The following is a 57,671-nucleotide window of genomic DNA, read 5'->3' on the forward strand; positions in this document are numbered from 1 at the left end:
TTAAAAGTTTAATCTGTTTCGCTCATCGCGTTTCTTAACATTTAACTGTTAAGTAATTGACTGGTTTCTATTCTCTGTTCAATTTTCAAAGACCCTGTCGCTCCAAGCGACTTTTATATCTTATCATCTTCATTTAAGCTTGTCAACTAGTATTTTTTTTCAAAATCTTATTGACTTTTTAAATGTTTTTCATGTTTCTTGTTTGCCGCTCATCTCAGCGACGAATATCATCTTACCATGAGATTATTCATGCACTATTTTTATTAAATACCATTAAACAAAACTAAATGCATCATTACTCATTATCCGACCATATACTTAAAGTTTCATATACTGACACACTAGATAAAGTTTACATTAACTAATCTTATTGCCATATAAATAAACTAATATAAATCCTGCTATAAGTCCTGATGCCTTCCCAGGAATAAATGGCATACTTAAAATAATAATAATCATACTTATTAAGGTATATGGGTAGCCCGATATTTGACATTTTCCTTCTGGAGGACATCCATTAATCTTACGAAAGCGTATATGGGTAGCTAAAATTGCTGCATATGTAAAAAGCAAAGCAAAACCACCAGAGCTTATCAAGAATAAATACACTCTAGGAAGCAGCATACCAAAACCTAATCCTAAAAGCATGGCAAAACCAGAAAATAATATCCCACGTCTAGGAACATTACTTTCATCTATTAACCATTCAGGAGCATGACCTTCATCTGCAAATGTTAAAAAAGATTTAAATAAAAAGTGCAGAGCTTCTGCTCTGCACTTAAAACCTTTACCCTATTTTTATAAGCCTTTCTTTAGCCAATATTCTATCTATGATTTATCCTCCACAGTAAAGTATCATTTATTTCTCACTTGCCACTTGCCACCTGGGTGGCACTTATTCTTCCACTTCAACTGCTTTAGAAAATTTAATATTAAGTTTCTCTAACTTCTTATATAATGTGGTTCTGTGTATGCCTAAGTCCTTAGCTGCCTTAGAAATTTTATAGTTATTTTCCATCAATGACTCTAAAATTATATCTTTTTCAAATTCATTTAATATAAAATCTAAAGTACCGCCTTTAACCTCAGAAGCTGCATTTGGAGCAAAGGTTATTAAATTTGATGGTAAATGCTTAACTCCTAATATATCCTTTTCAGTTAGAACATAGGCACTTTCAATAACGTTCTTTAACTCTCTTATATTTCCTTGCCACTTGTGATTTAATAATAATTCTATTGCTCTTTGAGATATAGTAATATCAGTTTTATACTTTTTGTTGAGTCCACCTAAGAAGTGATTTATGAATAGCAGTATATCTTCTTTTCTTTGTCTTAGAGGGGGTATTTTTATGTTTATAACATTTAATCTATAAAATAAATCTTCTCTAAATTTCTTTTCCTTAATTAATTTTCTTAAATCTTGATGAGTTGCAGCAATAACTCTTACATCTATTGGTATAGGTTCATACCCTCCAATTCTTTCAATTTCATTTTCCTGTAGCACTCTAAGAAGTTTTGCCTGCATATGAAGGGGCATGTCCCCTATCTCATCTAAAAATATTGTTCCCTTATGAGCAAGTTGAAATTTACCCTTTTTCCCACCCTTTTTAGCTCCAGTAAAAGAGCCTTCTTCATAACCAAAAAGCTCTGATTCTAAAAGTTCATCTGGAATTGCAGCACAGTTTATTCTTATGATAGGGTTGTTTTTTCTATCAGAGGCATAGTGTATTGCATTTGCAAAAACCTCTTTTCCGGTGCCAGTTTCTCCATTTATTAAAACTGCTAAATTGCTCCTAGATGCTTTTCTAGCTAATTCTTTTACCTCAATAAAAGATTCACTTTCCCCGAGTATACAATTAAAATCAAATTTACTTTCTCCTAGTCTTTGAAGCTCATCCTTATAATATTTTAATTCCTGATCCTGTTTGTATAATTTTTGAGATAAGTTAAGTGTTTGAATCCTAAATTTAACTTGAGCTACTGCCGCTATTACTTTACCATTTTCCTTAACTGGAGCCCTAGTTACAAATAAAAACTTATCTCCATTATAATGCTGTCCATGAACTAGAGGATGAATTACATCTACTTCCTTCATGCCAGAACTAGCTATTTCCCGCATCTTAGTGTTTTTTATAAATTCTTCGATATTATGACCAATAGCTTTTTCTTTTGTGGTACCTAAAAAATCGCAATATGAATTATTTATATCAAATATAGTTCCATCAACTTTAGTTACTACGAAGCCGTCCTCAGTCATATCTAAAATCTCATTAAAAATTAACTTATAATGCTCTAAATTATTCATATCACTACTCATCTTATTTTCACCCCCGTTTTTATACTAAAAACAATTAAATATTATTATACCATAAATTTACAAGAACTGCATGAACAATATATAAAAAATAAGCAGACATAGCGCCTGCTTATTTAAATATTTATTAACTTTATTTTGTAGCCATAACTGTGGCTTCACCATCAATGACTAATTCCCCTCTTTGATTAACAACAGTGGTTCTCATTACAGCAATTTTCTTTTCAGGACGCATGGAAATAACTTCACCTGTAGCTGTGATTGTATCTCCAAACTTAACTGGCAATAAAAATTTACATGTTTGACCTAAATAAATGGCATCTGCACCAGGAATAAGCATACCGACAATTGTTGAAAAGAATGATGCCGTAAGCATTCCATGAACGATTCTTTCACCAAACCTTGTTGTTTTAGCATATTCAGCATTTACATGTACTGGGTTAATGTCACCAATTAAACCTGCATAGGTATACACATCTGCCTCTGAAATAGTTTTTGTTACACTTTTTTTCATGCCAATATAAATTTCATTAATGCTGTACCCACTCATATTTAAGCTATTTTCATCTATCATACTATTCATCCCCCCTACCTTTCACTATAAATTTAAATCTCAAATTCCTTATTTCTTTCTATTTCTTCAATCATAGCTGGTATTACTTCTTTTAAATCTCCCACAATTCCAAAATCGCAAACCTTGAAAATAGGAGCTGTTTTATCACTGTTAATTGCTACAATATATTTTGATTCGCTCATACCAGCTAAATGCTGAATAGCACCAGAGATACCACAAGCAAAATAAATTTCTGGTCTTACTGTTGTACCTGTCTGTCCTACCTGATGCATACTATCTATCCATCCTGCATCAACACAGGCTCTAGAAGAACCAACTTCCCCTCCTAATTTGTCAGCAAGGGCTTTAATGAGTTCAAAACCTTCAGGTCCCTTTACTCCACGTCCCCCGGATACAATAATTTTTGCCTCCGTAAGATCTACCCTTCTTCTGCCGCTTTTTATAATTTCAACAACCTTAGCTGTAATATCTTCCTCAGTAATTTCAGGAATTATTTTTTCAATAACTCCAGTAAAATTATCCACATGGGCTGCTTTTTTCATCACCCCAGGTCTTACTGTAGCCATTTGAGGTCTATTTTTAGGACAGATGATAGTTGCCATTAAATTGCCTCCAAAAGCAGGTCTTGTCTGAAGAATTTTCCCATCTTCAGGATCAATTTCAAGCTTTGTGCAGTCAGCAACAAGTCCTGTACCAATTTTAGCTGCAATTCTAGGCCCTATATCTCTTCCTATTGATGTAGCTCCAACTAGTACAATTTCAGGTTTTCTCTCAAGAATAAGATTTGAAACAGAAAGTGCATATCCATCGGTTGAAAAAATCTTTAATAATGGACTGCAGATGTATAAAACTCTGTCTGCTCCATAATTAAGAAGCTTATTTACTTCCTCATCAATTCCATATCCTGCAACAACAACTGCTACCTTTTTATTAATTTCGCTTGCAAGCTTTTTTGCTTCACCAATTAATTCAATGGTTACAGGATGAATCTTTCCTTCTCTTTGCTCACCAATTACCCAAACATCATTATAATTATTTAAATTAATATCCTGATTTACTTTTGCTCTTTCCATATTTGCACCTACCCCCTATATAAGCTTCAGATCAGCAAGCTTATTTACTAAAATAGCTGCTTTTTCTTTTCCGCTTATTCCATCAATAATTTCTGCTGTTTTAGACTTTGTTGGTACAAAGGATTTAAATACATTAGTTGGAGAACCCTTAAGACCAATTTGCGTAGGGTCAACTTCTAAATCATTAAAACTCCAAACAGTAATTTCATCAGATTCATGTGCATAATACTTAAATATGCCTTTTACACTTGGATATCTTGGAGTATTCAATTCTTTAATGGCTGTTAAAAGTACTGGTAATTTTGCTTCTATTATATAATCTCCTGTTTCTGTAAACCTTGTTACTGTTACTTTCTCCTCATCTACCTTGATTTCCTTAGCATATGTTATTTGTGGAACCCCTAAAAATTCAGCAATTTCTGGCCCAACCTGTGCTGTATCACCATCAATGGCCTGTCTTCCACAAAGTATAATATCGTAATTTCCAACCTTTTCAATTGCTGCTGCAATAATAGTAGCAGTAGCCCATGTATCAGAACCACCAAAAGCTCTATCACTTATTAAAACTGCCTCATCAGCACCCATGGCAAGGGCTTCTCTTAATGCATCTTTTGCTTGAGGAGGTCCCATGCTAATTACAGTAACCCTGCCGCCCTTTTCATCTTTAATTGCAAGGGCTGCCTCAAGGGCATTTTTATCATCAGGATTGATAATACTTGGAACACCATCTCTTATAAGTGTCCCTGTTTCTTGATTAATTCTAACTTCATTTGTATCTGGAACCTGTTTTAAACATACAATGATATTCATTTTTCTCCTCCTAGCTTAATACTTCTCTTGAAATTACTAATTTGTGAATTTCAGAAGTACCTTCATATATTTCAGTAATCTTTGCATCACGATACATTCTTTCTAGTGGATAATCCCTCATATAGCCATAGCCACCGTGAATTTGCAATGCAAGATTTGTAACAACTCTTGCTGTATCCGCTGCATTTAATTTAGCCATAGCTGCCTCCTTAGTGTGTTTCTCTCCAATTGTCTTTAAGTGAGCAGCATAGTAAACTAACCATCTGGCTGCTTCAATCTTAGTTGCCATCTCTGCTATATACCAGCTAAGACCTTGAAGAGCTGTAAGAGGCTTACCAAATTGAACTCTTTCCTTCATATATTTTACGCTTTCTTCTAAAGCACCTTCAGCTATGCCAAGGGCTTGAGCACCGATACCAATTCTAGCACCGTCAAGAGCATTCATTGCCATCATGAATCCCTTGACTTCTACTCCCACAAGATTTTCCTTTGGAACTCGGCAATTATCAAATATAAGCTCTACAGTTTCTGAGGCATGAATGCCCATCTTATCTTCAATCTTACCTATAGTAAAACCTGGAGTTCCCTTTTCTACAACAATTGTAGATAAGCCTTTTAGGCCTTTTTCTGGCTGCGTTGATGCAATTATAGCTAAATATTGCGCCTGTCCTCCACCAGAAATAAAACATTTAGTTCCATTAAGAATATATTCATCTCCATCTAATATGGCCGTTGTTTTAGCAGCGCCTGCATCTGAACCCGCATTAGGCTCTGTTAAAGCAAAAGCACCAAGGCATCCTCCACTTGTTACCTGTGGCAAATATTTTTGTTTCTGTTCTTCAGAACCAAACTTTTGAATAATAGAAGAAAAAACTGTGTGTATTGAAAGAATAGCAGCTGTAGCTCCACATTTTTTAGCTATTTCTGAAACTACTATAACTTTATCAATATCATTTCCACCTGATCCTCCATATTCTAAAGGTGTTCCAATTCCTGTGAATCCTATCCTTGCCATTTTGTCAAAGGTCTCTCGTGGAAATCTTCCTGTCTTATCAATTTCAGCTGCAATAGGCTGAACTTCCTTTTCTGCAAACTCTCTTGCAACCTTTTGTAACATACGTTGTGCATCTGTTAACTTAAAATCCATATTATATCCTCCTATTTTCTAATTTTAAAGTGAAAGTCCCATCTTCTCATCGTTAAATATTCTTTCATCCATTAACTTCAAATCCTCTGCGATGAGTGGCTTAAACTCCATATTTGCAAGAATATCTTTCTCTAAATTAACTCCTGGAGCAATTTCAATAAGCATAATTCCATTTTGGGTAAGCTTAAATACGGCTCTTTCTGTTATATAATAAACCTGCTGTCCAGTTTCAGTTGCATATTCACCTGAAAAGGTAATCTGTTCTAGTTCTTTTTTGAACTTTATGCCCTTTCCATCCTTTATAATATTAAGTTTTCCATCTTTAATTTCAACTTCCATTTTTCCAGCTTTAAAAGTTCCTGTAAAACATACTTTCTTAGCATTTTGTGATATATTTATAAATCCACCAGGACCTACAACTCTTCCTGCAAATTTAGATACATTAACATTACCTAAAGCATCAATCTCAGCAGCACCAAGGAATGACATATCCACTCCACCACCATCATAAACATCAAATATATCAGGCTGCTTATATATAGATTCAGGATTAACAGAACCGCCAATTGCAATACCACCTGTAGGTACACCACCAAGAGCACCTGATTCAATTGAAAGTGTAATCTTATCTGCAAATCCCTCTTCCCCTGCAACTGCCGCCACAGACTCTGGAACACCAATACCTAAATTAATAAGACAATTAGGTTTTAGCTCTAAAGCACCTCTTCTTCCACAAACCTTTCTTTGATCTAATTTCATAGGCTCAATAGATGCTAAAGGCACCTTTGTTTCACCTGATAATTCTGGCCTATAGTGCGCATATGCATATGTCTGAAGACTATTTTCTTTGCTACCTTCTACAATATAATCAACCATAAAGCCATGAACCTTAACATCATGTGCTTTTATGCTTCCCTTTTCAACAATTTGATCAACTTGAGCTATAACAATACCTCCTGAATTATGAGTTGCAGCCGCCATTTCTAATTGATCAGAAATCAGCGCCTCTCTGCATAAGGAAATATTCCCACTTTCGTCAGCTAATGAGCCTTTAATAAAACAAATATTAATAGGGAAAGATTTATAAAGTAGATAATCTTCACCTTCTATGTTCACTATTGAAACAACCTCTTCCCCAGAATCAATAGCCGCCTCATTTGCTTTACAGCCTTCAATTCTAGGATCTGCAAAGGTTTTTAAGCCAATATGAGTTAAAACTCCTGGTTTTCCTCCTGCAATTGCTCTAAGCATATGAGATGTAACCCCTTGAGGAATCATAAAAGCTGCTAATTTATTTTCAACAGTTAATTTATTTAGTCTTGGCTCCAAACCAATATGTGCACATACAAGTTTTTTAACTAAACCTTCTTCCCCAAGATGATTAGCGCCTCTTTCCCCTCCATCACCAACCGCTGCACAGTGAAAAACAAAGAGATTCTTAGGCGACTTTGTTTCAATATATCTATTTTGCAGGGCTATTAATAAATCTTCTGGAATCCCAAAGCTTGTAAAACCTCCAATACCAATTGTCATGTTATCTTTAACCATTTCTGCAGCTTGCCTAGCTGTAATTATTTTACTCATACTATAAACCTCCTTTAAGTTAAATAAAATTATCAATTAATACAGATATATGGACATAAGTTAAATTATGTCCGTACATACTTTTATACTCACTCTTCTATGGAAGGAATGGGAACATTGTAAATAAAATAACCGCAACTACAGAACCAATTAGTGGAGCAACTACTGTTAGCCAGAATATTGGACCATATGCATCATGATGCGTTTCATTGCATAAACCATTTGTAACTGTTACTACGTATCCATTGTGTGGTAGTGAATCAAGTGCTGCGGATGAAATAGCCATTGTTCTATGGATTGCTCCTGCTGCAACACCTCTTGCTAAATAAACAGGTCCTATTAGAGGAGCTGCAATTCCCAGGCCTCCAGATGCAGAACCACATATACCTGCTATAACTGTTGTACCTACAGCAATACCTACAAATTCTGGTCCAGGAATATTAACCATTGCATCAACAATAGCTGGAAATGCTATAGCTGCTTTAACTACTGCACCAAAACCAACAACAGCGCAGGTATTACTAATTGCAAATACAGAAGTCTTGCAGCCTTCTCCTATATTATTTATAACTTCTTTGTTATCTTGATATTTATTTAAAATAATAAATACTATTACGGTGCCAGCAAATACACCTGCTTCAAGAGGAAGCAGCACTTTGCCGTTAACTTTAACATTTATTAATATTATTGTAATGATTAATGGAATTAAAGCCGCAATTCCACTTGGAAGTTTTGAGTTATCATGAAAATTATCAACAGATTTCGCTACAAAGTGCTCACCATTTGCCTTTGCTTTATTTACCATTCTATATAACATAATTGCTCCAACTATAAGAATGACAAAGGCTGAAATAAATCCGTTTACTGCACCCGCCATTAGATCGGTGCCTAGTGTTTGAGCTGGAATAGCATTTTGAATTTGAGGAGCACCAGGAGCAACCATAGCAAATGTAGAGCATCCAAATGTCAGTGCACCTGGAATAAATCTTCTAGGTAAATCTGCTTCTTTAAAAACCTCCAGGGCAATAGGAAATACTGCAAAACTGGCAACAAAAACGCTAACTCCGCCGTAGGAGATGATTCCACAAGCCAAAGGAATTGAAATTAAAGCCATTTTCGTACCAAAGGTTTTAACAATCATTTTTGCTATTGCCTTAGCGCCATTTGTAACCTCGTACATTTTCCCCATTAATGTACCGGTTAAGAAAATCAAGAAATTAGCCTTAAAGAAACTAACAAATCCTGCCATATAATTTTCTTTTAAAGCAGTATATAAATTAATACCTCCAGTTAAGGCAACAATAGCAGAACAGGTTATAGCTATGATGAAAATATTAACACCCTTCATTACCCAGTACATTAATAGTGCAAGTGCTACTATAATACCAATTAAACTTATAATTTCTGAACCTGACATACTTTAACCCCCTTCCATTTTTTTATTTATTACTAAACTTAGCAGGTCTTTTTTCAAGGAATGCTCCCATACCTTCATCTTTATCTTCTGAAGCAAATGTAAGTGCTGCTAAATCCTTTTCAAGTTCAAGTGCATTAGCTAAGTCTAAATCAGCTCCCTTATTAATGGATATCTTAGCGTATTTAATTGCCATTGGAGCCTTTGAAATAATACTCACCATCATGTTTCTTGCTTCATTTAGAAGCTCTTCAGCTGGAACTATCTTATTTACAAGGCCTATGAGAAGTGCCTCTTCAGCCTTTACCATTCTTCCTGTGTAAATGAGTTCTTTTGCTCGTCCGCTGCCTATAAGCCTAGGTAATCTTTGTGTTCCACCAAAGCAAGGAATAACGCCTAAGTTTACCTCCGGTTGTCCAAAAACAGCCTTTTCAGAAGCAATTCTCAAATCACAGCTCATTGATAGCTCACATCCCCCTCCAAGAGCATAGCCATTAACTGCTGCAATTACAGGCTTTCCAAGAGCTTCAATTTTGTTAAATACGCTTTGAGCATACTCCGCGTAATTTCTTCCCTCGTCTGCTTTGTAAGGTCTCATCTGTGCAATGTCTGCTCCTGCAACAAATGCTTTCCCTTCTCCTGTGATAATAACACCTAAAATGTTTTTATCTACACTTATGCTTTCGATAATGGCACTTAGCTCATTCAAAGTTTGATTATTTAATGCATTTAGAGCCTTTGGACGGCTCATAGTTACAATTGCTACATTTTCTTCAATATTCACCTTGATATTTTCAAGACTTAAATCCTTTAATGCTGTTTCTTTCATAAAAACACCCTCCTTTATCTTTGCACTTATATATAAAGCAATATCTTTGCCAAAAAAGTAACATTATCTTTTTATATAAAAAATTTTTAAAAATTAATTTTAATACAAAAACCCCCATGTCAAGCATGAGGGTTGAATAATATAGATAAATTTCAAACAAAAATTATCCTTTATAAGTTAATTTTATAACTTATAAAGGATAATTAAATCTTTAATATTGTAGGACTTTTTCTACAACTTAAAAAATTTATAGTTTTAAATACAATTTAGCATTATTGGAACTCGTTACATTTCAATCTTTGTTACTATTTTACTAATACTTGTAGAATTTTTTCTACATTTTATAAATTTATCTACGCTTTTTAAAGAATTTATCCCTTTCCCGGTGAGCAGCACCTGTGTGACGATTGGCAAGTCTATAAATATATATCAGAAAACTCAATGTTTACTCTTTCAATATGGTTATTAAATCCTTCCTTTGCTTTGTGCAATCCTTTATTTTGCTCCTCTACATTTTCTTCCTTAATAACTTTTGTAGGTAACTGTACAATAAATTCACTTCCATGTCCATATTTACTTCTGACTGTTATTTCTCCTCCATGCATTTCTACAAAAGACTTTACTAGACATAACCCAATTCCGCTTCCCTCATGATTTCTCATAAGTGATTTATCTACCTGGCCGAATCGTTCAAATATTAATTTAATTTTATCATTTTGGATACCTATGCCATTATCCTTTACAGAAACCTTAATATATTTCTCCTTATCCTGTATAGATACATCAATTTTTCCGTTTTTTTCTGTAAACTTAACAGCATTGGAAAGCAAATTGAGAATAATTCTTTCAATCTTATCTGCATCACAGGCAACTATTTTTTCTTCTATATCTGTATCAAAGGTCAGATCTATTCCCTTATCCTTTATATATTCTGCAGTGGACAAAGTAACATCCTCAATAATTTTAACTATATTATGGTTTTCCAAATTTAAATTATAAAAGTTTGCATCCATTTTAGTAGTATCAATGAGATTGTTAACTAGTCTTATTGTCCTGCCGCAATTTTGCTTCATTATATTTAAATATCCTTTAACTTTACTTGCATTATCTGCCAATTGATTGTTTATCATATACATATTTAGAAGTTGTATTGAACTATAAATTATATTTATAGGTGTTCTTAATTCATGAGATATATTAGCAAAAAACTCTGTTTTCAACCTATCATATTCTAATGCTTCTTTTGCTTGTTTTATATTGGTTATATCCTGAATCTGACATATAAAATATAAAGGTACTCCTTGATGATTTCTGACTAATGAAACGCTTAAAACACTCCAGACAATGCGGCCATCTTTATGCAAAAATCGTTTTTCCATATTATAGAAGTGTATTTTATTTTCTAACAACTTATATACATTATCTAACTCTTTACTTATATCTTCGTGATGAGTTACATCATAAACACTTTTTTCAAGTAGCTCCTCTTTAGAATAACCCATAATTTCACATATTGAGTTATTAACCTTTATAGCTTTACCCTTGAGATCTACTAGAACCATGCCTACAGCCGCATTTTCAAAAGTTCCTCTAAAAAATTCTTCTCTTTCTCTAAAAGCCTGTTCTAATTCTACTCTTTTTGTTACGTCTTGAATTACAGTTAATAAATTCATAACACCATCACACATAAAAGAGACACCTGCAACTTCACCATACATTATAGTACCATCACTTTTTATAAATTTTTGCTCCATGTAGGGTACACTAGTTTCATTACTCAGCAATATTTTTGCTCTCTCCTTTGATATATCATTGTAATCAGGATGAATGCTTATCATGGGTTTTAAAGATGTTCCTATAATGTCTTCAGGCTTATCCGCACCAGCCAGCTTAGCCCCAGCTTTATTTGTATAGTATAACTTTTCTCCTCTATGAACATAAATACAAACTGGTGACAGTTCAATAACACTTTTAAATAAATATTCACTTTTGAGTAATTTAGCCTCTGTTTCTTCTAATTTTTTTTCTAATTCTTCAATACGTTTTTTTAAAAAGTTTACATTTTCATCTTCATACAATATAACTACCCCTCTCACCCTCTAGTTAGAATAATATTTAAAATGAATTATGTTAATTATTATTTCTATATTATTAGTAAAAACTCCTCTAAAATTGAAAGAAAATTACAAATTTTCTGTTTTTCAATTTACAAAATAATCCATAGTAGATTACTGTTAATTAATTTTCGTATAAAAAAAAGGCTCCTTGAGGAGCCTTTTCAAAAAGTTTACATTTTTTTCAATTCGATACCTTTACCAGTTTATTTCTAACCCTACACCAACTTCTTTCACAGGCAAAGCGTTATGTATTTCTGCTTTAACAGCAAATGAAGTACAATGACAAGGATATAATTCCTTTAAGTTGTTCTGCTTTAGATAATCGATAGTTTTATTAACCTGCTTAGTTACTTCAAATAAATGAAATCCTCCTATAACTCCTAATACTCTATTATCTTTACACACTTCTTTTGCGTATTCTATTATATTGCATATTCCACTATGAGAGCATCCTGTAATAATATAAATACCACTTTCGCTCTTATAAACAAGTGCAGTATCATCTCTTACATAGTCATCAACTGAAGTTTTGTCGTCGATTTGTTTACCAATAGCTTTTCTCTCCTCGAAGTGATTTATTTGTGGTATTTCTCCTAAAAAAGTTATGTTTTTACTAACCTTAATGGGTTTTTTTGAAAGAATTAGATTACATTTTTCTTTTAGTTCTTCTTCTAAGATAGGAGAACAAATTTTTAAGTTGCCTACTATTTTTTCTTTAAATGCATCTGGGTGAGCAATAATAGAAATATTATTTTTATAATTTTGTTCAAAGTAGTATTTTAATCCTCTTGTGTGATCATCATGTCCATGCGAAATAACGATAGTAGTTACACTTTCCAAATCTACACCTAAGGCATTTGAGTTTTTCATAAACAAATCAGAATATCCCACATCCAATAATAGTCTAGTATCCTCATCTTCAATATAATATGAAACAGCAGGTTCCCCACAATAATATTGATCAATATATGTATTGTTATCTACTAAAACTTTTAGCTTCACATTTTCATCTCCTTCATCTCCACAAGAATGTCATCTATATTGGCCTTCAAAATGAACTCCTATGATAAAGATAATGCTCATTATTCTTATTTACACATTTCAACAAATTCAATGGGATGCTGAATAATTTTTGACGTTTCCTCTATGGAATAGCCTTCAGCAAGATAACGTTTTGCTATAACTGCCATGGATTCTCCTATCTCTATAATATGATGGTCTGGATCATAAATACGAACAACACGTTGTTGCCACTCATATTTCTTAGGCTGATGAACATATTCAACATTTCCATAATGTTTCATCTTTTGCATAAATACATCAAAATCATCTACCTCAAAATACAATTCCATATTATTTGACTTCTCTATAACAGAATCAGCAGGCAAATTTGTAAGCCATGCAAAATCCTCTTGTATTGCAAATCCACCACTGAATGTTACATTTCGTCCAAAATCAAGAACAACCTTTTGATTAAAAAGTTCTCCATAAAACTTCTTAGAAACATTAACATCTTTAACTGCTAGTAGTGCCAATTTAAATTCCATATCAATACCTCCCATTATATGAATATATTCTATGCCACTCTTACAAATCCCTTTTTAGAACCCCCCTAGAATATTTGTCTATCTAGATAAAATATGGTTAAAGAAAAGATAACTGCTCATTTCTGGATTGATTTAGTTTTTCTTTCATGGGTTTCGTATAACTGCTTGAAAGCTTGTATTTATCCTTCAACTCATTGACAGTGCTATACAACTTGTCTTTATATTCCTTTGTTGCTCCGCCTGTCTTATATAAAGTTTGTAAAGGCTCATATAAATTGGTAAATTCTCGTTTAATAAAATCAAAGAACACTTCTCTGGTTTTTCCTCTTAAATAAAGTACTCCTGGTAAAACATAATCCACTCCGCAATCTGCTCCATGTGCGTATAGGGAATTAATATTCTCGTATCCATCGGTAATGTAGGGAATGATTGGCATAAAATGAAGCCCTGTAGAAGCATTTGTTTTTGCAAACTCCTTTAGCATTGCAAATCTTTTTATTGACTCCGCTCCCTTTGGTTCAATAAGCTTACGGATACTTTCATCCATACAGGTAATAGTAGCTGCCACATTTACATAGGTAATGCTGGCAAGCTCTGCAATTAAATCATAGTCCCGTAAAATCAAATCAGATTTTGTTGATATAATACAAGGAGTTTTATATTTAATCATAAGTTTTAATATATCAGGCATAAGCTTATACTTAGCTTCTATTGGCTGGTAGCTGTCAGTAACGCCGCCTATATTTACAACTTCTCTTTTCCAAGAATGACTTTTAAGCTGCTGCTCTAGCTGCTCAACAATATTTGTTTTTACATATATGTCATCAAAATATTGTTCTGAATTCAAATATTGATGAGAGTACATAGCATAGCAATATTTGCAGCCGTGCTCACATCCACGATATATGTTTAAATCCCAAGCGAAGGGAATTTTACGCTTCAATTTATTGCAGGCTATAGTGCACGTAATTTCTTTATACTTTGCCACTTTTTCACCTCCACGGGTAACAGTGATTATATAAATCATCTTATCTACTAATTTTATCCTTATATTCATATATTATCAAGATAATCTTAGTAGTATTCATGTTTTCTAGAATCTTTAATCTGAAATTTAACTACATTATAGAATTTTTATGAAAAATATGGTATAATTTTCTAGTACAGTTCAATATAGTTGGATGTGGGCTACTTGATGTCACTCATCCCTACTAACGGGAGGTGATAAGATGAGTAATGATGTTTTAATGTTGTTATTCGAAGGTGGATTATTCTTAATTTCGCTATTAACTTTAATAGTGTTACTTATAGAAAAAATCGCAAAAAAACAGTAGCCCCCATCTCGCAATTGGTCAGCTACTATTTTAATTAATCATTTAATAGTGATATCAGTTGCCTAAACAACTAGAATTGTATATTATAGGGTGTTACCAGCACCCTATTTTATTTTGCTCGTTTACATTTATATTATATCAAATATTTTCTAAAAATGAACTTATATTTTATAATTTATTTAGATTATGGTACTATAAGTTAAAATCTCACCGAAACTTTAGTAGAATATTTAACTTTGCTTCCATCCACATTATAAACATTAAAGAGTAAAATTCCGTTATCTCCTGCTACTACTTTGATACCATCTGATAAGCCATTATAAGTATTTGCAAACCTACCTGTTGCTACAATTGTGAACTGTCCAATAATCTGATCAGTTCCCTTATCATAATTACCATCTGAATTTTTATCAATGTATAAAGCATTATAGATAGTATCCGCTGTGTTATTTATATCTAACCTAATTGATTTAGCTTGTGAGCTTGTAAGTGTAATACCCTTAATAATTGGGTCCTTACCTACTGACTCAGTAGCATCTAACGCTGATCCATAATTATATACTTTAGAATAAGTAGGCTTAGTAATTGTATTGAAGGCTACTGATTTAATAGGATTGCCTTCTTTAACTGTTAAGGTTAACTTAACCTTATTGATATATCCATTTAGTGTACCAGTATATGTGTATGTTCCTAGCTTGCTTGTATCAACTACTGAGCTGTCCCATATTACACCAACATCACGCATTGTTCTTCCATCGCTCATTTTTGCTGTTACTTTTGTTGGTAATGTATAATTATCACCTAGATTTACGCTTTGACTTACTAGGGTTACAGGGTTTACATTTAATGTGAAATTAATTTTACTATTATATCCATCTATTGTTCCAGTATAAGTGAATGTTCCCGCTCTACTTGTATTTACTTTGGTTGGACTCCACTTTACTTCTACAGGTTTTGTACTCCCATCACTCATTGTTGCTATTACTGTCTTTGGTAATGTATACACATCATTTACGTTTGCTGTTGCACTTACTCTTGCATCTATAGCTGTTATTGGATTTACTATTAATGTTAACTTGACTTTACTAGTATACCCAGCAACTGTTCCATTATAAGTAACCGCACCTGCCTTATTTGTAGCTACCTTTGTTGGATTCCAAGTTACTTTTAAAGACTTTGTAGTTCCATCACCCATCATTGCTGTTACTGTGGTTGGTAGCGTATAGCTGTCATGTAAATTTACTATTTCACTTATCTCATCTATTGAATCTATTCCAACTACTGTCAATGTGGTCTTAACTTTACTATCATATCCAACAACTGTTCCATTAAAAGTAAATGTGCCAGCTTTATTTGTAGCTGGTCTTGATGGACTCCATGTTACCTTTACAGATCTAGTACTTCCATCATACATTGTGGCTGTCAATGTGGTTGGTAGTGTATAGCTGTCATTTATATATACTTTTTCATTTATATTCTCTATTGAAGCTATCGGTTTTACTGTTAATGTTAATTTAACCTTGCTATTATATCCATCAACTGTTCCGCTGTGCGTAAACGTACCTGATTTACTTGTGGTTACCCTTGATGGACTCCAGGTTACCTTTACATCCCTAGTACTTCCATCCTCCATTGTAGCTGCTAATGTGGTTGGTAATGTATAACTATCATTTATATTTATTGTTTCATCTATATCAGATATTGAAGCTATTGGTTTTACCGTTAATGTTAATTTAACCTTACTATTATATCCTGCAACTGATCCATTATAAGTAAATGTACCGGCCTTATTTGTAGTTACTCTTGATGGACTCCAGTTTACCTTTACATCCCTAGTACTTCCATCTCCCATTGTTGCAGTTAATGTGGCTGGTAATGTATAACTGTCATTTATATTTATTGTTCCATCTATATCAGATATTGAAGCTATTGGTTTTACTGTCAATGTTAATTTAACCTTGCTATTATACCCCAAAGCTGATCCATTATAAGTAAATGTACCGTCCCTATTTGTTGTTACTCTTGATGGACTCCAGTTTATCTTTACATCCCTAGTACTTCCATCTCCCATTGTAGCAGTTAATGTGGTTGGTAATGTATAACTGTCATTTATGTTTATTGTTTCATTTATATCATCTATTGAAGTTACTCCGATTACTGCTAATGTTAATTTAACTTTGCTGCTATAACCTAAAACTGTTCCATTATAAGTATATGTACCAGCTTTATTTGTTGTTACTCTTGATGGGCTCCAGCTTACCTTTAAAGATTTAGTACTTCCATCACCCATTGTTGCGCTTACTTCTTTAGGCAATGTGTAGCTGTCATTTATGTATACTGTTTTACTTATATCTTCTATTGAAGTTATTGGAACCACTGTTAATGTTAATTTTACTTTACTACTATATCCTGAAACTGTTCCACTATGAGTATATGTATCAGCTTTATTTGTTGTTACTCTTGATGGATTCCAGCTTACTCTTACATCCTTAGTGCTTCCATCACTCATTGTTGCTTTTACTGTCCTTGGTAATGTATAACTGCCATTTATGTTTATTGTTTCATTTATATCATCTATTGAGGTTATTGTTATTGCTGCACTTGCTGCTTTTGCTGCTACTTTATTTGCAGCTAATAACCCACTTGCAGGTGTATTAAGTGTAAACGGCAGGTTAAAAGTTATCATAGATGCTATTACCAAAATTAAAAATATCTTTCCAGTTTTTTTAATACTCATCCTTAATCTCCTTTAATATTATTCATTTATTATAATTCTACATTTTATTGTATTATCCTCCTTTATTTTCTTATGACATTAGCATTGTTTTAAAATATGAACTAAAAAAGAACCATCATCTCTGACGATTCTCTCTTAATCACAGCAAATCCTATTTTATTGCTATTTTAATATAATTATTTTTTTCTTCCAGTATTATAAACTCTTTTAAATAAATTCGGATAATCTATAACAAGTCCATCTTTATCTACATAAAATTCCGCTGTAAACCCACTATTTAGATTTTCATATCTATATTTACAACCATTTAGATTTGACTCCACACAAGTATAGCGCTGGTTTACAGGTCTTAAATTAAAATTATAAATATCAATATAAACTACTTTTATTTCTCTTGATTCTCCTGATTTTAATGATAAGCGCCTAACTGGAATTGTATTAGTAAAAGGAGTAGCAGAAATATCAATATCTATGCAGCCCTCTAAGCTTTTTACTAATTTACCAGTATCAGTTGTCCAATTTCCACTTCCATCTGATTGTAATACAATGTTTCTATGTTTACCATCAAATATCTGTACATCAAACTTCCTAACTTTCCAGTCTAAATTACAGTATATATTATACAATATACGAATTGGCTTATCTTCTCTCATTGTTAGAATAACTGAATTTGCTGTAATACATTCATCATCTTTTAATAAAAATAAATGCTCCAATCCTGACTCATTAAGTCTCTTCCACATTACATCTACTGTAATTTTACTTTCTTCATTCATTAATACCATCACCTCTGTTACAAACACCTGTCCCCATCAATTATATCAATACCATTTTCAGTTAACTATTATATGCGACTTAAAGTGAACTGTCTATTTTTCTAAATCTATTTTATCTTTTCTAATTGTTCTATTAAATATGTAATTGCTTCATTCTTCGTTTGTGGTTCATCATGTCCCCAAACATAAGTATCAAAATGAATTTTTCTCATTAGTGCAATAAAAGATTCTAACTTATCTTTATCATAATTACCATTGTTATTATAGAAATCTTCACAATTTGCATCACCAACGAACAACGTTTTTTCTTCTGGTACATAAACTAATACGGAATCTTCTGAATGAGGTGCCTCACTTTCAATTAGTTCACAATGAACTCCACCTAAATCAATTTTTAAACTTCCGCTAAATTCTATATCTGCAGGGACTACTTTTATCTCTTGTCTGTTTGAATACTCCACTTTGATGCATCTATCACACATTTCAATGTCTTTCCCTGCTTTAAGTCTATTTTTCATATCCTCATCAGACCACTGCCATGTTACAACTTCTTTTAATTTGTCATTTGTCAATTTTCCTGCAATTGTCCTCCCTGCTACTGAATGCATGCCAAATGTATGATCCCAATGCCAATGTGTAATCACTGTATAATCTGGCAATTTCAAATTTGCATTTTTTAATTCAGAATAAAATTTTTCTACATGCTTAGATGAATTACCTGCATCTATAGCCAATGAATATTTATCTCCTTTGATATATCCAAGAACTGGTCTATCATTTTCTTCTTCGTTAGGTAAGTAATAAATTCTATCAGATATTTTTTTTAGTTCCATATTTTCTTTCTCCTTTAAAATTAAATTGCTTTAGCTAATTACCCCATCAGTTATGACATATTTACATACAGTTAATATAAATAATCTTTAAATATTTTATTAAAAATCCATAATACAAACATTTATATTTTACCATATAATCGCTATATAAACATCATTTTCTCGCTGTTGAAATTACTCCTAAGATAAGTATACCAACACTTATTGGCACAACATAAGAAGGAATACCTTTGCAGATACTCCCTCCTTTGTTCCTAGATAACTTATTACGTTATCATTGATATTCAATTCTTATGAAGTGTAAATACTATTTGGACTTTTTAATTTTCCCTTAATATTAGGATTATCTTTTATTCCAGTATTCATCTCCTCAATCAGTTCATCACTTGTAATATTACTTATGTCAGAAGATATTTTATCTTCTTGAATATTTTCTGCTTTCCCCTTTAGCTGAATTAGAATTATCGAAGACATAATCAAAACTATACCTATTAACTGAGGAATTTCGAACAATTCACCAAATATTATAAATGCTAATATCGAAGCTACTACAGGTTCTATACTTGCTACAATACTTGCTTTACCTGATTCAATATATTGAAGAGATTTAACAATTGAACAATTTGGTACAAGAGTAGCAACAACTCCAAGTCCAATAATATTAACTAATGAAGATGTATCCTTAACTGATGTTACTAATGTCCATGGTGGTGCAAAGAACCATAAAAATATTGCTCCAAATAAAAATGAATATATTAAATGAGTTTTATATGAATATTTTTTTATACCTATTTTACCTAAAATATTTTGAAGTGCAACTGCAAAGCCAGAAGTTACTCCCCATATAATGCCTATTAAATTCAATTTGAAAGCAGTACTATCATATGCTTTTACTACTAGACAGCAGCCTACTATAGCTAATATTAAAGCTATAAATTTTTTAACTGTGAATTTCTCCTTGAATATAAAATAAGATAAAACTACCACAATAATAGGATTAATAAATAATAAAACTGAAGCAGTAGCAACTCCTGTATACTTAACTGCATAAGTAGAAGCAATAAACATCCCATCTAAGGCAAACACACCATAAATAGCAAATAGTAGCAGTCCTTTTAAATCTGTTTTAAAGCATTTTGGATCTTTTATTAGGTTAATAATAATATAAACTATTGCCGCAACAGTGGGCCTAAAAGATGATATCGTCATGGAATCAAATCCAAGATCAGCTAAGTTCTTTACGAAAATCCCCATAGCACCCCAAGAAGCTCCTGCAAGTAACGCATAGAAATAACCCTTTTTAACATTGTTATAATTTTCCATAAAATATCTCCTCTCTGTGAATTTTTTTATGTGATTTCATGGAAAAAAAATAAGAGAGAACAAACCCCAAGTTTGCTCTCTCTGTTTAAATCCAGAGTCTATCCAGATATAATCCTTTTGCCTGAGAATTTCGCTTTTTTTATTGGGATAAAAAAGTTTGTCCCTTCGGCGGCCTAAAAATTTAAGCTCTCTCTTATATCTTTCACCTAGTATAGTATATATTTAGTTTTATATATTGGAATAGCTATTCTCATAAAAAGATAAAAAAATAAAGAGAGAACAAACCCCAAGTTTGCTCTCTCTGTTTGTATCCAGAGTCTATCCAGATATAATCCTTTTGCCTGAGAATTTCACTTTATTTCATTGGGATAAAATAAAACTTGTCCCTTCGGCGGTTTAAAACTTTAAACTCTCTCTTATATCCTTCAACTAGTAAATTATTCAATTCATACATCGTTTACATTGTACAATTAAAAAAATATAATTGTCAACGATGTTTGTATCACTTTCATTATATTTACAGTTGATTTCCACGCTTTTACTACTGTTTTCGTTAAATTCGTTAATATTTGCAAAAGACACTTACTGTCTTTTAGCCTTTTAAATCTTTTCATGTTCTTCTATAAAAATATTAGCTTACAAAATTGTGCAATAAAAGAGAGGATATATATTTTTTATCATGTTAAACTTTATTTAGGAGGCGATGATATGGAGTGGTTTAAAAAATTAAGTCAATCTATTGATTATATAGAAAATAATTTGAATGGAGCTATTTCTTATGATGAAATATCAAAAATAGCAGGTTGCTCTACTTACTCTTTCCAACGTATGTTTACATATATTGCAGGTATTCCTTTAGCTGAATATATAAGACGTAGACGTATGACAATTGCTGCATTTGAACTACAAACTAAAGAAATTAAAATTATGGACATAGCACTGAAGTATGGTTATACCTCACCAACTGCTTTTAATCGTGCGTTTCAAAGTGTTCATGGGGTGGCACCAACTCTTGCAAGGACAGAAGGAACTCTACTAGAAGCATATCCAAGAATCAGTTTTTCAATATCAATTATGGGAGGTGAAAGTATGAAGTATCGAATAGAAAAAAAAGAGCCTATTCGAATTGTAGGAATAAGAACTAGTTTACAAGAAAATGTTGAATACAATTTTAAAGTAGTTCCTGAATTTTGGAATGAAACATTCAAAAATGATGAGTATCTTAAAATTTGTAGCTTAAATAATCAATCCCCTAATGGCATTCTTGGTGTATCAGTATATGAAAATCCTAAAGAAATTTATTATTATATAGCTACTTCTACAAATAAGGATACTCCAGAAAATATGATAGAATACACTATTCCATCAGCAACTTGGGTCATTTTTGAATGTAATGGTAATTTTAAAGAATCTATTCAGAGCATATTTAGAAAATTTCTTACAGAATGGCTCCCATTCTCAAACTATGAATATGCAGGATTACCAGATATAGAAATATACCCAATAACCAAGTCTAACATTGCTGCTGGTCATTCAGAGGTTTGGATAGCAATTAATAAAGTAGAAGAGGTGGAATAGATGTTTGCAATCGAAATTAAAAATCTAAATAAACATTATAAAAATGGGGTTAGAGCATTAAATGATTTGAATTTAACAGTAAAAAAAGGAGAAATCTTTTCTCTTCTTGGTCCAAATGGAGCTGGCAAATCATCACTGATTAACATTTTAACAACATTTTATAATGCTACTTCTGGTACAATAAATGTTTTAGGAAAAAGTTTATCTGAAAACCCTCATTGGGTAAGAAATCAAATAGCTTGTGTTTCACAACAAGTTTCAATAGACGAACATCTTTCTCTAATGGAAAATATGATTTTCCAAAGTAGACTATATAAAGTTAAGCCTAAAGAGGCTGAACAAAGAATAAAAACATTAATAGATATTTTTGATCTTTCTAATTATTTAAAATATCCCACCTCTTCTTATTCTGGTGGCATAAAACGTAGGCTTGACATTGCCATGAATCTAGTTTCTTCACCTAAAATTTTATTTTTAGATGAGCCTACAGTAGGCATGGATGTAGAATCAAGAGCAGCAATGTGGAAAATGCTTTTAAAAATACGTGATAAACTAGGAACGACAATTTTTCTTACTACTCATTATCTTGAGGAAGCCGACTTTCTAAGTGATACAATATGCATTATGAAAAAGGGAAAAATATTAGCACAAGGTTCAAGAGAAGAATTAGGAAATTATATAAAACAAAATATGTTACGTATTATTTTTCCTACTAACGAAGAAGCTAAAAAATATAAAAATATTTTAAATAATATGTATAATACTAAATTTACTATCTTAGAAAATAAATCTGTATTTATATCATTAGCTAATAATAATACTAGCGCTTTAACTGAAATTAATAAATGGCTTTTAGACAATGATATAAAATTTAATGGAATTGAAATTACAGAGCCAAGCTTAGAAGATATTTTTCTTATAATAACAAATTCAGTTAAAAATAGAATGGAGGAATCAAAGTGTTAAATATTCTATGGCGAAATATGAAATGGCGTTTTGAAAATCCTTTATCAATTGTTTTTACTATAATTCAGCCGCTTCTATGGTTAGTAATGTATAGTACGGTTGCTAGTCATACAATGCAAGATTTAGGAATCCAAAATTACACTGCTTTTATCCTTCCTGGAATCATTGTTCTGGTGATATTTGGTGCTTGTTGTAGTTGTGGATTTATAAATTTCATTATGAGATCTAATGGTAGTTTTTATAGGATTTTAATTGCTCCTATTAACCGAAAATCAATTATTTTAGGACAAATGTTAGAGGCAATATTAGTTTCATTTTTAGAAATAGCCATTTTATATGTTGTGAGCCTCTTTTTTTCTGTTAGAATTGAAACAGGGTTAATTGGAATATTACTAATTATTTTACTTATCTTTATGACTGGATTTTTTATGTCAGGACTTTCATATTATATGAGCTTGTTACTCCCTAATGAAGTAATTTACGAAACAATAATGAATTCAATTGTATTACCACTTTTCTTTTTAAGTACAGCACTATTTCCTCTTGAAGGTTTAACCGGTACTTTGCGAACAATCGTATTAATAAATCCTTTTACACATATTATTAACGTATTACGTAGTTTAATAATTGGAAATACTATCTTATTCTCAGATATACTACCTGTAATTTTATTATTTATAGTAATGTGTGCTCTAAGTTTTTTATTAGCGATATGGAGGTTAAAAAAAGAAACAGCTAACTAAAATTTTAGTAAAAAGCTCATTTACTTATGTTACTTTTTTACGCTCTCTCAAATAGCTAACTGCTATCATGGTTATTGCCTCCTTAAAAAATAAAAAACTCTTACCCATATTGTTAAGGTAAGAGTTTTCAATATTATAATATATATTTAAAAATAGTTTAATACTTCAATTATTTTAGTTAATACGATTATATTTTAAGCTATTTTTAAAATTATATATCTTTAATAAATTTTTAATGCTTGCGAACGGATGTTGATATAAAGATTATCACCCCAGAAAGTACAGCAATAGCCACAAATAACCAAGCTATTGGTATTAAGAAAAATGGTTCTATTAAAGTACCATCCTCAGCAACTTTAGATCCTATGATATTATAAGCAACTATACAACCAAAGGATATAATAAGCGATATTAAAGATACAATGTATTTTTTCATTGAAAATTCCTCCCTTTTAATCAAGTTAATTTTTTAGATTTTTTTATGTTTAATTTTATTTATAAAATACTGATATTATTTTAATCTACTATCATTTTCATCTGCATACTCTAAAATATCACCTGGCTGACACTCTAAAATTTTGCATAATGATTCTAGTGTAGAAAAACGAATTGCTTTTGCTTTGCTATTTTTCAAAATAGAAAGATTAGCCATAGTTATTCCCATTTTTTCTGAAAGCTGCGTAGAGCTAATCTTTCTTTTAGCCATCATTACATCAAGATTCACTATAATTGGCATGATAACATCCCTTTCTAAATTGTTTCATCATTTTCCTCTTTAATTTTTATAGCAATTTCAAATAGTTGAGATAATACTATGCATAGAAAACCTATTGTTAAACAAACAATTATAGATGCAGCAAGCGGTAATCCTAGAGGAAGATTATTGAAAGCTTCAACTGAGTAATCTAAATATTTTTTGCATCCTATAATAATAAGCAGTTCACTAAAGCAACACATAGAAATGGTTTTTAATGATTTAACACTTTCTATAGAAAAAGGATTATTTTTGACAACCAAACCACAAAGTTTTTTTAGTTTAAATAAAGCCATTACATATGGAACTTCAAGTAAATAAAGGCAAATTGAAATAGTTGTAGATAATTCACGGTTTAACTGACGACTTTTTAAAAATGCTGTGACAATAAGTGGAGTTGCTAAAACAAGGATACATGTAATAGCTATTCCTAAAACTACAATAGCATTTAAAATTTTAGGACTAAAATCATTTTTCATTTTATCAACCTCGATTCTTTTATTTACAATATTATAATACAAGCTTATTTATCGTTTGTCAATAAAAAATATATCTAAATCAATATATATTTATTATTTTATATTTTAAGTATATGTTTGATATAAAATTAACTGTAATACTTAATAATGGCTTTTATGAAAATATTCATAACGTAGACTTTTACAGTATTATATATACAAAAAAAAATAAGAAGATGGATTTTTTATTTCTATCCATCCATCTTTCTAATTGGAAACAATGTAATTTAGACTATATTTTAAGGTTCTAGTTCATTTTCACTTTAGGATTGGCAAAGGCTATTTCATATTTATAATTATTATAAGTATGACTCATACACATCTCTCTCATATTACAACATAAATGTTTTAATATAGAAATAAACCATCATCATTAAAATCATCAGCACTTATAATGTTTAAAGGTGTACTTATCATTAGAATAGATATAACTACATAAATTATGTAGAACAGCTATATAATTTCTTCTTTCTTGGATGATTGTAGAAATCTTTAATTCATACTCTAATCTATCTATATTTTTTTTAATTATTGGTATATAGTGTTTCATAGCTTTCTTTTTTTCAAATAAAGATATAATAACACCTATAAAACTCATAACAAATATCATAAATATTATTAGCTCTACGGCAGTACGTAAAAAGTCCATCTCAGAATCTACTACTGACCAAATGTAAGACAAAAGCACTAAAGAAGCAGCAATGAGTATACATACTTTTATAGAGATTTTTTTTGCTTTATCATATTTTTCGTAATATTGATTAAAAGGGTCATTAGTTACTAATATTTCATATAAATATTCCTTATATTTGCTATCTTCAATGGTTCTATTTTCATTTTCTATGGCACATTTAACTTCATCTGCTATTAAGCACTTCATCTTTTCACTTATTTGCAAATCTGCCATATCTATTTCTTCTCTCCCTTATCACCCAAATATATTTTTTGGCTATATTGTTTTGATCTTGATTTGTTATATGTTGTGTATATCAAATATTCTGGTTCTTCAACACTAGGAACTTTAAAATATAAATCTCCACTAATACTTTCCTTTTCATGCAGTGCTCCTGATTTTATTTCTTTTGGATCTGATATACTAAATCTTTGATATTCTTTTCCATCTTTGCTTACAAGTTTGAATTCTACTGCATTATAACTTTTTCCAGCTGCAGTTTCTTTTTCAAAGCTTTCTAATTCTAACTCCGCTTTATAAAGGTATATAGGATTATTTCTTCCAAAACTTACACGAGATGTTTCCTTAACTTTTATTCCCAAATTATTGCATACAACTCTTTCACCTATTACAGCTTTACTTGCAGTTGTCGTTAGCGTAGGAACTACACTTGGGATTAATAATATAATAATTATAATTATTTCTAGGTATATTGGCATTCTCGAAAATTTACGTAAAGGAACGGGTAAACCAAGGTTCTTAATTTTAGTTTTACTCTTTAAAAAATCTCTTACATTATCAATAGCATTTTTACCTATTTTTTCTTTTGATATATTAAAACCATTTAAATATTCATTTTCTAATATAAAATAGTCTTTCACTTCATAAACATCTATCTCATCATAATTAAAAACCTTTTTAATTCCAATCAAAGGAAATATTAAATTTATACAATCTTCACATAAATATATATCATATGTATTTGTCTGAGATGAAAATGAACGTTCAGCCAAGGATTTCCACATAAATTTATGGTGATTCCTTAAAAAAATCGTCATAAACAATACTCCACTCAAACACCAAAAAACATAATTCTTATACAATGCAGCTTGTTGAAAATAATTTGATTTTGAAAAAATAATAATTATTGCTAAACATATAATGGTACCTAGAAAAGCTCTCTTATATCTAATACGCGCTTTTCTATCCATATAAGCATCAATTAATTCATCTTTTTCATATTTGCAGCTGAATTTATATTTATATTCTATAGGTTCGTTATTCTCAAAATTCTGTTTCAAAAGATATTCCCCTTCCAATTCTTATTTAAAATTATTTTTCTTCCAGATGATATCTAAATTTTTAAACAAAGCTTTTCCAATATCAATAAGCTCGTCCTATTCTTTTGTAATTATTACAATGCAAATCATAAACAACTAAGTCTCTATATTATCGCAACTATGTAAGAATAATTTACATTTATTCTAAAAATTCACTAACGATAATGCTGTACCACACGTATAACGTAGACCTTTTTAGTTGCTGTTAGCTGTTTCGGGAAACCTTTGTCATTAAAGTATGCTGGAGATAAAATGAAAATTTAATTTTTAAGAATTTCCTGCAAGTCTAAATGAAAGAATTATGAGTAATATAAAAATCCAGCCTATCCAACCATATTTTTCATTTTTTGAAATACATAAAAAGATAGCTCCTATTAGACACAAAGGAATACCTATCATAACTACGTTACCAAAATTATGAATATAAATACTTTGCATTACTATTAAAATAAAACCTATAAGACAAAGTATACTTAGTATAAAAAAGAATTTTTCTTTGTTTTTCATAAATTATTCTCCTTTTTAAAAACTTTCCATATATTTATTACTTTTTCCTTTTGATTTATGAACCTTATAAGAAGATTGTGAATTACTTTACCCAATATTATGTTGAATTTTAACTCAATTAATATGACTCTTTTTAAATCTAATTATAAAAAAACATATTATCCCAGAAGCAACTATAGTTAATAATGGTATCAATTTCTTATTAGTTAGATAAGATTGCTCTTTATTATTCTGCACTGTTGCTGTACTATCTACACTTACATTAGTAGAAGTAATTGATACTTTATTATCTTCATCTATTCTCTTTTGTGCTTCAAAATATTTTCCTTCATTGATATATTTTTCATAACGAACTACCATATCGTATGATTCACTTACAAGTTTTAAAGTTTTATAATCATCTGATGTACTTTTAAATATCCAAGTATCATCAATCTTATTTTCATCTAACAAAACTGCTACAATAAAATCGCCAACTTTAGGTTTATTATTTGTTCCATAATATTTATCAATTTTTTTTATTTGAACCTCTGATTGTTGTATACTGCCCATCATAACGGTAGAAGGAACGACGCTGTATATATTGTTATTGGTAGCAGTTATTTTCCCTATAAAGAGTGCTTTTTGTTTACCTTCCATAATTGACTCTGGTATATCCCCCGCATAAACATTTGTACTTATGAATAGTAATAGCATAAAAATAATAGAAATCTTTTTTGCCATTTAAAATCCTCCTATTTAGTTTTCATGTATTTTAATCTTTTTATAATTTCGCCATATCTTACAAAAGCGTAATAACTAAATCCTAATTGTAAACAAAATAAATTCCCTATATACTTATACATAATTATGGCATAATTCTTTAGATTAGTTTTAAAACATAATCATATATTAATTTTAAAATAGTTTAACACATCGTCATATAATCCACTTTGATTACTATAAGTTGCATAATTTTTAGCTGTACTTAGCCATTCTATTGTAGATGGCTTTATCACCTTAATTGCATCCAATAAATCTTCTGTAGTTATTGGAACTATTTTCCCAGCAGCCATGGCCTTTTTTATACAGCTTTGACAAGCAACATCGCAAACACCTTTTATATCTGCACCAGAATATTTAGATAAACTTTTAGCTATGAATAAGTAATCAATTTCCTTACAAGGCTTATCCTTCATATGTAATTTTAATATTTCCACTCTTGCATCTATATCTGGAGGTGGAATGAATAGAATTCTATCAAATCTCCCTGGTCTCCTTAGTGCAGAATCTATAGACCAAGGTGTATTTGTTGCACCAATAACTAGCAAGTTTTTATTATTATTCTGAGTGCTATCTAATTCCATCAGTAATTGGTTTGTAAGTGTACGTGATGTGCTACTTCTCATACTCTGACGGCTTCCACCTAATGCATCTATTTCATCGATAAATATCACAGCTGGAGCTTTCATTCGCGCTGTCTCAAATATAGTATGTAGATTTTTCTCACTTTCCCCTATATACATATCAAGTACGTCTGTTATTGATATGGTTACAAAATGTGCATTACATTCTCCTGCTGTTGCTAGTGATATAAAGGTTTTTCCACATCCTGGAGGTCCATATAATAATATTCCACCTCCTGCAGATTTTCCGTAAACTTTAAATATTTCTGGATTACGAAATGGAAAAATAATATTGGCTTGGATATTTTCTTTTACCTCCTCCATTCCCCCAACATCTTTAAATGAAATTTGTGTTTTAACAAATTCCTCATTGCACACTTCTTTCTCTGAGAATTCTAGCACCTTTAATTTTACTTTCTGACTAGAAGTAAATTGTAATAAGTTTTTATGGAATTCAATATCTTCTAATTCAGAATCAATATCTACTGATTTTTCGTAATTTTTCATAGCTTCTTCGTACTCTTCTTTGAAATATAAACACTTAGCTAATACAAAAAAACCAAATGCCCAGTCTATGCGTTGATTAAGTTCTCTTTCAACAAGCTCCTGAATCTCATCATATACCTCAAGGTTCAATAAACTTTTTAGCATATATTCTAGTGCTTGTACATCTTTTCCATCTGTACTATACAATATCTTATAGTTTTCTAAGGCTTCTTCATATAGTCCTGTATCAAACTGAATCTTTGCAATATGATTTCTTAAAATTTTATTTTCAGGACTTAATTCAAGGGCATTTACTAATATATCTAATTCTTCCACTGTTTAACCTCCCTATTAATTATAATAATGTACAAAGCTGTTTATAACCTTATCACAATATATTCACTTATATTATTTATTTTAGTTTTTACCTAATGAAAAAGTAATCCTTTTTTCTAGGTTATACTATTATGATAAAAATTTTATAATAAGTACTATAATAACTACAGCTACAGCTACAGATATCATCCATGGTTTCTTGCTTTCTTTTAAATCTACTTCTTTTAAGTCTACTTCTTTTAAGTTTAATTCTTTATTTGTGGTTTCTATATAATTACTAATAGCTTCATTATTAGGATAATCCTTATGTAAGCTTTTAAAATGCAGTAATGTTTTCCTCTCTCCTATTTCCTTAGACATAAGCTTTGCAAAATTTATACATTCCTCTCTATCCTCCGGTCTTAATACTAAATATTTTTTAAACTCATAAATAGCTTTTTCTATATTTCCTTTTTCTATAAGCATTTTAGACAGTATTAAGCGCCCTTTTTCACCTTGAGGATATTTTTTTAAACAATGTGAATGATATCGTATCATATGCTTTAAATATAGGGGCATATTTTCTTTATATGGTTCCATATTTCCAAGTACATTCTTAGCTAATTTCTCATCTGGATTTAATCTTAAAGCTTCATCAACATGCTTCTTAGCATCATTGATATTTCCTGAAAATAATTGAATCTGTCCCCACTGTGTCTGAACATAAGCATTCTTAGGATCTAGCTCTAAAGCTTTTAAACATTCCTCTTCAGCACATTCAAAATTATATGATCTTAAATATAAATATCCAAGAAATGCACGAATTTGTCCATTGTCAGGTGAAATTTCTAAAGCTTTCAATACTAATTCTATTGGTTGTACTATATTTTTTTTATTCAGAGTATGCAAACTAACTGCTAAAATATAATATAAAAATTCATCTGCCCCATCTAGCTCTATAGCCATATTAAATTCTTCTATTGCCTGCTCAAGGTTATTTTTATTATAAAGTATTTGTCCATATAATTGGTGTGCTTTTGCATCACTAGGATATTCTTTTATATATTTTAATGCAATATTTTCTGCTTCAGCATCTTTTCTTAATTCTAAATAATATTCTATCATTCTCCTAAAATAAATCTTTATATCTTTCTTATATTCTTTTACTGTATTCAAGTGCTCTTGTGTTAATTTATTCATAGGATTTAGCCTCAATGACTCCCTAATATGCTCTTCAGCCTCATCAAAATTTTGAAAAAGCATCTGCAGCTTTCCGTACTGGCTACGAACTATAGCTATATCAGGTCCTAATTCTAAAGCTTTTAAGCATTCATTTTGAGCATCATCAAGTCTTCCTGCATTTATATACTGTTCACTTAAATAGGAATGAAATATTGCATTATTAGGATTTAATTCCAATGCATGCAACACTAATTCTATTGATTGATTTAAGTTTTTGTGATCAGAAATAAATAAATTTATAGCCAATTTACAATAATGATAGCTTTCCATAGGATCTAACTCAATTGCCTTATTATATTCAACTACTGCTTCATCATACTTCTCTTTTGAGCATAGCACTTCACCATATAAAGCATGGGCATCTGCATCATTAGGATATAATTTTAGATAATTTAATGCTACAGCCTCTGCTTCTTCTAAATTTCCCAATCTTTCATATGCTAGCCCCATCATATTAAGTGCATATGTATCACTAGGTTCAATTGTTAACAATTTTTTTCCTTCTTCTATTAACAACTCAAGCTTTTTTATATCATACAATACCTCAATCTTAGCTCTGAGATTTCTTATATTTTTTTCTTTACTGTTTATATCTTCATAATTCATAATTTTCTCCTTTATATTTGAATAATGGCAGGATATAAATAATTAACAATTTTTCATAATATAATAAATTTTACCATTATAAGCTATAGCTTTCAATATAAATCACTTTTACCATCTTTCATAAATATAGAAATAGCCCTTACCTGTATTTTCTATACAAGCAAGAGCTATTGTTACTTTACTAATATTTTTTATAAAAATTTAAGTTACCATTCATATGGATATTAGATGTCCATATATGAGCTTAATAAATACACAATAAATATTATCAAGCCATATCCAAATCCGCAAATTGCGCATGGTAAAGCTGTTCGTAATATCCCTTCTTCTCTAGCAGCTCATCGTGAGTTCCCTGCTCCACGATATTTCCATTGCTCATTACCAGGATTAAGTCTGCATTTTTAATTGTGGACAATCTGTGGGCGATTACAAAAGAAGTTCTACCCTTCATAATATTTTTCATGGCGTCCTGAAGCTTTTGCTCCAACCTTGTGTCCACGGAGCTAGTAGCTTCATCCAAAATCAGGATTGGTGGATCACAAAGTACTGAGCGGGCTATGGTCAGAAGCTGTTTTTCTCCTTGAGAGATGTTGCTGGCCTCTTCATTTATTATCATGTTGTATCCGTCAGGCAGCGTGGTAATGAAGTGGTGGACATTAGCCACCTTTGCAGCACGGATAATCTCTTCTTCGCTGGCGCCTTCTTTTCCATAGGCTATATTTTCTTTAATACTGCCCTTAAAGAGCCAGGTATCCTGAAGAACCATTCCGAATTTTGCCCTCAGGTCATCACGTTTCATATGGTTAATATCCACGCCATCTATTTTGATGGATCCACCAGTGACATCATAAAATCTCATCAGTAGATTGATTAATGTGGTTTTTCCTACGCCGGTAGGGCCTACTATGGCAACCATCTGACCAGCTTTTACTTCCACATTCAGGTCGTGAAGCAAAGGCTTCTCCTTTGTATAGGAGAATGCTACATCTTCAAAGGACACATTGCCATACACTTCTTTATATGGTTTTATCATCTGCGTTTCTTCCACTTCTTCCTCTTCATCCATGAATTCAAAAACTCTGTGAATTGCCGCTACAGAGGACTGAATTACTCCGGATAGCTGGGTGATCTGGGACATAGGCTGGCTTACCTGCCAAATATAACGGATAAACGCTTGGAGCTGTCCTACAGCAATGGTGCCCGCAATGGCATAAAATGTGCCTGCAATGGATACGCAACCAATTCCAATGTAAGTTACAAAGGTTACAAGCGGAGACATTAAACCGCTGATGTACTGAGCTTTAAAACCACTTTCACACAGCTCTTCATTAGCATTCATAAGTTCTATTAATGTATCTTCCTGTTTGCCGAATAATTTAATTTCATTAAAGCCAGTAAATTTCTCTTGAACAAGACCATTTAAATGTCCTAACACATCCTGCTGCTTTTGGAATATGGGTTGGGATTTTTTCACAATCACCTTAGATATGATAATGGAAACTCCGATAATTGCTATCGAAGACAGAGCCATTACCCATTGAATTTTAAACATCATATATACTGCAAGGCTCAAACCTAAAACAGCATTTAAAATCTGAGCAAAGCTTTGCTGAAGGGCATTGGAAATGGTCTCCATATCGTTGGATACACGGCTCAAAGTATCTCCCAAGGCATTTCTATCAAAATATGCAATTGGAAGTCTTCTGATTTTGCCTTGCACGTCATTTCTCAAATCCACCATAGCACTTTGGATTGCATCGGTCAATAAGAACTGATAAGCACAGTTACTTAAAGCTCCTGCCACATAGACACAGATTAGAGTTAAGATAATTCTATTGATTTTTGCAAAATCCACCCGTCGTCCTTCCATAATATCGGAAAATAATTGAGTGGTAATCATTCCTTCTAAAGTTGGGCTTAATGCAATTAAACAGGAAGCCACAATAATTAATAATATTGCTAAGATAATCTTTATCTTATATTTTTTCAAATACGGAATCAAACGTTTAATACCAGTATTTTTCTTTTTCATCGTTCTAATTCCTCCTTTGACATCTGGCTAGCCGCTATCTCATAATAAATTTCGCAGTCTTTTAGTAGCTGCTCGTGAGTTCCCAAACTAACTACTTTTCCTTCGTTCAATACGATAATTTTCGTAGCATCCATAATGGAGGATACCCTCTGGGCCACAATCAGGTTAATAGCATCTGTAGTCTCACTTTTTAATCTCTTTCTCAATTTAGCATCTGTTTTAAAATCTAATGCAGAAAAAGAATCGTCAAATATATAGATGTCAGGCCTTCTTACAATCGCCCTTGCAATGCTCAGCCTCTGTTTTTGTCCGCCGGATATGTTGCTTCCTCCCTCTTCTATCATTTCCTCAAACTGATCTGGTTTATCTGCGATAAAATCATAAGCCTGGGCAACTTTAGCACTGTGCTCTATTTCAGATTGCACAGCATCATGTTTGCCATAGCGTATATTTTCATTGATGCTGCCAGAAAACAGCAGGGCTTTTTGTGGAACGAAACCGATTTTTTCACGTAATGACATTAAATCGTATTTCCTAACATCTATTCCATCTACTTTAATGCTGCCTTCGCTTATATCATAGAATCTAGGAATCAAATTTATTAATGTACTTTTGCCGCTGCCGGTACTTCCAATAAATGCAATCGTATCGCCCTTTTGTGCTTGAAAAGTTATATCATGCAACACAGGAACCTCGCCATCAGGGTACTTAAAAGTTACATGGTCAAATTCTAAGGTTCCGCTTCCATCTCCATGGGTTACTGCATTTTCGGGATTTTTAATAACTGGCTCTTCTTTTAGCAGCTCCTGGATACGTCTGGCACTGATTTCTGCACGTGGATACATAACGAATGCCATAGAAAACAGCATCATAGAAAACATGGCATGAAACATATATTCCTGGAATGCCACTAACTTTCCCACCTGTAGTGTTCCTGCATCAATCATACGGCTAGACAAGATAAATACAACCACAATTCCTAAATTTAATAGCAGGAAGAAGGCTGGCTGCGTAACAGACATCAGCTTAAACAGCTTTTTTGCATTATATGCATAATCTTCGTTGGCTTCGGAAAATCGCTGAGTTTCATAGCGGTCTTTACGGAATGCACGGATAACTCTAACGCCAGTTAAATTCTCCCTTGTAATTCGATTTAACCTGTCCATTCCCTTCTGTTGCCTAGTGCTGATTGGGCTACTGGTCCTAGCAATTAGATATACTCCAAAGCACATAATTGGGATGCAGCCTCCAATTACCATAGACAACGTGGTGCTTGTCTTTATTACCATAAACATACTGATTAAAATCATCACCGGTGTTAAAAGCACCATTCTAAGTAGAATATTGATAAACTGCATCAAAATAAAAGCGTCATTGGTGGTTCTGGTAATCATACTAGATACACCGAATTTATTATATTCCGTATGAGAAAATTCCTGAGTTTTTTTGAAAATGTCATTTCTGATATCTCTTGCAATTGACGTACTAACCTTAGAACTGCAATAGGCAAGCACAATATTTCCAATACCGCCTATAATGGCCACAATCAGAATGAGAACACCTAATTTATAAATATAAACTCTATCATTCAATACAATGCCCCGATCTATCATATTAGAAATAATTGTAGGAATTCCAAGCTCTGCTGCAGCAAATCCAAGCACGGCCAGGATGTTGCAGAATACATATAGCTTGTAGTTTTTTAAATACTTTAAAATTAACTTCATATTCAACCCTCTCTTGTCAGTGATCTTTTCTAAAATCAATACTTGCTTTCATCATTAATATATAATATGATAAACTATAATGTTACCTTATAGTCAAGAGGAGATTTTAGAAAATGCAGGAAAAATACTTTACTACCGGAGAATTCGCTAAGATGTGCAATGTTGAAAAACATGTTTTGTTCCACTATGATGACATCGGTCTGTTCAAGCCGGAAATCATTAAAAAAAACGGCTACCGTTATTACTCTTATTATCAGTATTTTACCTTCTCTGTTATCCTGAACCTAAAAAAACTTGGAATGTCTTTAAATGACATAAAAATCTATCTTGAACAGCGCAATCCCTCAATGTTCTTAGATTTACTAGAAGAAAAAAGTCAACAGGTAACTGAAAAAATAAAATATTTTCAAGATATACAGGAAATGATTCAAAGCATGAAAGCCATGACCAAGGAAGGCATAAACAGCCACAATAACATCTACCTAGAATCCCTACCGCCAGAGATTATTCTTCGATCCGATAATATCGAAAATTTACCGAATAAGACTTTTGCAAACTTTATGCAGGAATATATTAAATTCTGCCAAAGCCTAGGAATTACGGTGCAAGAATCCGTAGGTAGCATCATATCGGTGAACAATCTGCGCAAGAATAATTTCACAAACCTTTCTTACCTTTATATTAAGACCAAATCCTTTCTGCCTGGGAAAACAGTAATCCGTAAGCCAGGTATCTATCTATGTGGATACTTTGAAGGTGAATACGATGACTTATACCATGCTTATGAAAAGATGCTGAATTATGCCGATGAGAATGAAATTGTTCTTGGAAATTACTCCTTTGAGGAGTATCTAATTTCTGATATTGCCCAGAAAGATCAGAAGTATTATATTACGAAACTGATGATAGATACTTTAGAAAATAAAAATGACTTAACATAGTGCAGGCATCTGCCATATGTTCAGTCATTTATGATATGATTCACCCTTCATAATTCTAATTGTAAACAAAATAGAAGAAGAAGACCCTCCATCATCAAAGGATTCTCCTTCTTCATTATTTATAAAATATTTCTGTACTTTCTCATCGAAGTGCCTTCACGGATACTTCTTTTTTTTAATAAACTGCTACCATTTTATTTATAACTTATAATCACTTCCTATTTCTTACTTTTATCAAATACAACTTTCCCTTCAAATATTGTCATTGTAACTGGATTGTTACTATACTCTTCTAAGTTGATACTGTGGAAGTCTTTATCAAAAATTGCAAAGTCAGCTGATTTTCCAATTTCAATACTTCCTAAATTCTTTTCTTCAAATACCTGTTTTGCACCATTGATTGTAGAAGACTTAATAGCCTCATCAAGTGTTACCCTTTCACTTGCTTGAGGAAGTGAACTGAATACATCTTTTTTAAGAGGTGCATTTAAATCTTCATTTCTTGTATATTTGCTTTTAGCATATACCTGGTCAAAGGCACCCTTTTGCATATTTCTTGTTTGGGCCATATAAAATACACGTGAATAATCAGGCTCTGATACAAAGTAGTCACTATGTATCGCAGTGTTCACACCTTTATTAATAAAACTCTGATAGGGATATTGATGCGATGCACGTTCCTTACCTAAATACGGATAATATAAATTCCAGAAGTAATCATCCACTTGCATCCAATAAGGAGCTACAACTGCTGTCATTCCCATATCAGCCATTCTCTGCATATCTTGAGACGTCATCAATTGGCAATGAGCAAATGTATGTCTTGAATCTCTTGCACCGTTAGTCTTTCTTACAGATTCTAGTATATCTAACGTATATTTAGCAGCACCATCACCTATTGAATGAGCATGAATCTGGAAGCCAGCTGCATCAATCTTTTCAAATGCTTTTTTCATGGCTTCATCTGTCCATACTTTAATTCCATGCCAGTTGTCTTTTCTATGTGCATAAGGTTTTAGCAAAAACCCTGTTTCCTCTTCTAAAACCTGGTCTGAATAAAATTTAAATGCATTTACTTTAAAATAGGATGATGTAAATGTTTTTGAAAGTTCAATATCTTTATCAATATTGGAACTTACTTTATCACCCATTGCAGGGTCTAGAAACCAAGCACCCTTTACTCTTAAAGTTAATTTACCTTCATTTGCAAGCTCATTATAAGCTTCATAATAATTAGGATTATCTAAAAGAATCTTTGCATCAAATATATTAGTTATTCCTTTAGAATTAAATAATTTTTGAACCCAAAGAATAGCTTCTTTATATTGCTCTTTTGAATATTTAATACTAATCTTCTTAACAAGTCCCATTGCACTTTCTTGAAGAAGACCTGATGGCTCACCTGTTTTAGGATTTTTTTGGATTATTCCACCTTCTGGATTTGGTGTATCTTTTGTAATTCCAGCCATTTCAAGTGCTTTTGAGTTTACCCACATTGAATGTCCATCATTTGAAAGCATGATAATTGGACGAGTTGAATCAATTGCATCCAATGTTTCTTTTCTTGGACCAATTTCATCCCAATCAGAACGATAGTAACCTGCTCCTTGAATGACTTTTAAATCTGGATGTGAAACAGCAAATTCTTTAATTTTCTTTGCATAGTTTTCTACCCCAGTAACATCTGAAACAACAACAGAGAACATATAATCTACTGCTGACATTGCAGGATGCATATGACCATCAAAGAACCCAGGCATAACTGTTTTCCCTTTTAAATCGATATTTTGAGTAGAATCTCCTTTATACTTTTCTATATCAGATGCTGTACCAACGGCGATAATCTTACCATCTCTAATAGCAACTGCCTCAGCTTTTGTATTGTTTGCATCTTCAGTATAAATAATACCATTAGTAAGAATCATGTCTGCTATTTTAGACGCATTTGGTGTGCATCCAGACATTATCCCAAGGGTCAATGCCATAACTACTAAACATGAAATAATTTTTTTCATAAATTTCCCCCCCTAATTTATTTAACTCTTGTACCCATTATAATTAAATTGTAATAATATTTCTACTATTGTCACTATTATGAATTTTTTTTGTCATTAATTTGTCATTTTGGAAAAGAAGCTTATCATCATCATAAACCTTAAAAATAACTGAACCAAATTCACTTGTTTCATCGTCAAGTCCAGCTACACATTCGAAGCCACTAAATTGACCATTCAAGTTATATACTATTTCACTGTTTGCATGGGTTCCTATTCCTGTAGCATATACTTTTCCATCAAGTGTTATTTGATTATTATCTATATTTTTACTTTTTTGAATTGTTTTCCACCCAGTAGTGGCACTTATCCAGTTAAAGTCCATAAGATTTGTCTTCTCATTGTCAGATAAACATGGTGATAGCTTTGCGTCTGCCCAATCAGCATGATCACAGCTTATGCCATCTCCTGCATTTTCTATTATTAGTTTGAGTTCATTAACACTCTTTACACTTACATCAACTTGCTGTGATTTACTATTTCCTGTTACCTTCATGCGGAGATGTCAATACATGAACAAAGAGTAATGTTAAATGATAATCGCAGTGAGAACTGTTCTATAGATTTTCCTTATGTTCAACTAGTAGTCACATTTGAAAATGAAGTAGAATTGAAAAATGCATTTGAAATTCTGAAAGATGAGCCAAAAGTTGTAAGTCCGATGAAAGCAACCGATTTTACACCATGTACTGTGGGATTTTGGGATAAATACGGAATTAGATGGGGTTTCATGGTTCAATAAATTTAGTTAGCACATTTTATAAAAGCATTGGAAAGGAATAAAAAATGAATTTAGGAGAAGTTTGCTTAGAAACGAATGACGTAATAAAAATGCCAGATTTTTATAGGAATATCTTAAATATTTCCTCAGACTGTAGAGATGAAGTACATCAGTCCATTATTGAAGAAAGTATAACCCTAAGTATTTACAATAATGAAGAAGTAAATAATAACCAAAATATTAGCATTGCTTTTACTGTTGATGATGTAGGTGAAGAATATGAAAGGTTATTGAAATTAGGTATACATATTATTGATGCTCCAAAACTACAACCATGGGGAGCAAAGAATATGCATTTTTGCGACCCAGATGGTAATCATATATACTTTAGGAGTTTTCCGAAATAATTGTAGAGTATGAGGATAATTAGTAATATTGCTAATTCACCAAGTTCATAATAGGCGTATCAAGGACTTACTTTATGACAGTAAGTCCTATTTTATTAAGTCTATCTCAATACCATTGACTATATTTACATTATTCTAAACTTCAAGTGCTGAAACACTTATCTAAAAAAAGTCTACGTCATTTATGATACGGTTCTCCGTATCTTACTTAAGTGAGGTCTTTCCATTTAATACCTCTATATTTAATCTGCATAATTATGGTATAATATCCAAATTAGAATATAGAAACTCCGTAGTAGGATAGCTACGGAGTTTTTGAACGTTTTATCCTCCTTACGGGCTATTGGTGAATTCTTTGACTATAGCTTAGGAGGTGGTATTGGATATGCTAGAATTAATGATAAAAAGTTTTGCTACTATCTATATATTAGATTAGTCTTAAAACATAATCTTTTTATTTCTAAGTTAATTATCAAGATTAAATTTCTTGGTATTCATATAGAACTTAATGGCAAAGAGAAAAAGCACCCATCCGCCAAAGACTAGTGCTTCACTCTTAATTAAATCTTTATTTAATTCATCCAGTAGCCAAAATGTTCTAAGAATCGCTTAGTGCTACCAACACTAAGCTTTTCTTATTTATTCAAATTCTCATAAAAAATAAACATATATATTTAACATTTTTAAACTTTAGCATTTATAAAATTTTCTTTAGAAACTTAATATTTTCAATATACTAATCATTAGCCTTTTCATATTACCAACTACGATGTTCTATTACCATATAGCCCCTTGTGGAATTATTTTCATAAGGCATCTTTCATCACCCATTTTTATACTTTTTAATAGCTCCACATCAACTTTACACTGAAAAGCTTTTTCAAATAATACTTTACTATACCCAGTAGTACATTGACACCATGCATCAGAATCTAGCCTATCTACATTTGCAAGCATCGGACATGGACAAAAATTAAATTGTAAATAAAGATCTCCATTTTCATAAAATAACCCTGCATCTTTTGCTTTCTGTAAATTTCCAAACTCCTCTAAACTTGATGATAATTCCATTAGTTCTTTCACTAATTCTAACTTCTTATCCATTCCATATCCACACTGACACTTCATTCTAATCTTCTTAGTAGTTACCTTATCAAATTTGCTTTCTAATCTCTTCATTGTAGAATTTACCCATATAGCATTATCCTCTGATTTGCCACTTTCCTCTTTTCCATATACAACTTTCCTTGCAATATCTTCATTACTCTCATTTTTTACGGCCTTATAAATAACATGCTCTTGGATTTTCCTTATATCAAACATAAGATTCCCCTCTTCCTAACTTTATCTAGTGATAGCTTTGTCACTATTTTCATAATAAAGGAAACCTTACTTTTTTACTTCTGAATTCTTGCTCTATTTAATAGCAATACATAAATCCATAGCAACATGATTATTTTTTCTGTCAATATTGTGGTAAATACCTAATCCATATCTTTCATCCCTTTTATATCCACTACGTGGAAGCCAAATATTAAAAACTCCTTGGAATGTCACAAAAATATCATGTATAAATCCATTAAACCGATAAACTGCAAATTTACCGCCTTTTATCGTTGTAACATTTTCTAACTCTATATCTTCACCAACAGTGATGCATAAATCATATATACATTTGTCTAATTGGGTAATAGCTGGATCATCATAAGATTTTTCAATCAAAAGTGTATCTGGTTTAATATAGGTTTTGTACCGTTCCATAAAACTATACCAATCAACCCCTATATCCCTATAATTTCCAATATATCTTTCATAAATCACTTTAAAATCAGCTAGATTTTGTATAATAATATTCTCATCATAATATTCAAAAGACTTAAAAGTATTATATTCACTAGGACAAAATGGATTAGCAACACCTGTTGAATTCATAGCCTTTCTAAATTCCACTGGACAAATACTATACTGCTTGCTAAAGGCTGAACTATAATTCGAAGAACTGTATCCATAATTAACTCCAATATCAGTAATAGTTTTATCTTTTTCAACCTTAAGACTTACTGCACTTTGATCCATTTTTATACGTTTGATAAAAGAATAAATACTTACTCCTGTTCCTTCTTTAAACATTCTGCTAAAATGATATTTTGAAAAATTACAGTGATTAGCAACATCTTCAATAGAAATATCCTCATCTATATGCTGTAAAATGTACTCAATACTTTTATTTATCAAAGATTTTTTAATTATCATTTTAATCCCACTCCCCCAAATACTTTTTACATAGCTACTAATGATTCGATTTTCCTAAGAATTTTACTTTCATTTATAAAAAATATTACTGAAAATGATAACTTTCAGTAATAACATTGATATATATGTTTCATTAATAAAACTACATTAACATTATCGTAAGATATGAATATCCGTTATTCTTAATGAATAAAGTTTATTGAAACATATATAATAGAAAATATAAGCTTCTTTAAACAGCATTTTCATATTTATTTTATACTTAAAATATTTCTTACCTCTTTTCTTATAACATATTTTGTAAATATAACATTACTTATGATACGGTATTTTCAGTCGTAAAAATAGCATTAGCCAAGTAATATCAATGGTTTAAGCTATAAACCTCATTTATTTATGGTACGGTTCACCCTTCATAATTCTAAATCATTTATAAACTATAAAGACTATACTAAATTTATCGGGTACTTTATACTATAAATTTGCTTACCAGTTCTTATCCATTTCTTAATTCCATTACCTCTTTCTCTGTAAGATTACGCCACTTACCAATATCTATGCCATCAATTTTTATATTCATAATCCGAATACGTTCTAAACGCACAACTGTATATCCAAAGGCTCTACCCATTCTGCGAATTTGTTTATTTAGTCCTTGAGTCAAAATAATACGAAAGGTATCCTCTTGAACCCTACTCACTTTACAAGGCCTTGTCTTAGCTCCGCAGACTTCCACTCCTTTAGACATTCCTTTCATGAAAGAATCATCAAAGGGCTTATTAACAGTTACAATATATTCTTTTTCATGTTCATTTTCTGATTCCAAAATTTTATTTGCCAAATCCCCATCATTTGTCATTAGTATTAGCCCTTGAGATGCTTTATCTAATCTTCCAACTGGGAAAATGTATTCTGGATAATTCATAAAATGGATTATATTATTTTTCACTTCCTTTGATGCAGTACAGGTGATTCTCACTGGTTTATTTAATGCAATATAAATTTTATCTTTCAATGGAATAGGTTTATTATCAATAAGAATGATATCCTCTTCTTCTATCCACTGCCCCTGCTTACAAAGCTCACCATTTACTGTTATTCTATTTTGCTCAATAAGTCTATTCGTTTCTCTTCTTGAACAAAAACCCAAATTACTAAGACGTTTATTTATTCTCATTTTAAAATCTTTATCCTTTCACTTATGTCTATATAAAATTCTTCATATTTAGTTTATATACCTTTTTATAGCTTTTTTATTAATTACAACTTTACTTTTATCAACATTATACAACAAATTTTAAAATTGATATGTGATAATTTTTTATGTGTAAATATTTAAAACCGTTCTTAGGTTAAAGCTCATGGTGATTAAGAACTATTTGCATGTTTTCACATAGATGGTACTTTAATTATAATACGATTGGAAATAAAAGAGGAATTTACAAAAAAATGTAGAATTATAGAATACAATTAATAATGCAATTGTTTTCAATATTTTTGAAATTTAAAAAGCGTTTATAAACTCTACTGCTAAATCAAGGAGGACTGACGAAAACATATGAATATTAAATCTAAATTAATGATAAGCTATTTATTATTGATTATCTTTTCAGTAAGTGTTTTAGGAGTTTTAGTTGGTAACAAATCTCGAAATGCAGTTTTTAAGGAAATAACAGAAAAAAGTGAACGTGTATCAGAATTAATTAATACCACAGTTAGTGTTAGAAATAATTTGCTTTTAGAAAAGGTATACTCTGAGTTATATTATGTTGAAAAACTAATGGCTAATTCAGGTGATATAATAATAGATAATAATAAACAAATTCAAGTTGGAGATTTTATTGTGCCATCCATGTATATTGGTGAACGTAAATTATCCTTAACTTCGACTATGGTTGATGATATAAAACAATCAACTGGGGCAATTGCCTCCATATTTTTATTAAAAGATGATAAATTAATAAGAGTTTCTACAAATGTTACTACTAAAGATGGCAAAAAAGCTATAGGAACTTTCATAAATAGTAATTCTCACGTATATAAAAAAATAGTGAATGCTGAATCCTACTATGATAGCAATTTAGTTGAAGGAGATTGGTTTATAACAGGATATAAACCTTTATTAGATAAAAACAAAAAAGTTATAGGTGCAATTGCCTTAGGCTACAAGGCTTTGAATAAGTATTTAGAAAAAACATTAAGTGACATTAAGATAGGACAAACTGGATATGTTTATATAATGAATTCAAAAGGAGATGTTCTTGTTCATCCAAATATAACTGGACAAAACATTGGTGATTTTGATTTTTCTAAAAAGATGTTTAAAAATAATCATGGGGTAATTGAATACAAATTTAATGGAGTTTGTAAATTAGCCGCTTATAAATACTTTGAACCTTGGGATTGGTATATTGTTACAACTGCTAATTATGATGATTTAAAATCCTCTTCTAAATCAATCTTAAATATGACATTACTTACAGTATTAATAATTTTAGTACTGGCTTCAATTCTAGCTCTATTCTTAGCTAATACTTTAGTTAAACCTATAAACAAGCTAAAGCGCTGCATGGAAATCGCTAGTAGTGGAGATTTAACAGTACATTGTGACATAAAAAGCAAAGATGAAATCGGTATATTGGCAAGTAGCTTTAATCATATGATAAAAGAAAATAAGAGATTAATGGAGGAAAAAGAGCAGTATGATAAATTAAAAACTGAATTCATTGCAAATATGTCCCACGAATTAAGAACACCTTTAAATATAATCTTTTCAGCAGTACAACTCTCTGCTCTCAATATAAACAGTAATCCTAAAGCATTTGCTAATAAAAAAATGAATCAACACTTAACTATTATTAAACAAAATTGTTATAGATTGCTGCGATTAGTAAATAACATAATTGATATTACAAAGATAGATTCTGGGTTTATGGAATTGAATTTACAAAAGGCTAATATTGTAGAAGTAATTGAAAATATAACTTTATCAACTGCTGAATATGTAGAAAGTAAATCGAGAAACCTTATATTTGATACAGATATCGAAGAAAAGATTATGAATTTTGATCTAGAAAAGATGGAGAGAATTATGCTTAATCTTATTTCTAATGCAACTAAATTCACAAAACCTGGTGACACAATAGAAGTTAGTATTTATGACAAAGAAGAATTTATTCTTATTTCTGTAAAAGATAATGGAGTAGGAATCTCTCAAGATAACCTAAAACAGATTTTTGAAAGATTTAAACAAATAGGTCCTTTATTAAGTAGAACCCATGAAGGAAGTGGTATAGGTTTGTCTCTTGTAAAATCCTTAGTCCAAATGCATGATGGAAAAATTTCTGTAAAAAGTAAATATGGCGAAGGAACAGAATTTATCATTGAACTGCCCGTTAAACCAATTTTACAAGAAGACACGCCCGAGTCACCAAATGAACTTCCTCAACAAACAAATGTAGAAAAAATACAAATTGAATTTTCTGATATATATAACTGATATAATAAGAATAAACCGCCATTTCTGGCGGTTTATTTCTTATTATAGAGATTATTTTATAAATTTATCTATTAGTTCAACTAAAGTTCCTACCTCTGGCTTACTTAATTGAGCATCAGCTCCTACAGATTTACCTTTATGGGCTAACTCATTTGTAATTAGAGAAGAAAATATTATCACCGGGAGTTTCTTTAGTATATTATCTTCCTTAATTTTTCGCGTAAGAGTATGTCCATCCATTTTTGGCATTTCTATATCAGTTATAACAAGCTGAACCTCTTTTATGAATTCTTCTCCCTTCTCTTCTACTAATTTGTTCAAATAATTTAGCGCTTCTTCTCCTTCATCAAAAGACTTTAAATTAGTAAAACCTGCTTTAGTTAAGGTGTCATTTAAAAGTCTTCTTATTAAAGGAGAATCATCTACAAGCATAACTTTAATATCTGATCTGTCCTTATATTCAACATCTATAATTTTATCCTCACTTATTCCTGACTCAGGATTTATATCAGTAACAATTTTTTCAAAGTCTAACAAGAAAATTATTTTATTATTTAATATTATGTTTCCTATGACTAAAGGATTACTTGCAATGTCTTCAGGTTTACTTATGTTATTCCATCCCATTCTATGTATACCAACTATGCTATCAATATTAAATGCAACTTTAGTTTTATTAAATTCACACAGTATTATTTTATTTTTCTTATTTACTATACTTTGTCCATCTAAAACATATTTTAAATTTACTAAAGTTATTATTTCATTTCTGCATAAGATCAATCCTGCCACTGCAGGATGGGATTGAGGAATTTCAGTTAAATCTTCAATTTCTAGCACTTCTTTAACCTTTATTACATTAATTCCATAGTGCTTATTATTAACTATAAATTCTAGAATCTCTACTTCACCAGTGCCGCTTTCCAGTAATATACTGCTACCCATAATCAAATCTCCTTTTTATAAATAATACATTTCTTATAAATACATAAATAGTTAAACATATCCTAATACATATTATATTTCAAATTATGATTTTTTTCTATGTTTTTCTATTTATGTTATCGACTAACTAAGGTTTATCTTTACAGTACCCTTAAACTAAAAACCACCTTCCATTACTGGAAGATGGCATTTTATTTTTTATTTTGTTTTATATTTATTAGCAGATTTCTTTTTTAGTTTTTCACCTAAAGTTAAACTTATAAATCTATTTACCAGTTCTTCCTTTGTTGCTTTTGGATCTACAAATATGTCATATTTCTTACACAGCTTTCCAATATCAGACTTACTTATATTGCATTCCTTTATAAATGTATTTGCAGATTTAACACTATCCATAACAATTATTCTTTTATATATTTCATCACTAGTCATAATGGCACCTCCGTTATTTGTTTTTCCCAAGTATAATTATATGTATTAATAATAAAATAACAAGTATTTAGTTCATTATTTGACTTTATCATAGGGGACGGTTAACAACTATTCATGCATTTTGTACAAATAGTTGTTAACCGTCCCCTATTACTATTAATATTTATGTGATATTATTAATTGATTTAATGAAGATAAAATACAAATAAGTAATGAAAGGTATGAAAAAATAATGGATTTTAAAGAACTAGGTATTAGTGAAGATATAATAAATGTATTAAAGCACACAGGTATTACTGAGCCAACAGCAATTCAAAAAGAAAGTATTAAATTTATTAAAGAAGGAAGAGATGTTATAGCAGAAGCACAAACTGGTACAGGAAAGACCTTTGCCTTTTTGATTCCTATTTTTGAAAATATATCACCTGAAATAAATACAATTCAAGCGTTGATTATATCTCCTACAAGAGAACTTGCTATTCAAATAACTGAGGAAGCTATGAAATTTAAAGCTGTTAAAGACATAAACATTTTAGCCGCATATGGCGGTAAAGATATTGGGTCTCAATTAAAAAAGCTGAGTAAAAATATTCATTTAATAATTGCAACTCCAGGTAGATTATTAGACCATCTCCAAAGAAAAACAGTAGATCTTAGCAAATTAAAAACATTAGTATTAGATGAAGCTGATCAAATGCTGCTTATGGGATTTAAAAATGATGTTGAAGCTATTATAAAGGAAACAAATAAAAAGCGTCAGACATTATGTTTTTCTGCGACTATGAATTCTGAAGTTAAAAAATTAGCCTATAGATATATGAATGATCCTTTAATGGTTGCCGTTAAAAAAGAAGAAGTTACACTTATTAATATTAACCAAGAAGTGGTAGAGACTACTGACAGAAGAAAACAAGATTCTTTATGCAAGGTTTTAGATGAAGATAATCCATTTATGGCTATAATATTTTGCAGAACTAAGAGAAGAGTAGATGATCTTGAAATGGCATTACATAGGCGTGGATATAACTGTACAAAATTACATAGCGATATAATTCAATCAAAACGTGAAAGAATAATAAAATCCTTTAGAAATGCAGATATTCAATATCTAATAGCTACAGACGTAGCAGCTAGAGGATTAGATATAAGTGGAGTTAGCCATATATATAACTATGATATTCCTGAAAGTGCTGAATCTTATATACATCGTATTGGCAGAACAGGAAGAGCTGGTGAAGAGGGCTATACTTGTCTATTTATAGATCCAAAAGATAAAAGAGCTCTGGAGGAAATAGAAAAATCCATAAAATTTGAGATACCAAGAAGAGAATTAGATATATAATGCTTTAAACATTTCTCTTCTTATAACATTACATGAATATGCTCTTATAAATATGAATATTGTATGTATAGAAACTTATAATAACATATAAAAATCAAAACTCCCTATAATCTTAAATCATAGGGAGTTTGAAAATATTTTAATCAATTTTTAAACCGCATTTTATCTTTATTCCAGCACTCAGCCTTTACTATCTATCAATAGACTCTCCATGAAATACTGGATTTTTGCCTTCTCTTTTTTGACTTATAAAGTCCTTATTATCCTTACTCCAGCACTCAGCATTTACTAATCCATCAATAGATTCTGCATAAAATACTGGATCCTTGCCTTCTCTTTTTTGTGCTATATAATCCTGAACTACCTTTGAGACTACCTTACCTAATTTAACGATAACAACAATATTAAGAAGTGCCATTAATCCCATGAATAAATCTGCCAAATTCCATACAATATCTAATGAAGCCATGGAACCCACAAACACCATACCGATTACAGCAAGTCTAAATACATTAAGCACTGTTTTACTTCCATTCATAAACTCAATATTTGATTCACCATAATAGTAATTTCCAAGTATAGAACTAAATGCAAACATGAAAATACATGCTGCTATAAATATATTTCCCCAATCACCTACTTGAGAAGTTAATGCTATTTGTGTTAACTGTATTCCCGTAAGTCCCTCTTTTTGATTTGTACCAGAAACTAATATAATAAATGCTGTTGCACTACATATTACTATAGTGTCAAGGAAAACTCCAAATACTTGCATGATAGCTTGCTTAACTGGATGACTTACCTCTGCTGTAGCTGCTGCGTTTGGCGCACTTCCCATACCTGCTTCATTTGAGAATAATCCTCTTTTAATTCCCATCATAACAGCTGCACCAATTCCACCGCCTGTAAATTGCTTTATACCAAAAGCTCCTTCAAAAATCATTCCAAATACGTGTGGAATTTGGCCTATATTTTTTAAGATTACAAATAATGCAACTAATACATAGGCTACAGCCATAACTGGCACTATAACCTCTGCAACCTTTGCTATTCTCTTAACTCCACCAAATATAACCATAGCAGTAAGTATTATAAGAATTATAGCTCCATAAAGCCTGTTAAGACCAAAAGCTCCTTCAAATGCTAATGTTATAGTATTTGCCTGAACTGAGTTAAATACAAGTCCAAAGGATATAGTTATAAGTACTGAAAATACAATTCCTAGATTTCTATTGCCAAGAGCTTTTTCCATATAATATGCAGGACCACCTCTATATCCATCTTTGTCCTTTACTTTATATACCTGTGCTAATGTGTTTTCAACAAAGCTTGAAGCTGCTCCTAAAAGAGCTATAACCCACATCCAGAAAACTGCTCCTGGACCTCCAACTGAAACTGCAATGGCAACCCCTGCAAGGTTTCCAGTACCAACATGAGAAGCAACACTTATACAAAAGGCTTGGAATGAAGAAACTCCTTTACTTTCCTTGCCATCTTTAGGTTTTCCACCGCCTCCAAGAAGCTTAAATGTTTGAAAGAAAAATTTGAACTGTGGGCACTTAAGATAAACCGTGAAATAAAGCCCTACTGATATAAGTAAAATTATGAGTACATAGGACCAAAGTATATTATTACTAAAGGATATAAAAGAATTTAAAAGTTCTACCATTTTTACACTCTCCTCTTAATAATTTTATTTTTAAAATTTAATAATTTATTTTTAAAAATTATCAAATTTTATCTTCTTTAGAAAATACTTAGATTAAGTTCTTTTGAAAGTTCTTCCATGGCTCTTACTCCGCCAATGCTGTTTCCATGTTCATCAAGTGCTGGTCCTACAACTGCTATCCCCATACGGTTTGGAACAACAGCCATGATGCATCCACCTACTCCACTTTTAGCCGGAACACCAACATCAACAGAAAACTTTCCAGATCTGTCGTATAATCCGCAGGTTGTCATAATAGCCTTTACTATTCTATTAACATCTTCCGGAATTATCTTTTCATTTGACCATGGAGCTACACCATTATTTGCAATTACAGAGGCTATCCTTGCTATATCCTCAACAACCACTTCTATTGAACAGGATTTGAAATACGCATCTAATATATCCTCTACATCCTTTTCAATTATATTAGCTCCCTTAAGGTAGTATGCTATTGCTCTATTTGTATTTCCAGTCAATTTTTCTGAGTTGTAAACTGAATAGTTTACCTCAATGTCATCATTATTCGCTAATTTCTTCAGCATACTGTGAATTCTACTAAACTTTTCTATACCGTTATCACCTGCCACAAGGGATGTACAAACTATTGCTCCTGCATTTATAAATGGGTTTAAAGGCTTATGATTTTCCTTTATTTCCAACTTTAGTAATGAATTAAATGGATCTGCAGAAGGTTCATTACCTACCTTAGAAAAAACCACTTCCTTACCATTATCTATTAGAGCACATATAAGAGTTACTACCTTTGATACACTTTGAATAGTAAACTTTGTTTTATAGTCTCCTTCTAAAATAGAATTACAATTCACATCGAAAATACATGCTCCGAGAGCATCTCTATTTCCCTTTGCAAGTTCAGGAATATACGTTGCCACTTGTCCGAATTTTGTAATATCCCTATTATTTTCAATTACGCTTTTTAAAATCGATTTCATCGCCAATTACCTCCCTCGTAATTTCTGAACATTAATATATATAGCAAGATGTGTGCCAAATTAAAAACATAAATAAAATTTGAAAAATATCAACTTTTCTGTATATTGATGGTGAAATTGTTAGAAATCGCACATAAAAAATGCTCGATATCAAACAATATGTTCGATATCGAGCATTTTTTTATATAAAGCCAAACTTTATATAAAAAATTAATCCAGTAGCAAGGCATTACTGCTTACTACTGGATTCCTTAGTTTATCAAAAATAATTCTAAAGTTCTATACAGAAATCTTTTCACGTTCACTTATATCCTTACTCCAGCATTCAGTATTTACTAATCCCTCAATATTCTCTGCATAAAATACTGGATCTTTGCCTTCTCTTTTTTGTGCTGCATAATCTTGAATTACCTTTGAAACTATCTTGCTTAATTTAAATATAACTACAATATTAAGAAGTGCCATTAATCCCATAAATAAATCTGCTAAATTCCATACCATATCTAATGAAGCCATGGAGCCTATAAATACCATACCAATTACGGCAAATCTAAATATATTAAGCACTGTTTTACTTCCATTCATAAATTCTATATTTGATTCACCATAATAGTAGTTTCCAATTATAGAACTAAATGCAAACATAAAAGTACATGCTGCTATAAATATTTTCCCCCAAGCGCCTACTTGAGAAGTTAATGCTGTTTGCGTTAACTGTATTCCAGCAAGTCCTTCTTGTTGATTCGCACCAGAAACTAATATAATAAATGCTGTTGCGCTGCATATTACTATAGTATTGAGGAAAACTCCAAACACTTGCATAATTGCTTGATTAACTGGATGAGCTACCTCTGCTGCAGCTGCTGCGTTTGGTGCACTTCCCATACCTGCTTCATTTGCGAATAACCCTCTTTTAATTCCCATCATAATAGCTGCACCAATTCCACCACCTGTAAATTGCTTTATCCCAAAAGCTCCTTCAAAAATCATTGTAAATACGTGTGGAAGTTGACCTATATTTTTCAAAACTACAAATAATGCAACTAATACATAAGCTACAGCCATAACTGGTACTATAACTTCTGCAACCTGTGCTATTCTCTTAACTCCACCAAATATAACCATAGAAGTAAGTGCTATAACAATTATAGCTCCATAAAGCCTGCTAAGACCAAAAGCTTCTTGAAATGCAAAAGTTATAGTATTTGCCTGAACAGAATTAAATACAAGCCCAAAAGATACAGTTATAAGTACTGAGAATATAATTCCTAGCTTTCTTTTGCCAAGAGCCTTTTCCATATAATATGCAGGACCACCTCTATATCCATTTTTGTCCTTTACCTTATATACCTGTGCTAATGTGTTTTCAACAAAACTTGAACCTGCCCCTAAAAGAGTTATAAGCCACATCCAAAAAACTGCTCCTGGGCCTCCAACTGAAACTGCAATTGCAACCCCTGCAAGATTTCCAGTACCAACGCTGGAAGCAACACTTATGCAGAATGCTTGGAATGAGGAAACTCCTTTACCATCTTTAGGTTTTCCACCACCTAGAAGCTTAAATGTTTGAAAGAAAAATTTGAACTGTGCTCCCTTAAGATATACAGTAAAATAAAGTCCTGCTGCTATAAGCAAAATTATTAGTACATAGGACCAAAGTATGGTATTACTAAATGATACAAAAGAATTTAAAAAATTTACCAATTTTACACTCTCCTCTTAATAATTTTATCCTTTTAACATTTCCCATAAATATTTCTCTATAAAAATTAGAAAATACTTAGACTCAGTTTTCTAGAAAGGTCTTCCATGACCTTCACTCCACCAACGCTGTTTCCATGCTTGTCAAGTGCTGGACCTACAACTGCTATCCCCATACGGTTTGGAACAACAGCCATTATACATCCACCTACTCCACTTTTAGCAGGAATACCAACATTAACAGAAAACGTTCCAGATGTATCATATAATCCACAAGTTGTCATAATAGCTTTTACTATTCTGTTAACTTCCTCTGGAATCACTCTCTCATTTGACCATGGTGCTACACCATTATTCGCAATTACAGAAGCTATCTTTGCTACATCTTCAACAACAACCTCTATGGAACAGCATTTGAAGTATGCATCTAATATGTCTTCTACATCCTTTTCAATTATGTTAGCACCCTTAAGATAGTAAGCTATTGCTCTATTTGTATTTCCAGTCAATTTTTCTGAGTTATAAACTGAATAGTTTACATCAATATCATCATTATTCGCTAATTTTTTCATCATATTATGAATTCTACTAAACTTTTCTATGCCATTATCCCCTGATACAAGAGACGTACAAACTATTGCTCCTGCATTTATAAATGGATTTAAAGGCTTATGGTTTTCATTTATTTCCAACTTCAGTAATGAATTAAATGGATCTGAAGAAGGTTCACTACCTACCTTAGAAAAAACTTCATCCTTACCATTGTCAATAAGAGCACATATAAGAATTACTACCTTTGATACACTTTGAATAGTAAACTTTGTCTTATACTCTCCTTCTAAAATAGAATCACAATTCACGTCGAAAATACATGCTCCAAGGGCATCTCTGTCTCCCTTGGCAAGTTCAGGAATATACGTTGCTACTTGTCCAAGTTTTGTACTATCCCTACTGTCTTCAATTATGCTTTTCAAAATCGATTTCATCAACAATTACCTCCTGCTTAATTTCTGAACATTAATTCTAGCACTAAATATACAAAGCAAGATTCATGCCAAACAAAGAACATAGATAAAATTAAAAAAATGATAATTTTTCTGTATATTTATGTTGAAAACGCTCAAAAATGCGCATAAAAAATGCTCGATATCAACCACCATGTTCAATATCGAGCATTTTTTTATATATAGATAAATTTTATAATAATTATTTCATTATATCATTAAAATATTTTTCCATCCTTCTATTAAGCGCATGCCTTGAAATTCCAAGGAGTTTTGAAGCGGCACTAAAATTCCCTTTTGACCTGTTTAAAGCCCTTGTTATATAGTACTTTTCTAGATCTGCTACCTTTTCTTCTAGTGAAAAACCTTCTTGAATAAATTCTTCATTTTGTTCTGCAATTTCTATATTCTTTTCGTTACTTACTTGTTCTTGTATTTCACTTGGAAGATTTTCAACATCTATAAAACTTGCATTATTTAAAATTACAATTCTCTCTATAATATTTTTAAGTTCCCTTATATTCCCAGGCCATTGGTAAGATGTCATCCTATCAATAGCTTCATTTGTGAAACCTTTAAAACTTTTCTTGAATTTAATATTAAAAATATCCAAGAAGTATTTAGAAAGCTCCATAATATCAAGTTTTCTTTCTCTTAACGCTGGAATAAAAATAGGTACTACATTTAGCCTATAATATAAATCTTCTCTAAATTCCTTTTTAGCTATTGCTTCTTCAAGGTTTTTATTAGTAGCTGCAATCACCCTTATATCAACCTCTATTTCCTCAAGTCCACCTATTCTATTAAATTTTCTTGTTTCAAGAAATCTAAGAAGTTTAGACTGTATGTCAAGTGGCATTTCCCCTAACTCATCAAGAAATACAGTTCCACCATGCGCCAGTTCCAAAAGTCCTCTCTTTCTTGAATTTGCACCGCTAAATGCATTTTTTTCAAAGCCGAAAAGTTCGCTCTCAAGAAGCTGCCTAGGTATTGCAGCACAATTAACACTGAGCATTAGCGAATGCTTTCTATCACTGTTCTTATGTATAAAATTAGAAATAACCTCTTTACCCGTTCCAGTCTCTCCTCTTATCAGTACGGTCACAGAATCATTCTGAGATAATACATTCATTTTTCTTATAATATCTTCCATTGCAGGATCTTTACTTATAAATGTCTCTCCAGATTTTAATTCCCTTTCTTCATAAAGCTTTAATTTTTTCTTCATACTCTGGCTGGCAATTGCCTTTGATATAGTAACTTCAATTTCTTCAATGTCTAAAGGTTTTTTTATATAATCTATGGCTCCTATCCTTATTGCTTCAACAGCAGTTTTGATGTCTCCATATGCTGTCATGATAACTATTTCTACATATTCATCCATTTGCTTTATTTTTCTTGCAACATCCAGCCCATTTTCTGATTTCAGCCTCATGTCAAGTAATATAACATCAGGTCTAAATTCCTTTAATTTTTTTATTCCCTCCAAGCCATCTGCTGCTGTTTCTACATTATATCCAAGATCACAGAGTCCCTCTTCAAGGGTTAATCTCATTATTTCCTCGTCATCAATTACTAAAATTTTAGTATTCATTAATCTCTCCCCTATACTCTGGCAAATATACTTTCACAATGGTTCCAACTGATTCTATACTTTCTATTTCAATATTTCCATTGTTTGCTGTGGCTAATTTATGTACTACAGAAAGCCCTAAACCAGTTCCACTTTCTTTAGTTGTAAAAAATGGATCAAAAATTTTATTTATGTTTTCCTTATCTATTCCACATCCATTATCCTCAAATGATACAAGTATACAGGTATCATTTTTTTCTATTGATTTTTCTACACTTATTTTTAAATCACCCTTTGTATCCATGGCATCCAATGCATTAGATATAATATTTAAAAAAATTTGCAAAAGTTGTCCCTTATCAAAATATATTTGCGCTCCCTTTATATCATAATTCATGCTGACTATTGCATTTTTTTCTCTTATCTTCTTATCAGAAAAAAGAAGTGCTCTATTAAGAATCTCAAACACATCTATAATTTGAAACTTTGGTATTCTTGGCTTTGAAAAGTTTAAAAGATCTGTAATTAATAAGTCAAGTCTTTCTGTTTCTTTAATTATAGCTTCAAATAAATTTTGTTCAGATGTCTTAAGGTGGCTAGTAAGCCTTTTGTTTAATATTTGGGCACTCATTTTAATTCCTGAAAGGGGATTTCTTATCTCGTGGGCTAAAGCTGCCGTTAACTGTCCTAATGAAGTAAGCCTGTCTATCCTTTCTACATTTTCTTCAATCTTTTTTCTATTTGTAATATCATTAAAGCTGCAGATCACTCCAATACATTCTCCTGAAGAATCTTTCATTAACGCTGTAGTTATATCTAAGTAAACTGATTCTTTTGTATCATATTCATTAAAATACTCTATTCTATTTACTGAATCCATTCTTTCTATAGTTTCATTTATCTGCATCATAAGTGTTTTAATTATCTTGGGGTTTTTTTCATTAATACACATTACCCTTTCAATAATATCTGAAGCGGCATCATTATAATTCTTTATTTTGCCACACATATCTGCAGTTATTATTCCTGTTGAAATACTCCTTAATATATCTTCATTGAACCTTTTCATTTGTAAAAATTTATTACTGCCAATAGATATCTGTTTTTTCATTTCATTAAATGCTTCACCCAAAAGCCCTAGTTCATCTTCCCTTTTAATATCTATATTATTTTTAGGGTTTCCTGATATTATATCATTATATCCTTCTAAAAGTATGGATATAGGCTTTGAAAAACTATCAGTTAGAAAAATAATAGCTTGTAAAGAGACAAGTATTGAAATAACTATTAATATTAAATATGGTTTGTACATATTTAGAACATTAAAAAGTATCTTGTACTTGTCAATTATTACATATACGGAAATATTTAAATTTTCATAAGTCTTTTCCTTAATTTCATATCTCTTATTCTCTGTGTATCCAAGCCTTATCTTATTAATATCCAAGTTAATTCCATCTAAACTAGTATAAAATATCTCGTCACCCTCATAGGCTATAACCCCCAACTTTTTCAGTGAAGAGAGTTCACTAAATAACATTTGCTTAGAATAAAAGTCATCCTTCATTTTATAGGTTCTTTCTGAAATTAAGTTTAAAAAGTTTTCTGTATTTTGAACAATACTCTCATAGTAAATCCTCTGCATTCTACTAAAAAACAAAACACTTAGTATTAATATAGGGATTATCATTAGAAATAATATTGGTAATACTATTTTTCTTTTAAACTTAAGCTTCATATTCTACACCTTACTCTTCCTTGAAAATATAGGTTTACAAATTTAATTTTTATTATAGAATTAATTTCTCTTTTTAAACTACCATTTCGATGCTTATCAAGAATTGTTTTTATTATAACTTATTATTTTCTAGTTTTGAATAAAAAAATTTTAGCACTTCGCCCTATGTATATGCTAGAATAATTGTGTAACCATACTCAGGAGGCGATTTTGTGCTTAAAATAGTAGACAACCTAGCAGTAAAAGTCATTATATTTATTATAGTTATTATTCTTATAGTCACAAACATTTATATAAATGCTAACCGTATAATATCCCAAAATAAGTATACTAAATCTTTTAATAGTTCTGTAGAGCAGCATAATCTTTCAATAACTGAGTTTTTATCTACTCTGGAAAGTGCTGTTGAGATGTTATCTAAAAATGAAATGATTCAATATGTATCTGATGATCCTGAGAAATATTATAATTCTACTCTCGATCTTTTAAAAACCTTTCAACAGGCTTATTCCTCCACTGCATTTGCTTACTTTGCACCAGAAAATAAAATATTTGGTGTTAAAAAACTTGTGTCATGGCCAGATACTTCAGAAGAACTTTCAAATGATTATTGGGAACCGACACAAAGACCTTGGTACGTAGATGCAATAAATTCTAATGGCAAAATAACTTGGTCAAAGCCCTATATTGATAGTACTACAAAAAAATATACTATTACTGTTTCTAAAAGTGTTATTGATAAAGAAAACAAGTTTAAAGGCGTTCTTGCTATAGATATTTATCTTGATGATTTATCAAAAAAAATGAATTATTTTAGAGAATTTAATGAAGGTGACATTTTTATTATCTCAAGAACTGATAACGAAAATTTTTTTATAATTGATAATGTTAAAAATGGCAAATCCAAAGCTATTTTTAATAACAATATTATAGATAGTTTGTATAGCCAAAAATCAGGAAGTTTACATTCTGAAAATATAACAGGAAATTATTACATTTCATATACAACAAATACAGTTACTGGCTGGAAGGTTGTAGGTGCAATAGAAGAACATCAATTAACAAAAGAAACGAAGGGCATAATAACAAATATATTTATAGGAGTTATTGCCA

The 57,671-nt window shown here is 31.2% G+C and carries 50 protein-coding genes, 1 pseudogene and 2 riboswitches (1 of these 53 running past the window's edge); of the genes and pseudogenes, 10 read left to right on the plus strand and 41 right to left on the minus strand.

From position 1 onward, the window contains the following. Positions 1-375 precede the first annotated feature (375 nt). The 13 genes and pseudogenes from CRN98_RS08215 to CRN98_RS08275 all read right to left on the minus strand — a co-directional run. Positions 376-735: pseudogene (locus CRN98_RS08215) on the minus strand (amino acid permease); the annotation flags it as partial. 160 nt (positions 736-895) lie between these two features. Next, on the minus strand, positions 896-2,317 hold the full coding sequence (locus CRN98_RS08220) for a sigma-54 interaction domain-containing protein (protein ID WP_242960866.1): 1,422 nt from the start codon (positions 2,315-2,317) through the stop codon (positions 896-898). Between the two features lie 130 nt (positions 2,318-2,447). Then, positions 2,448-2,897 carry a MaoC family dehydratase gene (locus CRN98_RS08225; protein WP_097026950.1) on the minus strand — a complete coding sequence of 150 codons (450 nt, stop codon included), beginning with the start codon at positions 2,895-2,897 and terminating at the stop codon, positions 2,448-2,450. Positions 2,898-2,920: 23 nt separating this feature from the next. Further along, positions 2,921-3,961 carry an electron transfer flavoprotein subunit alpha/FixB family protein gene (locus CRN98_RS08230; RefSeq protein ID WP_097026951.1) on the minus strand — a complete coding sequence of 347 codons (1,041 nt, stop codon included), beginning with the start codon at positions 3,959-3,961 and terminating at the stop codon, positions 2,921-2,923. Positions 3,962-3,976: 15 nt separating this feature from the next. Then, positions 3,977-4,771 (minus strand): electron transfer flavoprotein subunit beta/FixA family protein, encoded by a 795-nt coding sequence (locus tag CRN98_RS08235; RefSeq protein ID WP_097026952.1) that lies wholly within the window; start codon positions 4,769-4,771, stop codon positions 3,977-3,979. Between the two features lie 10 nt (positions 4,772-4,781). Further along, positions 4,782-5,918 carry an acryloyl-CoA reductase gene (gene acrC, locus CRN98_RS08240; RefSeq protein WP_097026953.1) on the minus strand — a complete coding sequence of 379 codons (1,137 nt, stop codon included), beginning with the start codon at positions 5,916-5,918 and terminating at the stop codon, positions 4,782-4,784. Between the two features lie 24 nt (positions 5,919-5,942). Continuing rightward, complete coding sequence (locus CRN98_RS08245) at positions 5,943-7,502, minus strand: acyl CoA:acetate/3-ketoacid CoA transferase (protein ID WP_097026954.1); 1,560 nt, start codon at positions 7,500-7,502, stop codon at positions 5,943-5,945. 97 nt (positions 7,503-7,599) lie between these two features. Further along, positions 7,600-8,919 (minus strand): GntP family permease, encoded by a 1,320-nt coding sequence (locus tag CRN98_RS08250; protein ID WP_097026955.1) that lies wholly within the window; start codon positions 8,917-8,919, stop codon positions 7,600-7,602. A 22-nt stretch (positions 8,920-8,941) separates the two neighbouring features. Then, entirely contained in the window at positions 8,942-9,745 is an 804-nt protein-coding gene (locus CRN98_RS08255) for an enoyl-CoA hydratase-related protein (protein WP_097026956.1), read from the minus strand. Positions 9,746-10,161: 416 nt separating this feature from the next. Next, positions 10,162-11,823, minus strand: a complete 1,662-nt coding sequence (locus CRN98_RS08260) for a sensor histidine kinase (protein WP_179632047.1) — start codon at positions 11,821-11,823, stop codon at positions 10,162-10,164. Positions 11,824-12,057: 234 nt separating this feature from the next. Beyond that, positions 12,058-12,864: an MBL fold metallo-hydrolase gene (locus CRN98_RS08265; RefSeq protein WP_097026957.1), complete on the minus strand. Its 807-nt coding sequence runs from the start codon at positions 12,862-12,864 to the stop codon at positions 12,058-12,060. Between the two features lie 86 nt (positions 12,865-12,950). Next, positions 12,951-13,409 carry a glyoxalase/bleomycin resistance/dioxygenase family protein gene (locus CRN98_RS08270; RefSeq protein WP_097026958.1) on the minus strand — a complete coding sequence of 153 codons (459 nt, stop codon included), beginning with the start codon at positions 13,407-13,409 and terminating at the stop codon, positions 12,951-12,953. 97 nt (positions 13,410-13,506) lie between these two features. After that, a complete protein-coding gene (locus CRN98_RS08275; protein ID WP_341455801.1) occupies positions 13,507-14,397 on the minus strand; it encodes an SPL family radical SAM protein in 891 nt (296 codons plus the stop codon). 241 nt (positions 14,398-14,638) lie between these two features. Here CRN98_RS08275 and CRN98_RS08280 point away from each other — a divergent pair, with 241 nt between their 5' ends. After that, the gene (locus CRN98_RS08280) at positions 14,639-14,743 is read left to right on the plus strand and encodes a putative holin-like toxin (protein WP_097026959.1); all 105 of its coding nucleotides are present in this window, start codon (positions 14,639-14,641) and stop codon (positions 14,741-14,743) included. Between the two features lie 199 nt (positions 14,744-14,942). Here CRN98_RS08280 and CRN98_RS08285 read toward each other — a convergent pair whose 3' ends face one another. The 4 genes from CRN98_RS08285 to CRN98_RS08300 all read right to left on the minus strand — a co-directional run bounded on the left by CRN98_RS08285 (position 14,943) and on the right by CRN98_RS08300 (position 20,412). After that, entirely contained in the window at positions 14,943-17,480 is a 2,538-nt protein-coding gene (locus CRN98_RS08285; protein ID WP_097026960.1) for an Ig-like domain-containing protein, read from the minus strand. Between the two features lie 176 nt (positions 17,481-17,656). Continuing rightward, complete coding sequence (locus tag CRN98_RS08290; protein WP_097027060.1) at positions 17,657-18,265, minus strand: putative glycolipid-binding domain-containing protein; 609 nt, start codon at positions 18,263-18,265, stop codon at positions 17,657-17,659. Positions 18,266-18,363: 98 nt separating this feature from the next. Then, positions 18,364-19,089, minus strand: a complete 726-nt coding sequence (locus tag CRN98_RS08295) for an MBL fold metallo-hydrolase (RefSeq protein WP_097026961.1) — start codon at positions 19,087-19,089, stop codon at positions 18,364-18,366. A 291-nt stretch (positions 19,090-19,380) separates the two neighbouring features. Further along, complete coding sequence (locus CRN98_RS08300; protein WP_097026962.1) at positions 19,381-20,412, minus strand: DMT family transporter; 1,032 nt, start codon at positions 20,410-20,412, stop codon at positions 19,381-19,383. A gap of 99 nt (positions 20,413-20,511) precedes the next feature. Further along, positions 20,512-20,618, minus strand: a riboswitch (glycine riboswitch). A gap of 113 nt (positions 20,619-20,731) precedes the next feature. Beyond that, positions 20,732-20,841: riboswitch (glycine riboswitch) on the minus strand. Between the two features lie 279 nt (positions 20,842-21,120). On the opposite strand from CRN98_RS08300, the gene CRN98_RS08305 reads away from it, so the two are divergent. From CRN98_RS08305 to CRN98_RS08315, 3 genes are read left to right on the plus strand one after another with little or no spacing between them, the layout of a single operon-like run. Continuing rightward, the gene (locus tag CRN98_RS08305) at positions 21,121-21,990 is read left to right on the plus strand and encodes an AraC family transcriptional regulator (protein ID WP_097026963.1); all 870 of its coding nucleotides are present in this window, start codon (positions 21,121-21,123) and stop codon (positions 21,988-21,990) included. Beyond that, positions 21,991-22,956 carry an ABC transporter ATP-binding protein gene (locus CRN98_RS08310; RefSeq protein WP_097026964.1) on the plus strand — a complete coding sequence of 322 codons (966 nt, stop codon included), beginning with the start codon at positions 21,991-21,993 and terminating at the stop codon, positions 22,954-22,956. Beyond that, positions 22,950-23,699 (plus strand): ABC transporter permease, encoded by a 750-nt coding sequence (locus CRN98_RS08315; protein ID WP_097026965.1) that lies wholly within the window; start codon positions 22,950-22,952, stop codon positions 23,697-23,699. Before CRN98_RS08310 ends, CRN98_RS08315 begins: the two co-directional genes overlap by 7 nt. A 232-nt stretch (positions 23,700-23,931) precedes the next feature. On the opposite strand, the gene CRN98_RS08320 is transcribed toward CRN98_RS08315, so the two are convergent. The 11 genes from CRN98_RS08320 to CRN98_RS08370 all read right to left on the minus strand — a co-directional run bounded on the left by CRN98_RS08320 (position 23,932) and on the right by CRN98_RS08370 (position 35,284). Beyond that, a complete protein-coding gene (locus tag CRN98_RS08320) occupies positions 23,932-24,135 on the minus strand; it encodes a DUF3955 domain-containing protein (RefSeq protein ID WP_097026966.1) in 204 nt (67 codons plus the stop codon). A 75-nt stretch (positions 24,136-24,210) separates the two neighbouring features. Further along, positions 24,211-24,435, minus strand: a complete 225-nt coding sequence (locus CRN98_RS08325; protein WP_097026967.1) for a helix-turn-helix domain-containing protein — start codon at positions 24,433-24,435, stop codon at positions 24,211-24,213. Between the two features lie 14 nt (positions 24,436-24,449). Beyond that, entirely contained in the window at positions 24,450-24,932 is a 483-nt protein-coding gene (locus tag CRN98_RS08330; RefSeq protein ID WP_097026968.1) for a DUF2975 domain-containing protein, read from the minus strand. Positions 24,933-25,353: 421 nt separating this feature from the next. Continuing rightward, positions 25,354-25,878 (minus strand): hypothetical protein, encoded by a 525-nt coding sequence (locus CRN98_RS08335; RefSeq protein WP_097026969.1) that lies wholly within the window; start codon positions 25,876-25,878, stop codon positions 25,354-25,356. Between the two features lie 2 nt (positions 25,879-25,880). After that, positions 25,881-26,945: a DUF4352 domain-containing protein gene (locus CRN98_RS08340; protein ID WP_097026970.1), complete on the minus strand. Its 1,065-nt coding sequence runs from the start codon at positions 26,943-26,945 to the stop codon at positions 25,881-25,883. Positions 26,946-27,251: 306 nt separating this feature from the next. Next, a complete protein-coding gene (locus CRN98_RS08345; RefSeq protein ID WP_097026971.1) occupies positions 27,252-27,491 on the minus strand; it encodes a hypothetical protein in 240 nt (79 codons plus the stop codon). A gap of 114 nt (positions 27,492-27,605) precedes the next feature. Continuing rightward, positions 27,606-28,214: a hypothetical protein gene (locus tag CRN98_RS08350; RefSeq protein ID WP_097026972.1), complete on the minus strand. Its 609-nt coding sequence runs from the start codon at positions 28,212-28,214 to the stop codon at positions 27,606-27,608. A gap of 161 nt (positions 28,215-28,375) precedes the next feature. After that, positions 28,376-29,698 carry an ATP-binding protein gene (locus tag CRN98_RS08355; protein WP_207653583.1) on the minus strand — a complete coding sequence of 441 codons (1,323 nt, stop codon included), beginning with the start codon at positions 29,696-29,698 and terminating at the stop codon, positions 28,376-28,378. Between the two features lie 129 nt (positions 29,699-29,827). After that, positions 29,828-31,525, minus strand: a complete 1,698-nt coding sequence (locus CRN98_RS08360) for a tetratricopeptide repeat protein (protein ID WP_097026973.1) — start codon at positions 31,523-31,525, stop codon at positions 29,828-29,830. Between the two features lie 268 nt (positions 31,526-31,793). Continuing rightward, positions 31,794-33,557, minus strand: a complete 1,764-nt coding sequence (locus CRN98_RS08365; protein ID WP_097026974.1) for an ABC transporter ATP-binding protein — start codon at positions 33,555-33,557, stop codon at positions 31,794-31,796. Further along, positions 33,554-35,284 carry an ABC transporter ATP-binding protein gene (locus CRN98_RS08370; protein WP_097026975.1) on the minus strand — a complete coding sequence of 577 codons (1,731 nt, stop codon included), beginning with the start codon at positions 35,282-35,284 and terminating at the stop codon, positions 33,554-33,556. Before CRN98_RS08370 ends, CRN98_RS08365 begins: the two co-directional genes overlap by 4 nt. A 113-nt stretch (positions 35,285-35,397) precedes the next feature. On the opposite strand from CRN98_RS08370, the gene CRN98_RS08375 reads away from it, so the two are divergent. Then, the gene (locus tag CRN98_RS08375) at positions 35,398-36,225 is read left to right on the plus strand and encodes a MerR family transcriptional regulator (protein ID WP_097026976.1); all 828 of its coding nucleotides are present in this window, start codon (positions 35,398-35,400) and stop codon (positions 36,223-36,225) included. A 218-nt stretch (positions 36,226-36,443) separates the two neighbouring features. Here the strand turns inward: CRN98_RS08375 and CRN98_RS08380 are convergent, their stop codons facing one another. Further along, the gene (locus tag CRN98_RS08380) at positions 36,444-38,240 is read right to left on the minus strand and encodes an amidohydrolase (RefSeq protein ID WP_097026977.1); all 1,797 of its coding nucleotides are present in this window, start codon (positions 38,238-38,240) and stop codon (positions 36,444-36,446) included. Between the two features lie 43 nt (positions 38,241-38,283). Continuing rightward, positions 38,284-38,775 carry an NPCBM/NEW2 domain-containing protein gene (locus CRN98_RS08385; RefSeq protein ID WP_097026978.1) on the minus strand — a complete coding sequence of 164 codons (492 nt, stop codon included), beginning with the start codon at positions 38,773-38,775 and terminating at the stop codon, positions 38,284-38,286. A gap of 30 nt (positions 38,776-38,805) precedes the next feature. Here CRN98_RS08385 and CRN98_RS08390 point away from each other — a divergent pair, with 30 nt between their 5' ends. Next, entirely contained in the window at positions 38,806-39,021 is a 216-nt protein-coding gene (locus CRN98_RS08390; RefSeq protein ID WP_097026979.1) for a VOC family protein, read from the plus strand. Between the two features lie 44 nt (positions 39,022-39,065). Continuing rightward, the gene (locus CRN98_RS08395; protein ID WP_097026980.1) at positions 39,066-39,407 is read left to right on the plus strand and encodes a VOC family protein; all 342 of its coding nucleotides are present in this window, start codon (positions 39,066-39,068) and stop codon (positions 39,405-39,407) included. Positions 39,408-40,184: 777 nt separating this feature from the next. Here the strand turns inward: CRN98_RS08395 and CRN98_RS08405 are convergent. The 3 genes from CRN98_RS08405 to CRN98_RS08415 all read right to left on the minus strand — a co-directional run bounded on the left by CRN98_RS08405 (position 40,185) and on the right by CRN98_RS08415 (position 42,837). Beyond that, positions 40,185-40,730, minus strand: coding sequence for a DUF6144 family protein (locus tag CRN98_RS08405; RefSeq protein ID WP_097026981.1), 546 nt, complete (start codon positions 40,728-40,730; stop codon positions 40,185-40,187). Between the two features lie 93 nt (positions 40,731-40,823). Continuing rightward, positions 40,824-41,660 (minus strand): AraC family transcriptional regulator, encoded by an 837-nt coding sequence (locus tag CRN98_RS08410; RefSeq protein ID WP_097026982.1) that lies wholly within the window; start codon positions 41,658-41,660, stop codon positions 40,824-40,826. A gap of 496 nt (positions 41,661-42,156) precedes the next feature. Then, positions 42,157-42,837, minus strand: a complete 681-nt coding sequence (locus tag CRN98_RS08415) for a pseudouridine synthase (RefSeq protein ID WP_097026983.1) — start codon at positions 42,835-42,837, stop codon at positions 42,157-42,159. 381 nt (positions 42,838-43,218) lie between these two features. Between CRN98_RS08415 and CRN98_RS08420 the strand changes: the two genes are divergently transcribed. Then, a complete protein-coding gene (locus tag CRN98_RS08420) occupies positions 43,219-45,159 on the plus strand; it encodes a Cache 3/Cache 2 fusion domain-containing protein (RefSeq protein ID WP_097026984.1) in 1,941 nt (646 codons plus the stop codon). Positions 45,160-45,210: 51 nt separating this feature from the next. Here the strand turns inward: CRN98_RS08420 and CRN98_RS08425 are convergent, their stop codons facing one another. Next, positions 45,211-46,104, minus strand: coding sequence for a chemotaxis protein (locus CRN98_RS08425; protein WP_097026985.1), 894 nt, complete (start codon positions 46,102-46,104; stop codon positions 45,211-45,213). A gap of 198 nt (positions 46,105-46,302) precedes the next feature. Beyond that, positions 46,303-46,536: a hypothetical protein gene (locus CRN98_RS08430; RefSeq protein WP_097026986.1), complete on the minus strand. Its 234-nt coding sequence runs from the start codon at positions 46,534-46,536 to the stop codon at positions 46,303-46,305. Positions 46,537-46,768: 232 nt separating this feature from the next. On the opposite strand from CRN98_RS08430, the gene CRN98_RS08435 reads away from it, so the two are divergent. Beyond that, the gene (locus CRN98_RS08435) at positions 46,769-47,878 is read left to right on the plus strand and encodes a DEAD/DEAH box helicase (RefSeq protein WP_097026987.1); all 1,110 of its coding nucleotides are present in this window, start codon (positions 46,769-46,771) and stop codon (positions 47,876-47,878) included. A 190-nt stretch (positions 47,879-48,068) separates the two neighbouring features. Here the strand turns inward: CRN98_RS08435 and CRN98_RS08440 are convergent, their stop codons facing one another. The 6 genes from CRN98_RS08440 to CRN98_RS08465 all read right to left on the minus strand — a co-directional run bounded on the left by CRN98_RS08440 (position 48,069) and on the right by CRN98_RS08465 (position 56,558). Continuing rightward, positions 48,069-49,547: an alanine/glycine:cation symporter family protein gene (locus tag CRN98_RS08440; protein ID WP_097026988.1), complete on the minus strand. Its 1,479-nt coding sequence runs from the start codon at positions 49,545-49,547 to the stop codon at positions 48,069-48,071. A 77-nt stretch (positions 49,548-49,624) separates the two neighbouring features. Next, complete coding sequence (glsA, locus tag CRN98_RS08445; RefSeq protein WP_097026989.1) at positions 49,625-50,542, minus strand: glutaminase A; 918 nt, start codon at positions 50,540-50,542, stop codon at positions 49,625-49,627. Positions 50,543-50,821: 279 nt separating this feature from the next. Beyond that, positions 50,822-52,246 (minus strand): alanine/glycine:cation symporter family protein, encoded by a 1,425-nt coding sequence (locus tag CRN98_RS08450; RefSeq protein WP_097026990.1) that lies wholly within the window; start codon positions 52,244-52,246, stop codon positions 50,822-50,824. Positions 52,247-52,311: 65 nt separating this feature from the next. Beyond that, on the minus strand, positions 52,312-53,229 hold the full coding sequence (glsA, locus tag CRN98_RS08455) for a glutaminase A (protein WP_097026991.1): 918 nt from the start codon (positions 53,227-53,229) through the stop codon (positions 52,312-52,314). Positions 53,230-53,449: 220 nt separating this feature from the next. Then, positions 53,450-54,841 carry a sigma-54-dependent transcriptional regulator gene (locus CRN98_RS08460; protein WP_097026992.1) on the minus strand — a complete coding sequence of 464 codons (1,392 nt, stop codon included), beginning with the start codon at positions 54,839-54,841 and terminating at the stop codon, positions 53,450-53,452. Further along, positions 54,831-56,558 carry a sensor histidine kinase gene (locus tag CRN98_RS08465; RefSeq protein WP_097026993.1) on the minus strand — a complete coding sequence of 576 codons (1,728 nt, stop codon included), beginning with the start codon at positions 56,556-56,558 and terminating at the stop codon, positions 54,831-54,833. Before CRN98_RS08465 ends, CRN98_RS08460 begins: the two co-directional genes overlap by 11 nt. Positions 56,559-56,770: 212 nt before the next feature. Here CRN98_RS08465 and CRN98_RS08470 point away from each other — a divergent pair, with 212 nt between their 5' ends. Further along, positions 56,771-57,671 carry the 5' portion of a cache domain-containing protein gene (locus CRN98_RS08470; RefSeq protein ID WP_097026994.1) on the plus strand. The gene runs 479 nt beyond the window's last position, so only the first 901 of its 1,380 coding nucleotides appear in the window; its start codon is at positions 56,771-56,773; the stop codon falls past the right edge of the window.

Origin of the sequence: Clostridium peptidivorans (assembly GCF_900205925.1) — a bacterium.
Taxonomy (GTDB): domain Bacteria; phylum Bacillota; class Clostridia; order Clostridiales; family Clostridiaceae; genus Clostridium_AK; species Clostridium_AK peptidivorans.

Excerpts from the sequence above, each read along its gene's own strand:
- CRN98_RS08465 (WP_097026993.1), bottom strand. The coding sequence starts at position 56,558 with ATGAAGCTTAAGTTTAAAAGAAAAATAGTATTACCAATATTATTTCTA.
- CRN98_RS08270 (WP_097026958.1), bottom strand. The coding sequence starts at position 13,409 with ATGGAATTTAAATTGGCACTACTAGCAGTTAAAGATGTTAATGTTTCT.
- CRN98_RS08320 (WP_097026966.1), bottom strand. The coding sequence starts at position 24,135 with ATGAAAAAATACATTGTATCTTTAATATCGCTTATTATATCCTTTGGT.
- CRN98_RS08460 (WP_097026992.1), bottom strand. The coding sequence starts at position 54,841 with ATGAATACTAAAATTTTAGTAATTGATGACGAGGAAATAATGAGATTA.
- CRN98_RS08435 (WP_097026987.1), top strand. The coding sequence starts at position 46,769 with ATGGATTTTAAAGAACTAGGTATTAGTGAAGATATAATAAATGTATTA.
- CRN98_RS08365 (WP_097026974.1), bottom strand. The coding sequence starts at position 33,557 with ATGAAAAAGAAAAATACTGGTATTAAACGTTTGATTCCGTATTTGAAA.
- CRN98_RS08290 (WP_097027060.1), bottom strand. The coding sequence starts at position 18,265 with ATGGTATTAATGAATGAAGAAAGTAAAATTACAGTAGATGTAATGTGG.
- CRN98_RS08310 (WP_097026964.1), top strand. The coding sequence starts at position 21,991 with ATGTTTGCAATCGAAATTAAAAATCTAAATAAACATTATAAAAATGGG.
- CRN98_RS08305 (WP_097026963.1), top strand. The coding sequence starts at position 21,121 with ATGGAGTGGTTTAAAAAATTAAGTCAATCTATTGATTATATAGAAAAT.
- CRN98_RS08325 (WP_097026967.1), bottom strand. The coding sequence starts at position 24,435 with ATGCCAATTATAGTGAATCTTGATGTAATGATGGCTAAAAGAAAGATT.
- CRN98_RS08440 (WP_097026988.1), bottom strand. The coding sequence starts at position 49,547 with ATGGTAGAACTTTTAAATTCTTTTATATCCTTTAGTAATAATATACTT.
- glsA (WP_097026989.1), bottom strand. The coding sequence starts at position 50,542 with ATGAAATCGATTTTAAAAAGCGTAATTGAAAATAATAGGGATATTACA.
- CRN98_RS08415 (WP_097026983.1), bottom strand. The coding sequence starts at position 42,837 with ATGAGAATAAATAAACGTCTTAGTAATTTGGGTTTTTGTTCAAGAAGA.
- CRN98_RS08385 (WP_097026978.1), bottom strand. The coding sequence starts at position 38,775 with ATGAAGGTAACAGGAAATAGTAAATCACAGCAAGTTGATGTAAGTGTA.
- CRN98_RS08225 (WP_097026950.1), bottom strand. The coding sequence starts at position 2,897 with ATGAATAGTATGATAGATGAAAATAGCTTAAATATGAGTGGGTACAGC.
- CRN98_RS08245 (WP_097026954.1), bottom strand. The coding sequence starts at position 7,502 with ATGAGTAAAATAATTACAGCTAGGCAAGCTGCAGAAATGGTTAAAGAT.
- CRN98_RS08330 (WP_097026968.1), bottom strand. The coding sequence starts at position 24,932 with ATGAAAAATGATTTTAGTCCTAAAATTTTAAATGCTATTGTAGTTTTA.
- CRN98_RS08420 (WP_097026984.1), top strand. The coding sequence starts at position 43,219 with ATGAATATTAAATCTAAATTAATGATAAGCTATTTATTATTGATTATC.
- CRN98_RS08370 (WP_097026975.1), bottom strand. The coding sequence starts at position 35,284 with ATGAAGTTAATTTTAAAGTATTTAAAAAACTACAAGCTATATGTATTC.
- CRN98_RS08220 (WP_242960866.1), bottom strand. The coding sequence starts at position 2,317 with ATGAGTAGTGATATGAATAATTTAGAGCATTATAAGTTAATTTTTAAT.
- CRN98_RS08380 (WP_097026977.1), bottom strand. The coding sequence starts at position 38,240 with ATGAAAAAAATTATTTCATGTTTAGTAGTTATGGCATTGACCCTTGGG.
- CRN98_RS08230 (WP_097026951.1), bottom strand. The coding sequence starts at position 3,961 with ATGGAAAGAGCAAAAGTAAATCAGGATATTAATTTAAATAATTATAAT.
- CRN98_RS08360 (WP_097026973.1), bottom strand. The coding sequence starts at position 31,525 with ATGAATTATGAAGATATAAACAGTAAAGAAAAAAATATAAGAAATCTC.
- CRN98_RS08425 (WP_097026985.1), bottom strand. The coding sequence starts at position 46,104 with ATGGGTAGCAGTATATTACTGGAAAGCGGCACTGGTGAAGTAGAGATT.
- CRN98_RS08335 (WP_097026969.1), bottom strand. The coding sequence starts at position 25,878 with ATGGCAGATTTGCAAATAAGTGAAAAGATGAAGTGCTTAATAGCAGAT.
- CRN98_RS08280 (WP_097026959.1), top strand. The coding sequence starts at position 14,639 with ATGAGTAATGATGTTTTAATGTTGTTATTCGAAGGTGGATTATTCTTA.
- CRN98_RS08375 (WP_097026976.1), top strand. The coding sequence starts at position 35,398 with ATGCAGGAAAAATACTTTACTACCGGAGAATTCGCTAAGATGTGCAAT.
- CRN98_RS08250 (WP_097026955.1), bottom strand. The coding sequence starts at position 8,919 with ATGTCAGGTTCAGAAATTATAAGTTTAATTGGTATTATAGTAGCACTT.
- acrC (WP_097026953.1), bottom strand. The coding sequence starts at position 5,918 with ATGGATTTTAAGTTAACAGATGCACAACGTATGTTACAAAAGGTTGCA.
- glsA (WP_097026991.1), bottom strand. The coding sequence starts at position 53,229 with ATGAAATCGATTTTGAAAAGCATAATTGAAGACAGTAGGGATAGTACA.
- CRN98_RS08295 (WP_097026961.1), bottom strand. The coding sequence starts at position 19,089 with ATGGAACTAAAAAAAATATCTGATAGAATTTATTACTTACCTAACGAA.
- CRN98_RS08300 (WP_097026962.1), bottom strand. The coding sequence starts at position 20,412 with ATGGAAAATTATAACAATGTTAAAAAGGGTTATTTCTATGCGTTACTT.
- CRN98_RS08285 (WP_097026960.1), bottom strand. The coding sequence starts at position 17,480 with ATGAGTATTAAAAAAACTGGAAAGATATTTTTAATTTTGGTAATAGCA.
- CRN98_RS08345 (WP_097026971.1), bottom strand. The coding sequence starts at position 27,491 with ATGAAAAACAAAGAAAAATTCTTTTTTATACTAAGTATACTTTGTCTT.
- CRN98_RS08405 (WP_097026981.1), bottom strand. The coding sequence starts at position 40,730 with ATGTTTGATATAAGGAAAATCCAAGAGCATGTTATTTATAAGGCCGTA.
- CRN98_RS08390 (WP_097026979.1), top strand. The coding sequence starts at position 38,806 with ATGTTAAATGATAATCGCAGTGAGAACTGTTCTATAGATTTTCCTTAT.
- CRN98_RS08395 (WP_097026980.1), top strand. The coding sequence starts at position 39,066 with ATGAATTTAGGAGAAGTTTGCTTAGAAACGAATGACGTAATAAAAATG.
- CRN98_RS08410 (WP_097026982.1), bottom strand. The coding sequence starts at position 41,660 with ATGATAATTAAAAAATCTTTGATAAATAAAAGTATTGAGTACATTTTA.
- CRN98_RS08255 (WP_097026956.1), bottom strand. The coding sequence starts at position 9,745 with ATGAAAGAAACAGCATTAAAGGATTTAAGTCTTGAAAATATCAAGGTG.
- CRN98_RS08235 (WP_097026952.1), bottom strand. The coding sequence starts at position 4,771 with ATGAATATCATTGTATGTTTAAAACAGGTTCCAGATACAAATGAAGTT.
- CRN98_RS08430 (WP_097026986.1), bottom strand. The coding sequence starts at position 46,536 with ATGACTAGTGATGAAATATATAAAAGAATAATTGTTATGGATAGTGTT.
- CRN98_RS08350 (WP_097026972.1), bottom strand. The coding sequence starts at position 28,214 with ATGGCAAAAAAGATTTCTATTATTTTTATGCTATTACTATTCATAAGT.